Raw genomic sequence first — 54,516 nt, 5'->3', positions numbered from 1 at the left:
TCCTGTCTGAACATGGGGAGACCACTCTCCAAGCCTAAGTACTCGTGCATGACCGATAGCGAACCAGTACCGTGAGGGAAAGGTGAAAAGCACCCCGACAAGGGGAGTGAAATAGAACCTGAAACTGGATGCCTACAAACAGTCGGAGCCCGCAAGGGTGACGGCGTACCTTTTGTATAATGGGTCAACGACTTAGTGTAACAAGCAAGCTTAAGCCGGTAGGTGTAGGCGAAGCGAAAGCGAGTCTGAATAGGGCGATATAGTTTGTTGCATTAGACCCGAAACCGAGTGATCTAGCCATGAGCAGGTTGAAGGTTGGGTAACACCAACTGGAGGACCGAACCCGCATCTGTTGCAATAGATTGGGATGACTTGTGGCTAGGGGTGAAAGGCCAATCAAACTCGGAAATAGCTGGTTCTCCGCGAAATCTATTTAGGTAGAGCGTCGAGCGAATACTCCCGGGGGTAGAGCACTGGATGGGCTATGGGGACTCACCGTCTTACTGATCCTAACCAAACTCCGAATACCGGGAAGTACTACTCGGCAGACACACGGCGGGTGCTAACGTCCGTCGTGAAAAGGGCAACAACCCTAACCTCCAGCTAAGGTCCCCAAGTCATGGCTAAGTGGGAAAGGATGTGAGGATCCCAAAACAACCAGGATGTTGGCTTAGAAGCAGCCATCATTTAAAGAAAGCGTAACAGCTCACTGGTCTAGTCAAGGGTCTTTGCGCCGAAAATGTAACGGGGCTGAAGCCATGCACCGAAGCTGAGGATTCCTCTTTGAGGAGTGGTAGCGGAGCGTTCCGTAAGCTGATGAAGGGATACCCGTGAGGGGTCCTGGAGGTATCGGAAGTGCGAATGTTGACATGAGTAACGATAAAGAGGGTGAGAGACCCTCTCGCCGAAAGACCAAGGGTTCCTGCTTAAAGTTAATCTGAGCAGGGTTAGCCGGCCCCTAAGACGAGGCGGACACGCGTAGTCGATGGGAACCACGTTAATATTCGTGGGCCTGGTGGTAGTGACGGATTGCTTAACTTGTTCACACTTATTGGATTGTGTGGGCGGGGACGCGGTTCCAGGAAATAGCTCCACCGTATAGACCGTACCCGAAACCGACACAGGTGGTCAGGTAGAGTATACCAAGGCGCTTGAGAGAACTATGTTGAAGGAACTCGGCAAATTGCACGCGTAACTTCGGAAGAAGCGTGACCCTTATGTACGCAAGTATGTGAGGGTGGCACAGACCAGGGGGTAGCGACTGTTTACCAAAAACACAGGGCTCTGCGAAGTCGCAAGACGACGTATAGGGTCTGACGCCTGCCCGGTGCTGGAAGGTTAAGAGGAGGGGTGCAAGCTCTGAATCGAAGCCCCAGTAAACGGCGGCCGTAACTATAACGGTCCTAAGGTAGCGAAATTCCTTGTCGGGTAAGTTCCGACCTGCACGAATGGCGTAACGACTTCCCCGCTGTCTCCAACATAGACTCAGTGAAATTGAATTCCCCGTGAAGATGCGGGGTTCCTGCGGTCAGACGGAAAGACCCCGTGCACCTTTACTATAGCTTTACACTGGCATTCGTGTCGGCATGTGTAGGATAGGTGGTAGGCTTTGAAGCAGGGACGCCAGTTCTTGTGGAGCCATCCTTGAAATACCACCCTTATCGTCATGGATGTCTAACCGCGGTCCGTTATCCGGATCCGGGACAGTGTATGGTGGGTAGTTTGACTGGGGCGGTCGCCTCCGAAAGAGTAACGGAGGCGCGCGATGGTGGGCTCAGACCGGTCGGAAATCGGTCGTCGAGTGCAATGGCATAAGCCCGCCTGACTGCGAGACTGACAAGTCGAGCAGAGACGAAAGTCGGTCATAGTGATCCGGTGGTCCCGTGTGGAAGGGCCATCGCTCAACGGATAAAAGGTACGCCGGGGATAACAGGCTGATGACCCCCAAGAGTCCATATCGACGGGGTTGTTTGGCACCTCGATGTCGGCTCATCGCATCCTGGGGCTGGAGCAGGTCCCAAGGGTTTGGCTGTTCGCCAATTAAAGCGGTACGTGAGCTGGGTTCAGAACGTCGTGAGACAGTTCGGTCCCTATCTGCCGTGGGTGTAGGAATATTGACAGGATCTGTCCCTAGTACGAGAGGACCGGGATGGACATATCTCTGGTGGACCTGTTGTCCTGCCAAGGGCATAGCAGGGTAGCTATATATGGAATGGATAACCGCTGAAGGCATCTAAGCGGGAAACCAACCTGGAAACGAGTGTTCCCTATCAGAGCCGTGGAAGACGACCACGTTGATAGGCCGGGTGTGGAAGTGCGGCAACGCATGAAGCTTACCGGTACTAATAGCTCGATTGGCTTGATCGTTCCCATTGCCAGTGCTCATCAAACAAGTTTGATGAGGCTTTAAGTTCAGCGCTCACGCATGAGCGGGTCTTCGACCCTATGCTCCGCGAGGGCGCCGGACGTCCGGCGACGCGCTTTGCGCTTGCGGTCTTAGCGACCGTGTCCGGACAAACCAAAGACGTGTTCATAAAGACAAAACGAGGCTTCTGGCCTCACCAGCTTCTCATAGGGCATAAACCGCTGGCGCGGTTTAGCCCGAAGTTGCGCTTTGCCGACCTGGTGGTTATGGCGGGGTGGCTGCACCCGTTCCCTTTCCGAACACGGCCGTGAAACGCCCCTGCGCCCATGGTACTTCGTCTTAAGACGCGGGAGAGTAGGTCGCTGCCAGGTCTGCTAAACGCAACTCAGGCTAAATTGCTCAAGCAATTTATGCCTCACGCTAAACCGCATCGCGGTTTATGCGTCTCAAAAAATCTTCTCTGATCACACGCGATAAACCCAAAAGGTTTACGCTGAAACGGCCCGGCCGTGTTACAATAGGCCGCTCAAAGCGGCCTTTGTCGCTTCTGAGGGAAGCAAGAAAACGCTTCTGGAATTTTGTAGGAACCCATAATAAGGGTGCCTACACGCGACAAATCCTCCGGATTTGCGCTGACAACACGCGATAAACCGCTTCGCGGTTTACGCTGATGACGCAAGCCGGAAGGCTTGCTTTGGCGCGACAAACCCAAAGGGTTTGCGCTGGTGACGCGGGGTGGAGCAGCCCGGTAGCTCGTCAGGCTCATAACCTGAAGGCCGCAGGTTCAAATCCTGCCCCCGCAACCAATATCCCTTCCCTCGGCAGCACTCCTCAAAAACACAAAACTCCCCCAATACGTAAGGGCAAAGGCCTGCCAATCTTGAACTCCTGCGATCAAGCCGCGTCTTGCGAAAAGACAAAGCTCATAGTGTCGCCAAGACCTCAGCCTAGCCGCTCGCAAACCCGGTATAAGCACTAAACAAAACTGCCCGCTGGCTAGCCAGCGGGCAGGGGATGTCGTTGATTGCTTTGCAGACGAAGAGATCAGCTTCTCGGCTTCAAATTCTCCGCATCATAGAGTGGCTTGTAGCCAACGCCGACGACTTCCACCGGATAGGTCTCACCGAAATACTCGACGTTCAGCTTGCGTCCTTCCTGGGCATAGGACCAGGGGAGGTAGGCCAGTGCGATGTTCTTGCCGATGGTCGGGCCGTAGGCGATCGAGGTGGTGAAGGAGCGGCGGCCGAGGTCATCCATGAGGGTCTCGCCGGTTTCGGGGTCCATGACCGGCAGGATGCCGACGGGGTAGCGGGCAACACCGTTGGAATCGGTGTTATTGGTGACGACGAGCGTGCAAAGCATGGCGGGTTGATGCTCGCGGGCGCGATATTCCAGATGCTTGGCCTTACCGCGGAAATCGGCTTCCTTGACCTTCGGGCGCGCGAGATCGGCTTCGAGCAGATTATATTCCGTCAAGAGGTCGGCATTTTGCAGGCGAAGGCTCTTTTCCATGCGGCGGCTGTTGGCATAGGTCTCGACACCGACGGCGATGGCGCCGGTTGAGCGCAGCGCATCCCACACGGCGAGAGCATCGCCATAAGCCATGTGCAATTCCCAGCCCTGTTCGCCGACATAGGAAATGCGGAATGCCGTGACGTTCTTGCCGGCGATGCGGATCTGCTTGATCGCGGCGAACGGAAAGTTTTCGTGCGTGAGGCTTTCCGGGCTGTCGACCACCTTCTGCAGGTTGGTGCGGGCATTCGGTCCCCAGATGCCGATCGTCACATAGCGTTCGGTGACGTCGGTGATGGTGACGTCAAAGCCCTTATCTTCCGCAACACGGCGCATGTAGTGGAAATCGCGCGGTCCGGCATCGGCGCCGTCGATCAGGCGGCAACGGTCGGCCATGCGGATCACGGTGAAGTCGGCGCGCACCATGCCCTCGTCATCGAGGAAGTGGGTGTAGATACCCTTGCCGATATTGGCGTCGCCGCCGATCTTGGCGGCGCAGAGCCATTCCAGCAGCTCGACATGGTCAGGGCCTTCGATGTCGTACATGGCGAAATGCGATAGGTTGATGATGCCGCAATCTTCGCTCAGCGCTAGGTGCTCGGCATTGGAGACACGCCAGAAATGGCGGTTGTCCCACTCGTTTGCGCGTACTGGAATGCGATCGCCGTATCTCTCGAGCAGGTGCTCGTTGGCGGCATAGCCATGCGCGCGCTCCCAGCCGCCGAGCTCCATGAAGTAGCCGCCGAGCTCCTTTTCACGCTCATAGAACGGCGAGCGGCGGATATTGCGGCCGGTCGCATAGGGCTCTCGCGGATGGACGGCGGGATTGTAGATCTTCTGGGCAGCCTCGGTGCAGCGGCCTTCGATGAACTTCTCTTCCAGCATATGTGGGTAGAAGCGGGAGTAATCGATCCTGTTGTGGTCGATCGGCGTGCGGCCGTCCGTCATCCAGTCGGCGACGAGCTTGCCGAAGCCGGGACCGTCCTTCACCCAAATGGCCACGCAATACCAGAGACCGCGGACCTTCTGGCTTTCGCCAACGGATGGGCCGCCATCGGTCGTCACCTGCAGCAGGCCGTTGAAGGAATGACCTTCATTGTAGCCGAGTTCGCCGAGGATCGGCGTCAGCTCCATGGCGCGCTCGAGTGGCTCGATGATCTGCTCCATGTCGAGATCGCGCTGCGAAGGCGAAAGGCGGGCCTCATGCTTTTCGAGGAGATCGCGGGGATGGCAGAGGCGCGGGTTCTTCTCTTCGTAGTAGCCCCATTCGATCTGGCCGCCTTCGGCGGTCTTCGGGTCGCCGGTGTCGCGCATATAGGCTGAATTGCCCTGGTCGCGCATCAGTGGGAAGCCGATTTCCTTGCCCGTATTGGCAAACTCATTGTACGGGCCGAAGAAGGTCAGCGGGTGGTCGACCGGCATGACCGGCAGATCTTCGCCGACCATTTCGGCAATCAGGCGGCCCCAGAGGCCGGCACAGACGATGACATATTCGGCTTCGATCGTGCCGCGATGGGTGACGACGCCGGTGATGCGACCGTCCTTGACGATCAGCGACTGGGCCGGCGTATTGGCGAAGGACTGCAGCTTGCCGCTCTTTTCGCCCTGGTCGATCAGCTTGCCGGCAACGGTCTGCGAACGGGGGATGACGAGGCCGGCATCCGGATCCCACATGCCGCCCTGCACCATGCTTTCCTCGATCAGCGGGAATTTCTCCTTGATCTCGGAGGGTTCGACGAGACTCACGCGCGTGCCGAAAGCCTTGCCCGACGTGACCTTGCGCCTGATTTCCGCCATGCGGTCGTCATCGCCGACGCGGGCGACTTCCAGGCCGCCGACGCGGGCATAGTGACCGAGCTTCTCGTAGAAATCGATGGAGTAGAGGGTCGTCCAGCAGGAGAGGAAGTCATGGCTGGTCGTGTAGCAGAAGTCGGATGCGTGGGCAGTCGAGCCGATATCCGTCGGGATGCCTGATTTGTCGATGCCGACAATATCGTCCCAGCCGCGCTCGATCAGATGGTGGGCGATCGATGCGCCGACGATACCGCCAAGCCCGATGATGACGACCTTCGCCTTTTGAGGAAATACTGCCATTGCGTGCGACCCTGATTGATACTGAAAACGGATTTTATGATGTGTGCGACGACGACCAGAGCCTGTCTACGACATATTCAAGATGCTTGCACGACGACCGCAGGGCCTTCCCCATGGAGAAATGGGTGAAGTTCGCGCCGATGATCGCAAATCGTCATGTCGCAAAGGCGACGGTTTCGCTCTCTGGAAGCTCGCGCCAGCCTATTGCGGGATCGACTGCATCATAATCTCGCGGCGCAAGATCGGGCCTTCCTGGCCGAAATAGGTCGTCAGCAGCTTGGCGAAATCATCAGACTGGTAGGTCTCGGTCAGCGTTTGGTCGACAAGCAGGCGGAAAGCGGAATCGTCCTGCCTGAGTGCGACGCCATAGGGCTCGTGCGTGAATAGGCGATTGCCGATCGCAAGCGTGGAAGGATTATGGGCATGGGATGCGAGATCGAAGAGCAGGGCGCGATCGGCGAAATAGGCATCGATATTGCGGTTTTCGAGCGCAATCAAGCCGTCCTGATGCGTGGCGAATTCGGCGATGCGCGTTTTAGGCACGTCGGAACCCAACGCCTCGCGCAGTGTCGCGCCCGTCGTCGTATCGGCGCGAACGCCGATCGTGCTCGTCGCGGGTGCCGACTTGGCCGAGACTTGCGCCAGCCGCTTGTCGAGGAACAGCGCCATCAGATAATCGGGGGAATCCTTGCGCAACAGGGCGCTGGCACCCGTGATGAAGATCGGCTGAGAGAAATCGACGCTTTGGCGCCGGCCAAGGCTGATGGTCAGCGCGCCGCAGAGAAGGTCGATCTGGCCGCTCTTCACTGCATCGAAGCCATCGGCAAGCGTGGTTTCGACAAAATCGCGCTTGAGATTGGTGACCTTGCGCCCGACCGCATCGGCTATCTTGCCGCAGAGATCGATAGCATATCCCGTTGGGTTACCGTCCTTCTTCTTGAAGGAGAAGGGGGCTTCGTCATTGATGTAGCCGATCCGGATCGCGCCTTTCTGGGCGATGCTGTCGAGCGTCTGCGCGGCGGCGGCCATATAGGCAGACATGCCGAGGATGATGCCTGCCAGAACCAGTCGTCTCATGCAATTTGCCGGCATGATCCTGATCTCCAAAAGAAAATTGGGCAATCGCAAAGGCTTAGGCGCAGATTATGGCCTGAGAGGTTTTTGTCAACGATCGATTGTCCTTAATTGCCTGCCATCGAGCAGGGGTGGCGAAATCCCCCTTGTCCTGGGGATTGATGCTTCAACGGGACAATATGTGACGCGCGGCCCAGCTGGAGATTGCCGCTGCAATCGCTTCGGGCTGATCTTCTGGTGCGATGTGCCTTGCCGGCCCGCAGTTTTCGATCTCCAATCCGGCAATATTCTTGCGGCACCACTCCGTCATCGTCTCGCCGACCAGCAGCGTCTCCGCTGGACCATCGAAGGTCAGCAGCAGCTTCGGGATATCTTCGCTGCGGGCAAGCCAGGCATCATAGGTCTCGATGCGCGCAACGACATCGGCCGGTTCACCTTCGATCGGCATTGCGCGCGGCCAGGCAAGCAGCGGCCGGCGGCTTTCGCGCGTGGGGTAGGGGGCGCGGTAGACGGCATGGTCCTCGGCGCTCAATCCATTCAGGACCGTGGCTTTCAGTGCCTGTTCGATGAAGAAATTCTCGTCCAGAACCTTCGCTTCGCCTGTGCCCGGCGAACGCAGCACCTCGTAGCGGGCGCGTGCATTCGGCATGTCGTTCCAGGTCAACGGCCTGATGATCGTTTCCATGAAGGCAATGCCGCGCACGCGTTCCGGATGGCGGGCGGCCCAATCGAAGGCGAGTGCGCCGCCCCAATCATGGCCGATCAATACGACATCATCGAGCGCGAGTTCGTCGAACCAGGCGTCGAGATAGCGCGCGTGGTCGGCAAATGAATAGGCGATATCGGGCTTGCCGGACTGGCCCATGCCGATGAGATCGGGAGCAAGACGGCGAGCCGGTGTAGTGATGGCTGGGGTGATATGCCGCCACAAGTAGGATGAGGTCGGATTGCCGTGCAGGAAGACGAAGGGCGTTCCCGTTCCGGCATCCTCGTAGAAGAGCGTCGAGTCCAGCACATCGAGCGAAGGCATGTGGGTATCCTCTCGTGGGATAAAATGGTAAGGTACCTGTCTATCTATCACAATGGTCAGGTACCTGTCTATATCCATGGAAAATTGTACTCCCACCCGTCTGTCCCTGGGGCTGCTGTTGCGGCTCGTGCATCAACATTGGACACAGGATGTCGAAGCCGCGCTAGAAGAGGCCGGTTACGGCGATATCCGGCCGCCGCATGCCAACGTGTTCACCTTCATGCGTCAGGAGGGAATCCAGGTGAGCGAGCTCACCCGTCTTGCCCATGTCCGCAAGCAGACGATGACGCAGGCCGTGGAGGAGCTGGAGCGCCTCGGCTATGTCGAACGCCGGCCGGACCCCAATGACCGGCGGGCAAGATTGGTGTTTCTGACCGAACGCGGCAGAGGTGTGCGGCCGGTCGCTGTTTCAACCGGTCGCCTTGTGGATGAGCGGTGGTCCGGTATTGCCGGTGCGCAGGAGATCGAAGGGCTCAAGCAGGCTTTGCAGGCGGTGCTTGGCAAGCTTCGTGGCGATGGAACCGCCGAAGAGCCGACGGATGACGCGGCGACATAGGCGGCTGGATTTACCGGGCACATGGCGAAGGTGCCGCGCGCCGCGCATCGTTATCACGAAGAGTTTCGTTACCCCGTCACGGTTTCTGGCCTATCTCTTTTGCACCACGGTCAACCGAAGGGAACGTCGATGCAGGAGAGGAACTTCATCAGCAAGACAAGTGACGTGAGGCGGAAAGCGGCTTTTGCTTTCTGTGCGGGTTTTGCAGCCCTTGCTGCAGCCTTCAGCCCTGCGCTGACATCGCCGGCGGCAGCCCAGACGATCATCGACGAGTGGGATAAGGTGAAGTCGCCGGCGCCGCCCGCGCTGAAATCCGTCACGGTCGATCCAAAGACGACGGCGTTGCTGATCCTCGACTTCAACGGTGCGCAGGACCCGACCAAGGGGCCGTGCAACGCGAAGACCAAGCCGCGCTGCCTCGCCTCCATTCCCAAGGTGAAAACCCTGCTCGATCAGGCGCGTGCCAAGGAGATGCTTGTCGTGTTCAGCCTTGCCGGCGTTGGCGAGGCGCAGGATATCGCAACGGCGCTGGCGCCTCTGGCAAGCGAGCCGATCGTCAAATCCGGGCCGGACAAATTCATCGGCACCAATCTGCGCAGCATTCTCTCAGACAAGGGTATCAAGACCGTCATCGTGACAGGCACGGCCTCGGAGGGCGCGGTGCTCGATACGGCGACGGATGCGGCACTCAACGGCATGAACATCGTGCTGCCGGTCGACGGCATGTCGTCGACAGAGCTTTATGGCGAGCAATATGTGGCCTGGCACATGGTCAATGCGCCCGGCGTCTCGCAGAAGACGACGCTGACCAGCATCGATCAGATCAAGTTCTAGCCCATCGCGAACTGGAGAGGGGACATCCCGTTGTCCTGGCCCGTTGTCCCGGGCGGTAACGGGACGTTCGTGCTGGACTAGGCGAAGGCCTCTTCGAACAGGTTCAGCAGCCGCTTCCAGTGTCGCTCGGCGCCGGCGGCGTCATAAACGCCATGGTCCGGCACGGTCCATCCATGCGCCATGCCGACATAGTTTTCGATGGCGTGATCGACACCGCCGGTGCGGAGCGCTTCGGCAAGACGGGCCGATTGCTCCGGCGGAAAGCTGTTGTCGACGCCTGCGACACCGACATAGACGCGGGCCTTGATATCGGCGGCAAGACGGTGCGGGCTGTCTTCCGCCTCGCTTGCAAGATTGCCGCCGTGGAAGCTTGCGGCTGCCGCGATCCGATCCGGGTAGCTGGCAGCGGCGGTCAGCGCGCGGCCGCCACCCATACAATAGCCGACCACGCCGACCGCACCTTTGGCGCCGGCTGCAGACAGTGCGTCGAGGAAGGCGATACTGTCGACCTTGGTCATCTCCTGCGTCGTGCCGCGTATCATTGTCATGATCGTCTCGCGGGAGGCGGGATTGCCGAAGGCACCGCCGTCGAAGGGACCATAGGCGCCGAAGCGATAGAAGAGATCGGGAAGCAGCACGATATAGCCGGCATCGGCCAGTCGCTGCGCCATGCCATTGAGCGACGAACGCGGCCCCATGGCATCCATGTAGAGGATCACGCCATGCTCGGCGGATGCGCCACTATCGGGGCGGAAGATGGCGGCTTTGGCGGTGCCGTCGGCCGTGTTGATTTCGATATCCTGTTTCATTGTCATTTCCCTTGCGATCTCTTTGATCGGCTCGCGCCGCCGTACCCGCTGCCACTTTGGCAAACGGCCCAAAGGCCCTCAAGAGCATCTTCCTTCAAAACCGCCGAACTCATCGATCAACATCTCTTGAGTTTCGGCGCTCGTCGTCTGTGACATAGTATCGCCGGCAACGACGTCTATGCGATGATCCCTTTGGAGGATGCGATTTCATGTCTTTTCGCCAGATGGTTCCCGGCCTGGCGCTGGCTCTTTCGCTGATATCGGCAACGGCATCCGCCGCTCCGCCCGAGCAAGGCCATGGCGCGCCTGCCAGCGCGAGCGGCGTGCTCGCGCTCCTGCCGCCCGATGCGATCAGCGACCATGTTCTCAATGCTGACGGCAAGACCATTCCCTATACGGCGACGGCTGGGACGCTCGATCTCTTCGGTCAGGATGGTCAGCGTAGTGCTGCAATCTTCTACACTGCCTATGTCGCCAAGAACCGGGATGCGAACCGGCCCGTGACCTTCGTGTTCAATGGCGGGCCGGGTGCTGCCTCCGCCTTCCTCAACCTCGGGCTCGTCGGTCCACGCATCGTCGATTTTGGCGCAGACGGGCGCGATGGCGCCAATGCCAAGCTGGTCGACAACCCGCAAAGCTGGCTCGAATTCACCGATCTCGTGCTGATCGATCCGGTCGGCACTGGCTGGAGCCGCAGCGCCAAGGCGGACGACCAAAATGATTTCTATAGCGTCGACAGCGACGCCGAAAGCCTTGCCAAGGCGATCGCTCTTTATGTCACCCACAACAGCCGGGCGGCGTCGCCGAAATATATTCTCGGGGAGAGCTATGGCGGTTTTCGTTCGGTCAAGGTTGCCAACAGCCTGCGCGAGGACCAGGGCATTCTGATTTCCGGCATCGTCATGCTGTCGCCCCTGCTGGAGGGCCGGTTTGTCTTCGGCGGTGGTGAGGATGCGCTTGGCGCTGCCTTGCAGCTGCCGTCGCTGGCGGCCGCCGAGCTGGAACGTCAAAATGCCTTCAGCGAGAAGGCGGTCCAGGATGCCCAGGCTTTCGCCTTGAACGAATATCTACCGGCACTTGCCGGGCCGCCGCCATCGGGCGATGCCGGCCAAGCCTTCTATGGGCGCGTGGCGAAACTGACCGGCATTCCGCAAGATGTCGTCGCCAAGAACCAGGGCTTTCTCAGCGGGGCCTATCGCAAGCATTCCGATGGCGGCGGTGCGGATGTGGCGAGTGCCTATGACGCCTCGTTCCTGGCGCCGGACCCCTATCCGCAGTCGGAGGCCGAGCATGGCGGCGATCCCGTTCTGGACGGGTTCGTCCGCGCCTATGGCGGCGCCTTTTCCGGCTATGCTCGCGATGAGCTGGGCTTCCACACCGACATGACCTACGCATTGCTGTCGTCATCGGTGAACAGGGAGTGGAAATGGGGTGGGCGCAATGGCGGCTCGCGCGGGACCGCGGGCGCCAGCGACGATCTCAAGGAGCTGCTGTCGCTGACGCCATCATTTCGGGTGATGATCGGGCAGGGTTACAGCGATCTCGTCATTCCCTTCGGCGTCAACAAATATGTGCTCGACCATATGCCGCCCGCCTTTGCCGATCGGGTGGCGCTGAAACTCTATCGCGGTGGCCATATGTTCTACACGCGGCCGATGTCGCGCGAGCAGTTCACGAGCGATGCCAAGGTGTTTTATGCCGGGCAGGTCAAGGCAACGCCGGCAACGCAATCGAACTGACGGAGCCGGCCTGTCAGGCCCGGCCCGAGAGCTGACAGCGCCGCGAGATTGGCCTCACGCGCTTCTTGCGAGCATGGCCTTGATGGTTTCAAAGAGTTCGTCCTTTGCCTGCTGCGGGCTGATGTCGCCCATCGTTGCAGCATAGGATAAGGCCTCTGCGGCACCCAGCATCGCCCAGAGACCGGCCGATGCGATGGAGCCGGCATTGGCGAAGGGGGCAAGCAGCGCACGGCACTTCTCGATGAAGGCCGTCTCATATTCGCGCTTGATCTTTTCAAGCTCCGGCGAGCCTGCAAGCGCGGCGATAATGCCTGGTATTTCGCGGCCCTGAAGCAGCACGCAATCAACATAGGAGGCCGCTATCACCTCGGCTCGGCCCGCCAGTGTCGGGGTGCTCGCTTGAAGCGCTGCATCCATCACCTTCGTCTGCCTGATGTCGAATTCGCGATAAAGTGCGGCCAGCAGCCCGGAACGGGTGATAAAATGGTCGTAGACGACGGGTTTCGTCACGCCGGCACGCTCGGACAGTCGGCCAAGCGTTAAGGCTTCCGTGCCTTCTTCGCCGACGATCTGCCAGGCGATCTCGATGAGCTGCCGGTAACGCTCCTCCCGCGTCAGCCGGCTGCGGGTCTCCGGTTTCTTTGTCTGCTTGCTTGACATCGTTATATACCAAAAGTAACTTACTAAAAGTATATAAGACTGAACCGTCGTCTACAATGTGTCAGCAGGGGTTTTTCACATGCATGCGCTTATCGTCGTCGCCCATCCGAATCCCGATTCTTTCAGCCATAGTATCGCAGCCGAAGTCGCCGAAGGCGTAACGGCTTCAGGAGCTGCGTTCGAAATCGCCGATCTTGCGGCGGAAGGCTTTGATCCGAGGTTCACCGCGGCCGATATCGCCGCACATCTCAGGGAAGGGCCGTCGCCTGAAGATGTTGTTGCCGAGCAGGCGCGTATCGATCGTGCCGACGCACTGGTGCTGGTCTATCCCGTTTATTGGTGGTCGATGCCGGGGCTTCTCAAGGGATGGATCGATCGGGTGTTCAGCAATGGCTGGGCCTATGACGAGATGCCCGGCGACAGGCCGGTCAAAAGATTGCGACATCTTCGCATCCACCTGATTGCCATCGGCGGGGCGACAATGCGCACCTATGCGCGCCACGGCTATTTCGGTGCCATGAGAACGCAGATCGACCACGGAATTTTTGGATATTGCGGCGCTCCCGTCATGTCCTCCGAATTGCTCCTGACGGAAACGCAGGACATGACCTCTCACCTCGATACCGCCCGTGCCATCGGACAAAATCTCTTTGCGGCCTCACCATCGCAAAAGACGGCCGATGCGGCCTAGCGCGGTTCAGCTTTTCACGGAATCCCTGAACCGCTCTATCTCTTTGTTTTCATGAAATTCCGAACGAAAAACCGCTGCGCACTTTTCCTGGAATTGCTCTAGTCGTGCTGCTGCAGCTGAAAGAGATGCTTGATGCGCGAGCTTAGCGAGCTCACGGGAGCGCCATGAACCAGCATGTCGGCATTGGCGAAGAGATGTTGTTCGGCCTCGATGCGCTTTGCCATGATCGCGCCGAGCTCCTCGGCAAGCGTCGGTCGGTCACGTAGCAGCGGCGCCAGGCAGTCCTCGCCGATTTCATAAGTGACGACGAAGGTCAGGGCGCGAACCGTCCCGACTTCTCCCGATCCCATCAGCAGGCCGTTTTCACCGAAATAATCTCCCGGGGCGAGGCGGGTCAGCTCGATCTGCCGATGTCCTTCGCGGCGGGTGATGCTGACAACACCGGAGCGGACGATCGTCAGCGCCCGAAGGCGGGCATCCTGTTCGGCGATCACGGCATCCTTGCGATAGGTTCGGCGTTGCATATGCGACGCGAGATGTTCCTTCTCATCTTCGGTCAGTGATGAGAATAGCGGGATATTGCTGACCAATCGCCAGGGCGTTCCCGGAGCATGTTGCTTCTCGTCGGATGTCTCAGCCTTTTTCTCCATCGGAAGCATGATAGTGCCGGGAGGATCGGCAAATTTCAGGCCTGCCGCCTTGGTATGACGGAATAGCAGATCATAGATTTCGTTCTTTGCGGCCATCGTCAGCGACATGTCGCGCACACGGAAGGACAGTTGCAATTCGATCGCCTGCCCATCGATGGAATTGATGGCGACGCTGGGTTCCGGGTTTTTCTGGATCGAGTTGCAGCTGATCAATACGTTGTGCATCACGTCGATGATGACGGGCGGCACGGCGGTCGGCTGGATCCGCACGGTGACGGTGGCGCCATGGCTCTCATCGGGCGAGGAAAGATTGGTCAGCCGCGTCTTGGCAAGGATGCTGTTCGGAATGACGACCAGATCGTTGGTGCCGCTCAGCAATTGCGTGGCGCGCCAGTTGGTTTCGACGACACGGCCCTGGATGTCATTGTCGAGGACGATCCAATCGCCGACGGAATAGGGTCGGCCGAGATTGAGGGCGATGCCGGAGAAGACGTCGCTCAAGGTGCTCTGCAAGGCGAGACCGAGAATGATCGCAAAGACGCCTGATGTCGCGATCAGCGTGCCGATCGGGACGCTGAAGACATCGCCGACGATGGAGAGAATGGCGCCGAGATAGATGACGCCGACGATCAGATCCTGCAGCAGCCGGCCCTCGCGGGGCTTGCGCTCGAAAATCAGGAACAGCCGTACGCAGGCGATCAGCACCCAGGCGCCGTTGATCCACCAGATGATCTTGGCAAAGCCCGTGAAGGTGCGCAGCGTTACCGAGTCCTGCGGCGGGCTCGGCTCATAAGGGACGATGCCGTGATAAAGCAAAAGGGCCGTCAGGCTGACGAAGAAGACGATCTGGCCAATCAGACGCCCCGCGCGCTGATGGCGCAGCATGATGCGGCTGACGAATGTGCCGATGACGACCAGGATACAGAACTGGACGATCGGATCACCAAGAAGTGCAATGGACATGGGGACTTGGCCGCACTCAGTCTTTCGGATGGGCGCTAAATTGGCACGAAAGAGGCTGCAACGCCATATGCAGATAAAGTATGATTAATTGACGCCGACGCCTTGATCTCAGGACTTGTACCTTGATAATTAGATGACGATTATCATCTTATATCTGTCATCCCATCCTGCTATCTGCTCTCGCAGCGCCATCCCCTAGCGCTCCGACATCATCAAGGAATACCCATGACACAGTCTTTCGAGATTCGCGGCGATCTGCTGATCGGCTCAGATTCCACCGGCGACAACAGAACCGCGCGTGCCATCAACCCGGCAACCGGCGCAAACCTGGAACCGGCCTTTGCGATCGCCAGCGAAAGCGACGTTGCCAAGGCGTGCGAACTGGCGGCCCGGGCGTTTGACACCTACCGCGCCACCAGCCCGGAGCAGCGCGCAGCATTCCTCGAAAAGATTGCCGACAACATCATGGAGATCGGCGATGTGCTGATCGAGCGGGCGACCGAAGAGACCGGCCTGCCGGTGGCGCGCCTGCAGGGCGAGCGTGCCCGCACGATCGGCCAGCTGCGGCTGTTCGCACAGGTGGTCCGTGCCGGTGAGTGGCTCGATCTGCGTATCGATCCGGCATTGCCGGAGCGCAAGCCGCTGCCGCGCGCCGATCTGCGCCTGCGCCAGATCCCGCTTGGCCCGGTTGCCGTCTTTGGCGCCAGCAATTTCCCGCTCGCTTTCTCTGTTGCCGGCGGTGACACGGCTTCGGCGCTTGCGGCCGGTTGCCCGGTCGTCGTCAAGGGGCATCTGGCTCATCCGGGCACGGGCGAGCTAGTCGGCCGGGCCATCCGCGCCGCCGTTGCCGCATCCGGTCTTCCGGAAGGTACGTTCTCGCTGCTGACCGGTGCCAACGAAACGGGTGCCGCCCTGGTGCGCGATCCCCGCATCAAGGCCGTCGGCTTCACCGGCTCGCGCGGCGGTGGCCTGGCGCTTGGTGCCATCGCTGCGGCCCGACCCGAGCCGATCCCGGTCTATGCCGAGATGAGCAGCGTCAACCCCGTCTTCCTTTTCCCGGCAGCACTTGCCGCGCGTGCCGAAGCGATCGGAACGGGCTTCATCGATTCGCTGACGCTCGGAGCCGGTCAGTTCTGCACCAATCCGGGTCTGCTTTTTGCTATCGAAAGCCCGGATCTCGATCGTTTCGTCCATGCTGCTAGCGATGCGTTGACCGGCCGCGCGCCGGCACCGATGCTGACGCCTGGCATTCACGCCGCCTTCGACAAGGGCGTTGCCGCATTGGCCGAGCATGAGGCGGTGAAGACCGTCGCCCACGGCGCGCCGGCCGAAGGCGTCAACCGCAGCCCCGGCATCTTCTTCGAGACCGACGTCGAACAGTTCCTGGCGGATGAACGTCTAGGCCACGAGGTCTTCGGCGCGGCGAGCCTTCTCGTGCGCTGCAAGGACATCGAGCAGATGATCGCGGTTGCGGAAAAGCTCGAAGGCCAGCTGACGGCGACGCTGCAGATCGAAGCGGATGACTATGCGACGGCCGCCAAGCTGGTGCCGGTGCTCGAACGCAAGGCTGGGCGCATTCTCGCCAATGGCTGGCCGACCGGCGTCGAAGTTTCACATGCCATGGTGCATGGCGGGCCTTTCCCGGCAACCTCGGACAGCCGCACGACCTCGGTCGGCACGCTGGCCATCCGCCGCTTCCTGCGCCCGGTCTCCTATCAGGATCTGCCGGAAGGCCTGCTTCCGGCTGAGCTGCGCAACGAGGGCGTCAGGTCGCTGCCGCATCTTCTCGACGGCGTGCGCAAGGGCAATTAAGCCGACACCCCAAGTAACGTCTTCGGAGCGGGCCGCACTGGCCCGCTTTTCCTTTGCTCGATGCTAGGCGGCCGAATCTTGAAGGCGGGCTTCGAGATGTGCCTTGTAATGCTGGAGAGAAAGCTCCGCTCCGAGATGGGAGAGCTCTGTGGCGACGGCCTCAGCGGCGTGTTCGGCCGGCTCGACGACGCGTTCGAACATATCTGTTTCATAGGCTTTGACGGCGTTTTTCCAATCGTCGTTTTCGAGAAGCTGACGGCCAAGCTCCGCGGCATCCAGCATCGCCATATTCACGCCTTCGCCGCCAAAGGGCGACATCACATGCGCGGCATCGCCGAGGAGCGTGATGCCGATACGGTTCTGCCAATGGTGGCCGACCGGTAATGCATAGATCGGCCTCGAAACGATATGATCGTTGCCGGCCTTGATAAGGCCAAGAATGCGCGGCGCCCAGCCTTCGAATTCCGCGGCCAGCCGCACCCGGGCTTTTGCCGGTGAGGTAAAGTCGAATGTCTTCTCGGCCCATTCGGTCGGTACGCGGAAGATCGCGTAGCCGCGCAGATGGGAATTGCCGTTGCGCTGGACGATCAGGCCTCGTCCATCGGCCTCGACGCCGATCTTGCCGCGGCCGACCAGGGCTGCGAGATCGGGATGGCTCGCATCGACATCGTCGATGCCGAATTCGATGAAGGTAATGCCGGTATATTGCGGGCGGTAGGGGGATACCAGCGGCCTGACCTTCGACCAGCTGCCATCGGCACCGATAACGAGATCGAAAGGGCCGATCGTTTCGTTTTCGAAGACCAGATCATAGGTGCCGTCGTCGCGCGGGCGCACTTCGCGCAAATTATGGTTCCAGCAGATGATTTCTTTCGGCAGGGAGGCGAGCAGTGTCTGCCGCAGCGCGGTGCGATCCACCTCCGGCCTGTCGGAAGCATCGGCATCGTCATCGGCAAAGATGAGCGTGCCGTCCTTGTCGTAGAGCCGGCTTCCCTGGTCCTCGTAGCGGGCGATCGTCAGGAATTCTTCGTAAAGGCCGGCGTGGCGCAGTGCCAGCTGGCCGGATTCGACATGCAGGTCGAGCGTGCCGCCTTGCGGCCGGGCAAGGGCATGTTCCTCGCGTTCGAAGATGGTTGTCGCGATGCCTTTCTGATGGAGGATGCGCGCCAGCGTCAGGCCACTGGGGCCGGCGCCGATGATGGCGATGCGGGGATAGGACTTCATGGACAAGGCTCTCATATTGTTGTAGATAGGCGCCTATATAAATTAACATAGGTACCTATGCAATGGATGGCGATGAGTGATTGGGATTTGTTCGATACGCCGGTGCCGCTGATCAACATGGCGTCTCGCGCTTTTTCGCGGCTCGGCGAGCGGCGGGTGAAGGTGCTGGGCTTCAATATCGGCCAGCTGCCGGTGCTGTATCTGCTTCGGAATGGGGCGCAGATGTCGCAGAAGGATTTGGCGAAATTCGCGAAGATCGAGCAGCCGTCGATGGCGCAGATGCTGGCGCGCATGGAGCGGGACGGATTGATCCGGCGCACGCCCGATCCGACCGATGGCCGCAGCAGCCTCATATCACTGACGGATGCGGCGGTTGCCAAGCTCCCGGCTGCGCGTCAGGCTCTAGAGGAGGGGCGGGAGCAGGTTCTGTCGGGCTTCAGTGCCGATGAAGTTCAGACGCTGGTTCAACTGATGCGCCGGCTGAATCAGAATCTGGATCGGATTGTGGCCGAGGAGGATGGGGCGTAGGCGCACTGTAGTTCGCGCACCTACAATGGTCGGCATTCAGATTTCGGCGTAGACGATGCCGGTGAACGAGCCGGCATGGTGCAGCAGTTCGCGTTCGCCCGCGCCGTCGAGGCTTGCGGAATAGAGATTGCCGCCGATATCGGTGAAGAACATGCGGTTATTTGGCAGATCGAGCGACAGGCCGATGCCTTCGTCCAGGCCTTCGAGGACGACTTCCGATGTTGCTGCGATATCGTCCATCTGTGCGCGGTTGACGGTGTTTCCGCGTGGGAGATTGCCGCGGTCGGTCCAGTAGATCGTGCGGGTGGCGAGATCCAGCTCGAGGTCGATCGGTTCCGGCAGTTTATCCAGCAGAGTTTCGATGTCGCTGCGGCTCGTTGCGGTTTCGCCCGCAGGGATATTGACGCCGGCGCGGAAGATGCGGCCGAGACCGGCATCCGGCGGTCCCTTCTGGGTCCAGTAGATCTGTCCGAGCGGCAGGTCGAGGGCGATGCCGACGCACCAGCGTTCGATATCGGCGCTGTCTTCGAGGCCTTCGCCGTTCTGCACCAGGGTTTCGATGTCGCTGCCGTCGATATTGGCGCGCATGACGCGCATGCCTTCGCGGTCGCACCAATAGAGCTTGCCGTTGTCGCGGTCGATCTGGATCTGCTTCGGCGTAACCAGTGTGCTGCCCGGCGGGATCAGCGTGATGTGGTTGCTGCCATCGAGGTCCATGCGCTCGATGGAGCCGTCATGGGCATTGTAGTCGTTGCCCATTTCTGTCCAATATATCCAGCCGTTCTCGCTGTCGACGAGAATGCCGTCCGGGCTGCGGCCGGCCCGTTGGACGATGAGCTTGAGATCGGTGCCGTCGATGGCGGAAGAGAGAATTCGTCCGTCGTTGATGTCGAGAAAGAACAATCTTTGGATCTTGTCGGCGGAGGTGGCAGGCGTCCGTGCTTCTGCTTCTGACATGAGAGCATCCTTTCAAGGGGTCGGATCTGCGGATCACAGCGCAGCGATCATGGCATCGGTTGATGACAGCATCATTCGCCGCAGCGATCACGACGAACATCTGCTGCGTTGCAGCAAAGTCAAGGGCGCCGATGTCGCAGAAGCGGCGAGCGGGCGTCAAATAACTGTCATCGATCTGATATAAATCCCCGTAATTCTCAGGGCTCTATCAGTCTGGGCCGAAAATCCGAAGCCGGAGGTGCTTGATATCATGTCGACGCTCCAGCAAGTCGCCTTTCGGGCCGGTTGTTCGGTCGCGACTGCCAGCCGGGTGCTCAATCGCAATGGCCCGGTCAGCGACGAAATGGTGCGGCGCGTGCGGCGGGCGGCGGCAGAGCTCGGTTATCGAGCGGGTGGGCGCACCGGCAACGGCCGGCCGGCGATCGGGGTGCTTATTCCCAGCATTACCAATCCGGTCTTCGCGGCTTCGCTTTCCAGCATTCAGAACAGGGCGCTCCATGCCGGCCACAGCGTGCTCATCGCGCAATCGAATTATGATCCGGCGCAGGAGGCCGATGCCGTCGCCTCACTGCTCCAGCAGCAGCCGACGGGGCTGATCCTGACACTCTGCGATCCCGAACGCAGCCTGCTCCTGTCATCCGCCCTGCCGCCGACCGTATTGCTTGGCAACCTGCCGACCAGCCGCTTCACCGCGGCAGTCGCGACCGATAATTTCGGCGCGGGGAGGGATCTGACCGATCATTTCCTCTGCAAGGGGCATCGCCGCATCCTGTTCATATCGGGCCATTTTTCGGCATCGGATCGGGCGAAGCTGCGCTATCTCGGCTATATCAGGGCCATGGAAGCGGCGGGGCAACAACCCCTCGACGCTCTGGAGATCTCCTTCGTAAACAGCCTGGAGCAGCTCGATCTTTCGGATGCGGTTTCGCGGTTTGCTCCGACGGCGATCATCGGTTCCAACGATCTTCTCGCGCTTGGAGTGATGGGAGCGCTTCGACGGCAGGGGCTTTCGATTCCACGCGATATTTCGGTCGCAGGTTTCGACGGAATTTCTCTCGGTTTTCTGGGTGAGGTTCCACTGACGACGGTGGAAATTCCGGATGGGACGATGGGGGCGGCAGCGGCCTCGCTGCTGCTCGATATGGCCGAAAATGCCGCGCCGCCGCGTCATCTGACCGTGCCCTATCGGATGCGCGCGGGCGGCACGGTGCGCAATCTCACCCTTCAACCCTGACGCCCGTCTGCGAACGGAAACGCCGCCTCTCGAGGAGAGGCGGCGCGGATTGTTCAGACCGGATCGAGAGATCAGCTGCGCGGCAGCAGGCCTTCGACGTCGGAAGCGGCGTCGTCGAGCGCTTCCTTCGGCGTGGCCGAGCCGTCGACGATGCGCGAGAGGTTGTCGACGATGGTCTGCGTGACCTTGACACCGTTAGCGCCCGGGAAGGCATACCAGGGAACCATGATCGACATCTGGCTGAGGCCGGCCTGGAAGAGCGGGTTCTTCTTATAGAAGTCGCCGAGATATTCGGCAGACTTGGCGGCAAGCTCGTTGTTCGGAACATAGCCGGTGCCGGGAACGACGACCGAGGCGCCATAGGGGCCGGCGGCGAACTTGGCGAACTTCCAGGCGGCTTCTTCCTTGACCGGATCATGAGTCAGGATGACGACGGCGTTGCCGCCCGTCGGCAGGCGGCCATTGACCGGGTCGATCAGCGGCAGCTTGGCAGTGCGCAGGTCGAATTTGGTGCCTACATTCTTGATGGTGTTGACGAGGGCGCCGGTGGTCTGGAATTCGAAGCCGACCTTGCCGGCAGCGAAGGCCTGTTCGCCAGCGGCCTTGGTGAAGACCGGCATGCCGCCTTCCTTGACGAAGCGCTGGATCATCTCGACGGCCTTCTGGCCTTCGGGACCGTTGAAGGCAACCTTGCTTTCGTCGTCGCTCAGCATCTTGCCGCCAGCGCCGAAAAGGAGGGCGGAGAACATCCAGTCGTCGCCCTGCCAGCGGAAGTCCATGCCGTCGACGCCGTTGCCGAGCGCCTTGATCTTGCCGGCGAGCGTGATGACCTCATCCCAGGTCTTCGGCGGGTTGTCCGGGTTGCCGCCGGCAGCCTTCACCAGATCGGCGTTGTAGTACATGATCGGGTTCGAGGTCGCAAAGGCGAGGCCGACCTGCTTGCCCTTGACCTGGGCGAGCTTCAGGATCGTGTCCGAGAAGCCCTGCTCGGCCATGTTGCCCTCTTTCTTGACGAGGGGGCCGAGGTCGACGGCGACGTTGCGCTCGTCCATCATGCGCAGGCGATTGAGGCCGATGAAGGTGACATCGGGCATTTCGCTGGTGCCGGCCTGGCGCAGGATGGTCTGGATGCCTTCCTCATAGGTGGCCGAAGGAGCGGCGAACTGGATCTTGATGTCGGGATTTTCTTCCATGAACTTCTTCGAGATCGTATCCATCACGTTCTTGAAAAAGCCGGGCATGGGATAGTGAACCGTCAGGGTGGTTTCGGCATAGGCCGGGACCGTCACGACCATCGAAATGGCTGCGGCGGCGAGAATCTGGGTGATATGCTTCATCGCTCGTTCTCCTGTCGAGCATGATGCCGAAAGTGCATGCGGTTTTCGGACGACATCATGCTCTACTTCTTTGATTCTAGAGCGGATTCAGATTTCAGACCGATGCGATCTAAAATCATCCGCTCCAGGGAACCGGTCAGCCCTTGAGACCGGTCATGGTGATGCCCTCGACGAAACGCTTCTGTGCGAGAAGGAATGCCGCGACGAGGGGAAGGGTGATGATGAGGGTCGCCGCCATGAGCGCGCCGTAATCGTCGCCGGCTTCGGCGGCGCGGAAATACATGAGGCCCAGCGGCGGCGTGAAATAATCCTGCTTGCTGATGACGATCAGCGGCCAGTAGAGGTCGTTCCAGTGCGCGACGACCGAGAAGATCGCGAAAGCGGTCACCGCAGGCCAGGCATTCGGCACAATGACGCGGGCGACGATGCCGAGTTCCGACATGCCGTCGAGGCGGGCCGCATGGATCAGATCATCAGGCATGGCGCGGAAGAACTGCAGGAACATGAAGATCGCGAAGACCGAGATCGAGAAGGGCGCCACGAGAGCCGTGTAGCTGTTCAAGAGCGACAGGCTGTTGAAGCCGACATAGAGCGGCAGCGCGGTCGCGTGGATCGGGATCAGCAGGCCGAGCATGATCAGCACCATCATGGTGCGTGCCGCCGGAAACTTCAGCTTCGCCATGGCGTAAGCGCAGGGGATGGCGATCAGCACCTGGAAGAAGAAGATCAGGCCGCAGACGAGGACGCCGTTCATCAGCAGCGTGCCCATGTCGACCTTGTTCAGCGCCTTGGCGATGTTCTCGACGTAATAGAAATGCGTCGGGATCAGCTTTAGCGCCGAGGTGAAGATATCGTCCTGCGCCTTGCCGGCGGTCGAGATCATGAAGATGTAGGGCGCCAGGAAGATGAGCGAGCCCAGGATCAGCAGAGAGAGGCGCAGGATGCGGCCGGGAGTGAAGCCTGTCGAGGTCATGTGTAATGCACCTGCCGGTCTTGGATGCGATATTGCAGGAAGGTCAGCACCACGAGGATGGCGAGGAACACCGTGGTCATCGCCGAGGCATAGCCGACCCGGAGATAGACGAAGCCTTCCTGGTAGATGCTGAAGAGCAGGACTTCCGACGCATGGTTCGGGCCGCCGTCGGTCAGCGCTTTCACGGTGTCGAAGACCTTCACCGCATTGATGATGCTGATGGTGGTGACGAAGAGCGTCGTCGGCCCGAGCATCGGCCAGGTGACGAGCCAGAAGCGATCCCACGCCGATTTTGCGCCGTCCACTTCCGCTGCAGAATAAAGCTCGCGCGGGATGGCGGTGAGACCGGCCAGGAACAGCACCATGTTGAAGCCGACCGATTGCCAGACGCCGATGATCGACAGGCTGTAGAGCGCCGTTGCCGACGAGCCGAGCCAGTTCGGACCGGGCAGGCCGATTTCAGCGAGCAGCGCATTGATCGGGCCGATCGTCGGATGGAAGAGATATTGCCAGACGGTCGCCATCGCCACGATCAGCGAGGCGACGGGCAGGAAATAGGCCGTGCGGAAGAAGCTGCGGCCGATGCCTTCGCTCTCGATCAGCAATGCGACGCCGAGGCCGAGCACGATCGAGACGGGCGCTACGATCGCCGTATAGACCGTGGTGTTCCAGAGCGATTTCATGAAGGCGCGGTCACGCAGCAGATGCGCGTAGTTCTCGAAGGCGACGAAACGCAGGCTCTTGTCGCCGAGCTGGAAGTCCGTGAAGCCGAGCACGACGACGGCAACGATTGGCACCAGGATGAAGAGCACGATCAGGATGATGGCGGGCAGGGCGAAGAGCAGAGCCGTGCGGGCTTCGCTGCGTTCGCGGGCCGCGGCCGTCCGCATCGGCAGGGATGTGGCGGCAATACTAGCCATGCGCCTTCTCCCGTGTGGCGTCGACGGTCGTCGGGCTCGCGCGTAGGCGGTGGCCATCCTCGGCGAAGACCATCGCCTGTTCTGGCTCCAAGATCAGCGCAATGGGCATGCCGGCTGAAAGGCCGGCAACTTCGGCGGGAGCGAGCTTGACGACCATGGTTTCGCCGATGGCGTCGAGCTTGGCATAGAGAATGACTTCGGAGCCGAGGAACTCCATGCGCTCGATATGCGCTGCCAGCGCGTCCTGCCGGTTTTGCGTGAGGCTCACGAATTCCGGACGGATACCGAGCGTGACGTTGTTGCCGGCGATGCTGCCGTCTTCCAGCGTAAGCCGGATGCCGCCGAAGGCGACGATGCCGCTTTCAGCCCGCGCCGGCAAAAGGTTGATGCGCGGCTGGCCGACGAAACGGGCCACTTCGATATGCGAGGGATCGTCATAGATCACCTGCGGCGAGGCGAGCTGCAGCAATTGGCCGCCGATCATCACGGCGACGCGGTCGGCCATCGACAGCGCCTCGGCCTGGTCGTGTGTGACGTAGACCGTCGGCACGCCGGCGCGGCGGTGCAGATCGACGATCTCGCCGCGGGCATGGACGCGCAGGTTGGCGTCGAGATTGGAAAGCGGCTCGTCCATCAAGAAGACGGCGGGGCGGCGCACCATGGCGCGGGCGAGCGCCACGCGCTGACGCTGGCCGCCGGACATCTGGCCGGGCTTGCGGTCGAGCAGGTGGTCGATCTTCAGCGACGTCGCCATTTCGCGGACGTCGCGGATGATGGCGGAGCGGGTGGCGCGCTGGCCGGGGATCAGCGCACCGATGAAGGGCAGGCGCTGGATGCGCGACAGGCGGCGCATGGCGAGCGGCACGGCGATGTTTTCCGAGGCCGTCAGGTGCGGATAGAGCGCGTAGGACTGGAACACCATGGCGATGTTACGGTCGGCGGCTGCAACGCCTGAAACGTCGCTGCCGCCGAGGATGATTTCGCCGCTGTCGGCATGGTCAAGGCCGGCGAGGATGCGCAGCAGCGTGCTCTTGCCGCAGCCGGACGGGCCGACGAGGGCGATGAACTCGCCCGGCTGGACTTCGAGATCGACGCCCTTGAGGATGGCGTTGCCGCCGAAGGATTTGGCGATGCCGCGAAGCGAGAGTGCGCTCATTCGGTCGGCTCCTTCTGTGCCTTCGGTGCTGCCTGCGGATAGACTTCCATGACGACGTCATCGAGGAAGTAGGCGGTCATGCCGGGTACGGCGACGAGCTCGGTCGACACCGTCTCGCCAAGCTCATGGATCGCGGCGCCGATCAGCCGTTCACCCGGCATTTCGCGTTCCATCTTGTCGAGGATGAAGGCGCCGGGCGGTGCCCAGACGAGGTTGGTACGGTTGAAGCGGCCTTCCCAGGTCCAGTGCAGGTGGCCGCTGCCGAAAAGGGCGACGTCATGGGCCGCGATCAGATCGTAAAGACGGCGGCGCTGGGTCGGGCGCACGCTCCAGTAACCGGTGTCGCCCTCATCCGGCGCATCGACGAAGAGCGGCTTGTGGGCAAAGAGGGCAACACGGCGCTCGCCACGGCTTTCGAGCATCTGCTGCAGCCAGTCGAACTGCTTCTGCTCTTCGGCATCCTCGAAGCCCATCAGCAGGCTGTTGAGGCCGATCAGCCGCCAGTTGTCGACGTCCTTCGCCCAATAATCGGGACCGACGAGGCGACGCCAGCGCTCCAGCCGCTCCGGATTGACTGGCTGATAAGAGCCGGGCAGGTGGCCGACGTCGTGGTTTCCGGGCACGATCAGCATCGGCACGGAGACTTGCCGCATCAGATCCATGGAGAAGATAAGATCTTCGTCCTTGTCTGCGCCGTCGACGCTGAGATCGCCAGTGTGAACGACGAGATCGGCGCCGCTTGCCTCGATCCATTTCGCCAGCGGCTCCCAATTGCCGTTGAAATGCGGCTTGTTGGGGCTCAAATGGGTGTCGGTGATCTGGATGATCTTCAAGGCGCTTCTCCGCAGTCTCTAGAAAGGGTGCGCCTGCGGAAGGAATGGCCTTCAAACCGGCGCGTCTCTGCGCTCTCTTTAGAAGGCCCCCATGTCAGTTAGGTAACGGGTCTTTTCATCTGTTTTTCAGTTTTGTCACATCGTCGTCAAACGAGGGTGCTGCCCGCATCATGTCGAACGGAAGCACTGTACGCGATTGCCAGGCTGCTATAGATCGTTGCGAAAGGGATCAGATATGTCAGACGAACAAAGCCGCATCACCAAACTCGAAGAGACGGTCGCCCATCAGGTGAAGATGATCGAGGAGCTTTCCGACCAGATTGCCGAGCAATGGAAGGTGGTCGAGCAGACCAGGCAGAAGCTCGACCGGCTGACCGAGCGGTTTCTGACGCTGGAGGAGCAATCGCTCGACGCGCCGGCGATTACCAAGCCGCCCCATTACTGAACATCATTTCTGAACAAGGCCGCCGTCTCGTTCACGTTTCGGTGTTACACGCGACCGTATGTAACATTGAGCCTCGCCTTTCCGTATCTCCTTGTGACCGAAGCGTTTAGAATGGCGGTCGAGAGGAGAGTGTCATGAAGACTTTATCGACAGATATGATCCGTATTGGCTCGGCGCGGGTTACGCGCCTTGCCGGACTCACGGCGGCCGCAGTGCTGGTCGGCGCCATCGCACTGCAATTTGTCGGTCGCGCATCGGCCGAGGATGCGCGGGTCATTCCCGCGCCGAGCATGGATGAAAAAGCGATTAGCGCCAGCACGGAAACAGCGGTGCTTGCCGGCGGCTGCTTTTGGGGTGTGCAGGGCGTCTTCCAACACGTCAACGGTGTCATCAGTGCCACATCGGGCTATACGGGCGGCAGCAAGGATGCAGCTCATTATGAAATGGTGAGCTCGGGCGATACCGGCCATGCCGAATCCGTGCGCATCGTCTTCGATCCGCGCAAGATCAGCTATGGCCATCTGCTGCAGATCTATTTCTCCGTTGCCCATGATCCGACGGAGCTGAACTATCAGGGGCCGGATACGGGTACGCAATATCGCTCGGCGATCTTCCCGACGAGCCAGTCGCAGGCCGATATCGCCAAGGCTTATATCGATCAGCTCAACCACGCCAAGGCCTTCGATGCCGCGATCGTCACCAAGATCGAGCCGGCGCGGCAATTCTATGCCGCCGAGGATTACCATCAGGATTTCCTGACGACGCATCCGAGCTATCCCTATATCGTCATCAACGACCTGCCGAAGGTGAAGAACCTGCAGCATCTCTTCCCTGGGGATTATCGCGCCGACCCGGTTCTGGTGACGGCAAGCGCCAGCGCGAAATGATGGTCCGCCTGACCGGCGAGCGATGCCCGCTGGTCAGGGCCGCCTTGCAAGAAATGCTCGTTACTCCCGGCTTGTCTGGTGTATTGCTCCCTCACCAGACATTCATCGAGAGTGCGCTTCGTCATGATCGTCCGCGACCGGCCGAATCTCTTCCAGCTTTTTTTCATCGTTCGAGGGTCGATCATCCGGCGCATCCTGCCGCAGATCATCGCCATCTTCCTCCTGTCCACGCTGATCGTCTGGGGGCATGAGGAGAAGCCGCACCTCATCGTCTCCTTCAACGGCTCGGCGCTGTCGCTGCTCGGTATCGCGCTTTCGATCTTCCTCGGTTTCCGTAACAATGCCTGTTACGACCGGTGGTGGGAGGGGCGGCGCGACTGGGGGCAACTCGTCCATCTCGCGCGCAGCTTCGCTCGCCAGACGCTGGTGCTGGAGGGTGCGGGCGAGGCTGGTATAGAGGCGCGCAAAAACCTGCTGCGCCTGACCATGGCCTTTACACAGGCGCTGGTCTGTCTTCTGCGTGAAGGCAGCGACGAGGGCAAGGTGCTGCGCCTGCTGACCCCAAGCGAGGCGGAATTCTACCATGCGGCTCAGAACCGGCCCGACCTTATCCTGCGCTTGATGTCCGCCGATCTCGCGCGGCTGAAGGCATCGGGTGCGATTTCGGATATTCAATATCAGATGCTGGATATCACGATTGGCCAGATGGGTGCGGCCCAGGCGGCTTGCGAGCGGCTGCGCAATACGCCGCTGCCTTTCGGCTATACGCTGCTTTTGCATCGCACCGCCTATCTCTTCTGCTTCCTGCTACCCTTCGGCTATGTCGATACGCTCGGCTGGGGTTCGCCCTTCGTCACGGCCCTGATCGCCTATACCTTCTTCGGTCTCGATGCGCTGGGCGACGAATTGGAGGATCCTTTCGGCCATCGTCCCAATGCGCTCGCCATCGGCGCCCTTGCCGATACGATCGAGATCAATCTGCGCGAAGCGCTCGGCGAAACCGACCTGCCGCCGTTGCCGCAGCCCAAGGATTTCCTGCTGATGTAAAAATCTGCAAAAATATTCGCCGGGCGATGGAATAGAATCCGGAGTGCTTCCGTATATAGGAGTATGGAACGCAAAGGACGCACATTCGATGTTTTGGGGCAGCTCGGTTCGCTGAGACGTTACGCCCGCTCGCTCGTGCGCAATGCGGACGAGGCCGAAGATCTGGTGCATGACGCGCTGGTCAAGGCATATGAGCGCAAAGCATCTTTCCGCCACGGCGGCAATCTGCGCACCTGGTTGCTGTCGATCCTGCACAATGTGCATATTGACCGCCTGCGTCAGAAGAAGTCGCTGAACCGTCGTCACGAGGAAGCCGCGGCTGACCTCGAAACGGCATTGCCGGCATCGCAGGACCATACGGTGCGTTTGAGCCAGGTCCGCGAGGCATTCTTCAATCTGCCCGAGGAGCAGCGCGAGGCGCTGCATCTCGTGGCGATCGAGGATCTCTCCTATCAGGAGGCGGCATCTGCACTTGGCATTCCTGTCGGCACGCTGATGTCCCGCATTGCGCGGGCACGGGCGACGCTGCGTAGTTTCGAGGAGGCTACCTCCAAGGTTTCACATCTCAGGCTTATCGAGGGAGGCGGCAATGAAAATCGTTGATCCGATCATCGATACCGATCTCGACGCCTATGTCGATGGCGAGCTCACTCTCGCGCGCCGTGTCGAGGTGGAATCCTATCTCTCGGAGCATCCGGAGATCGCCGCCAAGGTGATGGCCGATATGAGCATCCGCGGCGAGCTGCGCATGGCGCTGGCCGGAGAAGGCCATGTGGTCCGGGCAGAAACGCGTGAGGCCGCGCGGCGGCTGGAGCGCGGGCTGGTCTATGGCCGCATGCTGGGGTCCTTCCAGCGGGTTGCTGCCATCGCCGTGCTGGTGACGACCGGCTGGGTCGCACATACGTCCTTCGGTGCCTTTACGGCGAGCGAGGTCAGTGCGTCCACGCGGCCGCCGGCCTTTGTCGACGATGCGGTGCGCGCCTATAAGACGACTGCCGTGCGCGAGGAGATCAAGCCGCAAGCGGCGGCTGCGAGTTACAATCCGGAAGAAATCCGTGCTTCGACGGCAATCGTATTGCCGGAACTGCCGGGGGACTGGCGCGTCACCGATGCGCAGATCTATCCGTCCGAGTTCGGCCCAAGCATCGAAATGATGGTCGATGCCGGAGAAGATGGACATTTGTCACTTTTCGCCGTCCGCCCGGGCAATTTCGCCGTCCAGGACGTCAGTCACATCAAGCGTGACGATGTCCAGGCTGCCTATTGGCAGATCGGCGAAGTTGCCTATGCGCTGATCGGCAATGGCAAGGCGGGCCAGCTGGACGGCGATGCCGAAAAGCTTGCCCGCAGCCTCTACTAGTTTGGATTAAAGGAGAACGACCATGAACCCGACCAATCCGCGATACGGCTACGGAGCCGCCGCCGGCTCTCAGGCGCTCTTCGACGAGGGGCTGCGCAAGCATATGCTGCGCGTCTACAATTACATGGGTATCGGCCTTGTCGTGACGGGCATCGTCGCGCTGATCGTCGGCACGACGCCGGCGCTCTACGTACCCATCTTCCAGAGCCCGCTGAAGTGGGTCGTCATGCTGGCGCCGCTCGCCTTCGTGTTCTTCTTCTCGTTCCGTATCCAGTCGATGTCGGCCAGCACGGCGCAGATGATGTTCTGGGCCTTCTGCGCGGTCATGGGCCTGTCGCTGGCCTCGGTCTTCCTGGTCTTCACCGGCACGAGCATCGCCCGCACCTTCTTCATCGCCGCGACGATGTTCGGCGCGACCAGCCTTTACGGCTACACGACCAAGCGTGACCTTTCCAACATCGGTTCGTTCCTGATGATGGGTCTGTTCGGCGTCATCATCGCCAGCATCGTCAATATCTTCCTGGGTTCGAGCGCTCTGCAGTTCGCCATCTCGGTCATCGGTATCGTCGTCTTTGTCGGCCTGACCGCCTGGGATACGCAGAACATCAAGGAACAGTATGCCGAAAATTACGATCAGGAATCGCAGCAGAAGCTCGCCGTCTTCGGTGCCCTGTCGCTCTACCTGAACTTCGTCAACATCTTCCAGCTGCTGCTGAATTTCACCGGCGAGCGGGAGTAGTTTGAAATTGCCTGCTTGAGCATGGTCTGAGCTAAAGGGCACTCCACGCCTTTGGTGATCATGCTCCGGTAATGCGTCTCCCTGGGGGCTTGTTGAGACGCATGACGCGCCTGCAGTATCTGCGCCGATACTGCAGGCGCAACTTTTTTGTGGCTATGTCCAAGACCGAATCCGGATCATTCAGCCCGCCGGAATTCTGTCCTTCGTAGCATCGACGCCACCAATTTCTCCCGCTATGGTTTGATTTTCTCGGCCACCTTTGCCAAGTTGCACTATCGGCTTCGAAAACGGGTTTGAGCGGTGGCAAGATGGTGGCAACGACTATTTCTCGCACTCGGGATCGTCCAGTCTGTGGCGATGCAGTCCATGGCCAATGAAGCTCCGAAGGAAGTGGCCCGGCTGACTGAAGCCGTCAAAGCCATACCGGGCATCACGGAAGCCGAACTCGGCAAGGTCTATCTCCCCGATGTCGCTCTCTCGGATCTTTCTCTGCCCGGTGCCTATGCGGATCTGCCCGCTGCCGCGTTGCGCAGAACCAAGGGCGGTTTGCCGGACGAATTGCTGCTTTCGATCGGCTTCACGATCGAACCGGACGAGAAGGGCCTGAAGGCGCTGGAGTTTCTGGCGTGGTGGACGCGGGATCAGGCGCGTGGCGGCGAGAACATGCAACTGCGCGCCCTGGCGCTGCCGCCGATGGCTGGAAATACCAAGCAGCTCGGCCAGACCCTGCGTTTTACCATCGACTGGTTCTACAGCAATCCATCACAGGATATCGGTGTGGTACTGAAGGCCCTCGATGAGACTGCCGCATCATTGGAACTGGCAACACGCCTATATCGCCCCGCCTTCCAGTAGGATTGCCCTTCGACGACTGCGTGTCCGGTGGTTCTCGTTTCGCGAGCGCTTCAAAAGAGCGGCCGGCAGCCGCGATGATGCGATTGCCGGCCGCTTTGGCTGAAATTTACCGTTCTTCGCTCCTAGGTCGCGAAGGTTCTCTTCTTACCATTCGGCGACGCTGCCGTCCTCGTGGCGCCAGACCGGGTTGCGCCAGCGATGGCCTTCCTTGGCACGCTCGATGACATAGGCTTCGTCGACTTCGATGCCGAGGCCGGGGCCTTGCGGAATGCTCACGAAACCATCGGCATAGTGGAACACCTCCTTGTTGGAGATGTAGTCGAGGATGTCATTGCCCTTGTTGTAGTGGATGCCGAGGCTCTGTTCCTGGATGAAGGCGTTGTAGCTGACGGCATCGACCTGCAGGCAGGCGGCAAGCGCGATCGGGCCAAGCGGGCAATGCGGCGCCAGCGCCACGTCATAGGCTTCGGCCATGGCCGCGATCTTGCGGCATTCGGTGATGCCGCCGGCATGGGATAGATCGGGCTGGAGAATGTCGACATAGCCGTCCGACAGGACCGACTTGAAGTCCCAGCGCGAGTACAGGCGTTCGCCGAGCGCGATCGGCGTCGAGCAATGATTGGCGATTTCCTTCAAGGCTTCGCGGTTTTCCGAAAGCACCGGCTCTTCGATGAAGAGCAGCTTGTAGGGCTCCAATTCCTTGGCGAGCACCTTGGCCATCGGACGATGGACGCGGCCGTGGAAGTCGACGCCGATGCCGATATAGGGGCCGATCGCCTCGCGGATGGTGGCGATGGTCTCGACGGCCTTCTCCACCTTGTCATAGGTGTCGACGATCTGCATTTCCTCGCAGCCATTGAGCTTGATCGCCTTGAAGCCGCGGGCAACGACCTCCTTGGCGTTGTTGGCGACGTCGGAGGGGCGGTCGCCGCCGATCCAGGAGTAGACCTTGATCTTGTCGCGCACCTGGCCGCCGAGCAGCGAATGGATCGGCTGGCCGAGCGCCTTGCCCTTGATGTCCCAGAGCGCCTGGTCGATGCCGGCAAGGGCCGACATATGAACGGCGCCGCCGCGATAGAAGCCGGCGCGATACATGACATTCCAGTGATCCTCGATGAGGAAGGGGTCCTTGCCGATCAGGTAATCTTCCAGCTCGTGCACGGCTGCCTGTACGGTGAGCGCGCGACCCTCGACCACGGGCTCACCCCAGCCGACGATGCCTTCATCGGTCTCGATCTTCAGGAACAGCCAGCGCGGGGGAACGATATAGGTCGTCAGCTTGGTGATTTTCATAGGAATGATTCCGTTTGGCTTTGGGTTGCGTCAGCGGCGCGAGGCCGCGGATCTCGGGGTTTCGGGATTTGTTTTCCGGCCTTTGTCCAGCCGTCGTTCGACGGCGAGATCGCGGGCGGCAAGATCGAGCATGCGGTGGGCGCAGGTGCGCGCCGCATCGCGGTCGCGAAGGCGCAGCGCTTCCACGAGTTCGCCGTGAACGGCGATCGCCTCGTCGCGGCTATGGGCGGCGACATTGGAGGCGTGAAGCGCATATTTGAGGCCGGCATGCATGGCGCTGGAGAGGCGACGGAACACCTGGTTGTGGCTGGCGCTGAGCAGCAGCTTGTGGAAGGTCACGTCGGCCTCGGTAAAGCCCTCCGGGTCATTGCCGCTGTCGCGCATCTGCTGCCATGCGCTCTCCAGGTCGGCAATTTCGCGAGCAGTAGCGCGCTCGGCCGCATATTCTGCGGCTGCGGGTTCTATGGTACGGCGCGCTTCGAGGATGGAGCCGAGAATATCGAAATCGGCAATATAAGGCCCCATCCATTCCAGCACATCCTGGTCGAGAATGTTCCAGTCGTCCTTGTCGCAGACCGTGGTGCCGATGCGCGGCTTGCCGCGCACGAGACCCTTGGACTCCAGCACCTTGAGGGATTCGCGGATAACCGTGCGGCTGACGCCGTACATTTCGCAGAGATCGTTTTCGCGCGGCAGGGTCGAGCCGGAAGGATAGCGTTCGGCGCATATGTCTTCGGCGATCGCCGCCGTCACATTCTTGCGCACGCGCGGACGACGCGCCGGCTGAGCCATGGAGTCGTGCCCCTGTCTTTCGAGCGATTCCACCCTATCTCCTCCGCACCATTTCGCATGTTCTGCCCGAATTTCTTTCTCGACCGGAGAGGGGCAGGATTTTCATGCAGATGATGGCCGGTCACGGTTGGTGACCAAACATTGAAATCATCATACGATAATCATCATACATTGGCAATATTCTTGTATGATGATTTGAAAAAACTGGCGCAATCGCGTTTTCAGGAACAATGCGCCTGGCGCAGCCGTTTTCCGGATCGACGCCGCGTCTGTTACCGCGGCGTCGTCTTCGACGGATAGAAGGACTATGGTGACGATGCGGGCGGCCGTGCCGCTTGCCGTCGATCATCACGGGAAAGGCGGTTCCGCCCCCGAGGCTCATTCAACGACAAGGAGGACGACATGCAGATCAATCGCACAGGTTCGGCTCAATGGTCCGGCGGTCTGAAGGACGGCAAGGGTCAGATTTCGACGCAGAGCGGCGCGCTCAGTCACTATCCTTACGGCTTTGCCAGCCGCTTCGAAGGCGTTGCCGGCACCAATCCGGAAGAGCTGATCGGTGCGGCGCATGCGGGTTGCTTCACCATGGCCTTGTCGCTGATCCTCAATGAAGCCGGTTTCACCGCCGAAAGCATGGAGACAACGGCCAAGGTGACGCTTGAAAGCGTCGAAGGAGGCTTTGCCATCACGGCGATCCACCTGACGCTCAAGGGCAAGGTTCCCGGCGCCGATGAAGCCACGTTCACCGAACTTGCCAACAAGGCAAAGGCCGGTTGCCCGGTTTCCAAGGCACTTGCTTCCGTTCCGATCTCTTTGGAAGTTCACGCCGCCTAAGCTCAGGATCTCATGATTCTACGGGCACTTCGCGGCGCGAAGTGCCCGTAGAATGCTGCGCGCGATGCTCAAAGCAGTGCGTTTCGTTGGCCAATGGGCCTTACGCGCCGGCTACTGCCGCAAGGCGTCGCTTCACGATCAAAGCCAGCGGCACCGTGTAGAAAAAGTGCGACATGAAGCCACCGATAACGACCATCGGATCGAAATAGTTCGGATGATCCGTGGTGGCCACCATGATGGCAGCATGCATCACGATCCAGATCACTACGGCGTAGAACAATGCCACGAACGTCGCCTCGAAGCCGCGCCGCCGGAAGTACGGCCAGATATAGGCAAAGGCGATGCCCCAGGCAAAAACGAAGGAGAAGTGGATTGCCGTGCCGAGGAAATACGCCGTCAGTCCCAAAGTTTCCTGCACCGTCTTGCCGAATACGAGGCCTGTGGCATTACGGGGAATGCCCGCCAGCGGCATGAGCTGCTGGACACCAACCCAGACGATCGCCTCATATATCCAGATCAGGACGCCGCCCGCGAGGCCCCCGATCACACCGGCTTTTATGGTCGTCCACAGGGCTGGTGTATCCGTGAGGCCTGCTCCCACGTTCATATCTCGACGGATCTCGTCATAATTGCTGCTCATGTTCGATTTTCCTCCCTGATTGCTCCACTCTCAAATTCATGCCTGACCACCCAAATTGTGGATGGGCATAAGGTCCTCTTTCGGAGGTTTTCCAACGGGGCGGGAAAATTTATCGCGAGCCTGGCAGGGCCGATCATGACGGCCGGCTACTCACCATCGCATAACTGACGGCGCTCTCGACATTTCGTCTCGCAGTCCGACTATTCATTGGACAAATAAAGAGGATGCCGTCGCAACACCAATTCAAATGGTCGGCGGTTTGATAAGTATTGGCTATATTGCGGCGTCGTAAAATTGTGACTTGGCGCCATCAATCAATCTTGCCATGCGAAGGTGTGTTTTCGCGCATGCGTCTGCAATCCCTCGCGGCTGCCTCGATCCAGGCCTGCTACAAAATATCCTGCGCGTGGAGCGCGTTTGGTATATAGTTCGTACTCGGGCATTGGGCTGTCATTTTCACTGAAATGCAGTGCTCAAGGGGAGGGGCGAATGTCTGGGATTCTTTTGATTCATGTCGTCATCAGTTTGATTGCCATCATCAGCGGCATCGTTGTGGCCCAGGGATTTCTCACGGCCAACCGTCACGACCGATCGACGCTCGTCTATATGCTTACGACTGCGCTCACCAGCCTGACGGGTTTCTTGTTCCCGTTTCACGGAATCACGCCGGCGATCATTGTCGGCATTCTCTGTCTTCTCGTCTTCATTCCGACGGCACTGGCGCGCTACAGGTTTCATCTCGCCGGCATCTGGCGGTCGGTTTTCGTGGTCGGCGCACTGGTGCTGCTTTTCTTCAACTGTCTGGTGCTGATCATTCAATCCTTCCAGAAGATACAGGCGCTCAATGCGCTGGCACCTACCGGTAACGAGCCGCCGATCCTCGCCGCGCAGGTAGCGCTTTTGGTGGCCTGCCTGCTCGTCGGGTATTTCAGTATTCGCCGCTTCCATCCGACGCTCTTGAGCGCCTGATCGCGCGCCGATCGGGCCTGCGACAAAATGTCGGACACTTTCAGCACGCTCCGCAAGGCGCGTTGTTGATCGTTTAACTGTTGTTTCAAGTTGTTCGGCGCATCCTCGGTTTATTCAATAGCATCTAAAAGCCGCCCAAGTTGTGGGTGGTTTCATTGACATCGGCGCTCTGATGGTTTACGAGTGACGAAAATTGAAAATCGTCACTCGTAAACCATCAGGCCTGCTCATGCTCGATCTTTCCGACGTTAGCGCCGATCCTGCCCGCCAGGAAAACATCACGCGCATTCTCGATGCCGCCGAAAAGCTGTTTCGCCACTATGGCTACAGCAAGACGAATGTGGCCGACATTGCACGCGATCTCGGCATGTCGACGGCGAATATCTACCGCTTCTTCGGTTCCAAGGTTGAAATCCACCAGGCTCTTTGTGGGCGCATGCTCGGCCAGAGCTACCAGATGGCGCTCGCCATCCGCAATCAGCCGATCAGTGCGACCGATCGGCTGCGGGCCTATACCATGGCCCAGTACAAGATGACGATGGAGGCCATGCTCGACGAGCAGAAGGTTCACGAAATGGTCGTTGTCGCCATCGAGCGTGATTGGCACGTCATCGAAAAGCATATCGATCGTATCCACGATCTGATCGCCGAGATCATTGCGGAGGGAATTGCCGCCGGTGAGTTCTTCGAGCAGGACCCTTACGTTGCGTCCAAATGCTTCGGCGCGGCGACCATCAATCTCTGTCATCCGCAGATGGTGGCCCAGTGCCTTGCCAAGACAAACCGGGCCGAGCCCGAGGATCTAGTCGAGTTCGCCATCAGGGCCTTGAAGAAATAGCAATGCGCGCTCCGGATAGCCGGCGTGTTTCCACTCTTTGTTCGACTTTAGGAGAGAGCGACATGGTTTCGCTGACGACCAACACTCTACGGGCCGCTGCCGGTGCGGTTCTCCTTGCTGCCTTGGGGCTTGGGCTCTCGGGCTGCAATGAGAAGAAGGAAGAGGCGGCGGAGGTGATCCGACCGGTCAAGGTCGTCGAAATCGCCCAGGCTGATACGACGCGCAAGCTCGACTATTCCGGCGCTGTGCGTGCGCGGACGGAAATGAATCTTGGCTTTCGCGTCAACGGCAAGATCGTCGAGCGCAAGGTGGATATCGGCCAAAGGGTAAAGCCCGGCGATGTGGTAGCCCGCATGGATGCAACCGATTATGTTCTCGCCGTGCGCCGTTCGCAGGCCGATCTGGATGCCGCCGAAAAGCAGGTGCAGACGACCGAGCTTGCCCGCAATCGCGCGCAGACGCTCTTTGACAAGAACGTCACCTCGAAGTCGCAGCTCGAGCAGGCCGAGCTTTCCTATGAGCAGGCCGTTTCGACGCGCGATTCCGCAGCGTCGGCATTGACCGAAGCCAAGAACCAGGTCGCCTATGCCGACCTGACCTCCGACATGAATGGTATCGTGACTGCAATCAACGCCGATGTCGGCCAGGTGGTCAGTTCCGGTACAGCCGTCATCACCGTTGCCGTCGATGGCGAGAAGGAAGTGCAGGTCGCTGTCCCGGAAATGGACATCGCCCAGTTCAAGGTTGGCAAGGACGTCAAGGCGCGCTTCTGGTCCGACGCGGCCCTCGTGCTGGATGGAAAGGTGCGGGAAGTGTCGGGTAGCGCCGATCAGTCGCGCACCTTCGCCGTGCGTGTGAGCGTGCCGAACGATCCGCGCGTTCTGCTTGGCATGACCGCGACGATCGAGGCGCTTGCCGACAATACCCAGCCCTATGTTTCCATTCCCCTGAGCGCCCTTGCCCAGAAAGACGGGCAGCAGATCGTCTGGCTCGTCGACCGCAGTGCCGGTACCGTGCATTCCCGCACGATTAAGGTCGCAGATTTCTCCGATGACGGCGTGCGCGTGGCCGATGGCCTCAAGACCGGCGATGTCGTCGTTGCAGCCGGCACTCAGTTCATGAGCGAAAACATGAAGGTCAAGCTTTCTGGTGCCGCAGCCCAGCAGGCTTCCGCAGAAACCAAAGCCGCCTCGGCGGATATCGTACGCTGATCCGGATCGAGGGGACGACGTCATGTCCATCAATAATACCTCCGACGAGAGGAAGCGTTTCAACCTGTCGCGTTGGGCAATCGCCCATCCCAGCATTGCGCGCTTTCTGTTCGGGCTCATCATCATCGCCGGTGCACTCGGCCTGACCCATATGGGCCAGAAGGAAGACCCGGATTTCACCTTCCGCGTCATGGTCGTGCAGACCGTCTGGCCCGGCGCCTCCCTGCAGGACATGGAAGACCAGGTGGTCAACAAGATCGAGCGCAAGCTGCAGGAAACGCCGCATCTCGATTGGGTCAAATCCTATACCCGCGCCGGCTTTGCCATCACCACCATCCAGATCAAGGGCGATACCAACACCGCCGAGGTGAAGGACGCCTTCTACCAGATCCGCAAGAAGGTCGGCGATATCGGCAACGAGCTGCCGTCCGGCCTGCTCGGTCCCTATTTCAACGATGAATTCGGCGATACATTCATCACGCTGCATTCGATCAGCGGCGATGGCTACACCTATCCGGAGCTGAAGAAATTCGCCATCCAAGCCCGCGACATGCTGCTTTCGACGCCCGGCGTCGAGAAGGCGACCATCATCGGCGATCAGGCGGAGCAGATCTATATCGATGTCTCCTCCAAGGTTCTGGCCGAGCGCGGACTGACGCTCACCGACCTGAAGAACGCCATCGTTGGGCAGAACAACGTCGACCCGGCTGGCAACGTCGATACCAGCACCCGCTCGGTGCGCATCTCGGTCGAGGGCGATGTCAACAAGATCGAGGATATCAAGAACCTGCGGCTGACCGCCGGCGGCCAGGTGACGCGCCTTGGCGATATCGCGACCGTCTCCGCCGGGCTGCAGGACCCCTATACCGCCAAGTTCCTTTATAACGGCCATCCGAGCGTGCAGCTCGGCGTCGTCATGGCTCCAGGCTTCAAGGTGACTGATGTCGGCAAGTCGGTTGAGGAAACCTACAAGCGCTTCGAAGCCTCGCTGCCGGTCGGCGTTCAGGTCGATCAGATCGCCAACCAGCCCGACGTCGTCACGGATGCGATCAGCGAATTCATGCATGCGCTCGGCGAGGCCCTCGTCATCGTGCTGATCGTCTCGTTCCTGTCGATCGGCTGGCGCTCCGGCCTCGTGATCGCGATCGCCATTCCGCTGGTGCTGGCTGCCACATTTGCCATCATGTACGAGCTCGGCATCGACCTGCAGCGTATCTCGCTCGGCGCGCTCATCATCGCGCTCGGTCTGCTGGTCGATGACGCCATGATCGTGGTCGAACTCATGGAGCGCAAACTGGAAGAGGGGCTGGTGAAGCTCGATGCCGCCAGCTTCGCCTATTCCTCCACGGCTTTCCCGATGCTGACCGGCACGTTGATCACGACCGCCGGCTTCATCCCTGTGGGATTTGCGGCATCGACGGCCGGCGAATATGTCCGCTCGCTCTTCTACGTCGTCGGCATCGCGCTCGTGGTCTCCTGGTTCGTGGCCGTCTACTTCACGCCATGGCTCGGCTACATGATCCTCAAGCAGCGCCATCATGCCGGCGAGCATCACGACGTGTTCGATACGCGCTTCTACCGCCGTCTGCACTCCTCGGTCGCCTGGGCCGTGCGCCACCGCGTCATCGTTCTGCTTCTGACGCTCGCCGCCTTCGTCGGCAGCCTCTGGTCCTTCCAGTTCATTCCGCAGAACTTCTTCCCGCAGTCGTCGCGCCCGGAAATCCTGGTCGATCTCTGGCTGCCCGAAGGCACCAGCATCAAGGAAGTCGAACGCCAGGCGCAGGCACTGGAAGCCCGTATGGCCGATGATCCGGACAAGCGTTTCATCGCCACCTATATCGGGCAGGGTGCTCCACGCTTCTTCCTGCCGCTCGATCAGCAGCTCACCAATCCGAACTATGCCCAGATGCTGGTCATGGCCAAGGACGAGCCGGCCCGCGAGCGCCTGATCACCAAGATGCGCGGCATACTGGCCAACGATTTCCCATCCGTTCGCGGCAAGGTCGATCGCCTGTTCCTCGGTCCGCCGACGGGCTGGCCCGTACAGCTACGCGTCATGGGTCCGGACCGTCAGGAGGTTCGCCATATTGCCGACGAGGTGAAGCAACGCTTTGTCCAGAATCCGTTGCTCGGTGCCATCCATGACGACTGGCTTGAGCCGGTGCCGGCTATGAAGCTGGTGATCGATCAGGATCGCGCCCGCGCTCTCGGCGTCACCTCGCAGCGCATCCGCCAGATGCTGCAGGCTTCGATGTCCGGCGTCACTCTCGACAACTATCGCGAGGGTGAGGAAACCGTTGGAATCGTTGCCCGCGAGCCGGAAGAAAGCCGTCATCTGCTGACGTCGGTAAACTCGGTCTATATCCCGACAGATAGCGGTGGCTTCGTGCCGTTGTCGCAGGTCGCCAAGATCGTGCCTGTCATGGAGCAGAGCATAGAATGGCGCCGTGACCGCCTGCCGACCATCAGCGTGCGGGCGACCCTGCCCGACAATGTGCAGTCGAACGACGTGACCGCCAAGCTCTACAATGACATGGCTGATCTGAGGAACAGCCTGCCGGCCGGCTACAAGATCGAGATCCAGGGCGGCGCCGAAGACAGCGCCGAAAGTCAGGCCTCGATCGCCGCCAAGGCGCCGATCATGCTCGTCATCATCGTCGTGCTCTTGATGGCGCAGCTGCAGCACTTCGGCAAGGCGATGCTGGTGCTGGCGACGGGTCCGCTCGGCATTATCGGTGCGGCTGCGGCTCTGCTCATCAGCGGTGCACCCTTCGGCTTCGTCGCGATCCTCGGCGTTATCGCTTTGCTCGGCATCATCATCCGCAACTCGATCATCCTCGTCGACCAGATCGACCAGGATATTGCGGCGGGCATGGACCGGAAGGAAGCGATCATCGGCTCGGCCGTGCGTCGTTTCCGGCCGATCACGCTGACCGCGCTGACGGCCGTGCTGGCGCTGATCCCGATCTCGCGCGGCGTCTTCTGGGGTCCGCTCGCCTATGCGATGATGGGCGGTATCCTGGTTGCGACCGTGTTGACGATCTTCGTCCTGCCCGCCGGCTACGCCTTGTTCTTCGGCCGCGAGCCCAAGAACAAATCGGCGGAGCCGGTTGCCAAGGAGCAGGTCGACGAGGAAGAGCGGAATACGGTTCTGCTGCCGCCGGCCGTGGCGGCAGAGTGAGACGTCCGAAAGAAACAAACCCCGGCCTCTGGCCGGGGTTTTCTTTTGAGCCGTTAGAACATTTCCGCTTTTGTTCGAATCGCGAAAACGCCCTATCGTCTTATTTCCCAAGGCCTTCCGGACGGAAAATCTTTACGCACTTTTCCTGGAAATGCCCTAGATCGACGGCAGGATCGTCTGTTTACCTTCGGCGATCTTCAGGATCGTCAGCGTTCCGCCCATGGAAACGGCCGTATCGATACCGATGCGGCTTAGACCAAAAACGGGATGCGAGCCCGGCGTGTGGCCATGGACTACCAGCAGCGGCAATTGCGGTCCGCCCGACAGGAACGGCTCGCGAATCCACATCAGATCTTCATCCGTCTGCTCACTTAAAGGGAGACCGGGCGTGATGCCGGCATGGACGAAGAGTGTCGAGCCGAAAGTGACGGCCGCGGCCAGCGAGCGCAGCAGGTCGATATGCGCTGCCGGCATCGCCTTGAGCGTCATGTCGCGCAACTCCTCGACGCTATAGCCGAGGTCGAAAAGCATGTGCCGGGCATCGATGCCGTAGGATGCGAGCGTCGGCAAGGCACCGAACTCCAGCCAATGGATGTTGGCATCGGGATCGTCCAGAAAGCGCAGGAAGACATCGTCGTGATTGCCGCAAAGCGCATAGCGGTCGAAGCCTTCGGGCGGCGGTGCGCTAAGATGCGCCAGGACATCGCTGGAACGGGGGCCACGATCGACATAATCGCCGAGATACATCAGCAGCTTTCGGCCGGGAAGGCTGCGAGCATCCGCGATGATACGCCTTTCGGCCTCCGCCATCTCATCGTAACAGCCATGGATGTCGCTTAGGGCATAGATCGCTGTGTAATCACGTCCGGTGAGATCGATACGGTCTCGCTGATGCTGCATGAAATCGACCGTTTTCTGCCGGGTCGTGCCTGAACGGCCGCGGCAGTCCAATTGCTTGACATGGTGTCGAGAAACCCGCCTTTGGCGAGCCTATACGGGACGGTATTCCAAGCATCGATCCGCCGCAAGTCTTACGGGCGTAGGCATTGGTCTGAACCGTTGAAATTTCAGAAAGATTCAGCGTAGTCTTCGGGAGGTCGCGCATTATGCAACCTCCCGAATGGCTATGATGCTCAGCCGCGATAGGCTGCTTCGAGCCCGGCAATGTCGAGTTTGACCATCTGCATCAGGGCTCGCATGACACGGGCGGCCTTCGCCGGGTCCGGATCGGCGATATATTTGCCGAGCACGGTCGGCACGACCTGCCAGGAGACGCCGTAGCGGTCCGTCACCCAACCGCATTCCACCGGCGCGCCGCCATCTGTAAGGCCATCCCAGAGGCGGTCGACCTCGGCTTGATCGATGCAATCTATCTCCAGCGAGATCGCATGGTTGAATTCGATGCGGCTGCCGCCGTTCAGCGCCATGAAGCGCTGGCCGGCAAGCGTGAAATTGACGACCAGAACCTCATCCGGTTTACCGGCGGGCGTGTCGATAATATTCTTCTGCACATGATCGATCCGGGAATCCGGGAAAAGCGAGACATAGAAATTCGCTGCTTCCTCGGCTTCTCGCGCAAACCACAGGCATGGGGCAATCTTGGACATTTGGTGTTCCTCTCTCGTTGGAAGCCCGAAGGACGAAAGAGGAGCGGTAGGGCCGACAGGGCTGCGAAAATTTTTTCGAATTCCTGCCGGCCGACGAGCAGCTAGACCAAGCGACCGCCGCCATCGATATGCAAGACCTCCCCCGTCACGAAGCGGTTCGCCATCAGGAAAAGGATCGCCTCAGCGATATCCTCCGGCCGGCCGATGTTGCGGCTGGGGAGCGTCGAGGCGGTCTGTTCCAGCACCTGCCGCTTGGCCTCGCCCATCAGGCCATCGAGAAGCGGGGTATCTACCCATCCTGGCGAAACCGCGTTGACGCGCATCGGCGACAATTCAATGGCAAGGGCGCGAACCGTGCTCTCGACTGCGGCGACGGCGGCTGCGACGACGGCACCGATGGCGGCCGGGCGGGAGGCGAATTGCCCGGAGGTCATGGTAATCGAGCTTGCGGGATGCAGAAGCGGAAGAGCGGCCTTGATGGCGAGCAACGGCCCGATCAGGCGTTCGCTCAAGACCTTCGAGAGATCTGCCGCCGACTGATCCTTGAGCGACTGCAGATGCACAGTCCCCGCCGTGATCAGCAGATGGTCGATCCTGTCGATCCCGGCGAATATCGACGGCTGCGGGGCGGCGATATCCGAGACGATCTGGGTCGCGCCGCCGATCGCTTCGGCGGCGTCGCGAAGACGCTCGGCGTTGCGGGATAGCAAAAAGAGATTTGCGCCGGCTTCCTTGGCCTGTTTGGCGGTCGCCAAGCCGATCCCCGAAGAGCCGCCGATGATAACGACGTTCTGACCGTGAAATGATTGGGGCTCTGTATTGCCCTTTTGAATGGTGCTGGTCTGCAAGACTGGTTCTCCGATTGGATTGTTGACCGGTCTCAACGTCTTCGATCGGCATATGCTTTGGAAGGAAGCGAATGGCGATGTCATTTATCGTAAAAGACGATAGAATGTGGCCATGGACATGCTTTCTGCCATGCGCATTTTCACCCGCGTCGTCGAACGTGGCAGCCTTTCTGCCGCGGCGCGCGATCTCGGCCTCGGCCAGCCCACCGTCAGCGAACGCGTCGAGAAACTGGAAAAGCATTTGAACGCGCGTCTCCTTTACCGGACGACCCGATCGGTGCAGGCGACCGACGCCGGGGCGCGCTTCTATGACTATGCCAAGCGTGCCATCGAAGCCGCCGAGGAAGCGGAGGCTTCCGTCGCCTCGGCCGAGACATCGCTGACCGGAACCTTTCGGATCGCCGCGCCGCACGGGCTTGGAGAGATGACCTTGCCGCGGCTGCTCATCGAATTTCAGAGACTGCATCCGGCTCTGGCCATCGATGTGACCCTGAATGACCGCTTCGTCGATCCGATGACCGAGGGTGTGGATCTCTCCATCCGCATCGGTGAGATCGGCAGCGGCAATTTCATTGCCCGCCGGCTGGGGACGATGCGGCGGCTCCTGCTCGCCGCTCCCGGCTATATCGAGCGGCAGGGGTTGCTGCGTGAACCGGCGGAGTTGGCGGCACACCCCTTCATCCGGGTTGCCGGTTTCGCGGCGGATGAGCGGCTGCATCTGATCGGTCCCGACGGTGCGCCGGTGGACGTGCCCATCCGCACCGCATGGCGGGTCAATCACTGGAGGCCGCTCATGGAGGCGGTGCTGGCGGAAAGGGGAATAGGCTCCTTGTTCGCTGCCGTCTGCGGTCGGGAGATCGCCGAAGGCAGGCTCGTTCCCGTACTGCCTTCCCATGAGTTCAGGCGCGTGGACGTCCATGCCATCTATCCGCCGGGACCGCGCCCTGCGGCCAGGACGAAGGCTTTCCTTGCGCTTCTCGCCGGGCGCACCGATCTGCTTTTTGGCGAGACACTCGCGGTTCCTTAGCGGCCGGCTGCGAGCTTTTCGGCAAATTCGATCGCCTCGATCAGGCTGCGCTCATTGGCAATGCCCTTGCCGGCGATGTCGAAGGCGGTGCCGTGATCGACGGAGGTGCGCACGATCGGCAGGCCGAGGGTGATGTTGACACCGGACAGATCCATCCATTTGCCCGTCGCCGGATCGATCTCGAAGCCGAGCAGCTTGACCGGGATATGGCCCTGATCGTGATACATGGCGATGACGGCGTCATACCGGCCGGCGCGCAGCTTGACGAAGACGGTGTCGCCGGGAACGGGGCCGACGACATCGAACCCATCGGAGACTGCTTTGGCGATGGTCGGCGCGGAGATATCGATATCCTGCCGGCCGAAGAGGCCGCCTTCGCCGGCATGCGGGTTGAGCGCCGCCACCGCAATCTTCGGGCTGGCGATGCCGAGATTCTTCAGCGCCTTGTCGGTGAGGTCGATGACGAGCCGTAGCCGCTCCGGCGTCAGGCGCTTCGGCACATCTTCCAGTGCGACATGGGTGGTGACGTGGCTGACGCGCATGTTGCCATGGGCGAGCATCATGACAGAGCCGCGGGCGCCGGTCAGCGCCGCCAGCAGCTCGGTATGGCCGGCATAATGAAAGCCGGCCTTGTTCAGCGCTTCCTTGTTGAGCGGGGCGGTGACGATGCCGCCGACCTTTCCCGATTGCGCGAGCTCGACACCCTTCTCGATCGCCTTGAAGGCCATGCGGCCGCCATCGGCGGAAAGCCGGCCCGGCAGGATCGGCTCGCCCTCGGCGTCGGCCTGAATGAAGCAGAGGTTCGGCCAGTCGCCCTCCATCTGCGCGTCGGGGATTTCGATATCGAAGCCGAGCTGCTTTTCGGCGAGCCGCAGGGCGGGGCCGCTGCCGATAATAGTTAGTTTCAACTTACCTTCATCGAGCCTATCCCTCAAGCGGGCTGCAGCCTTGACGATGATTTCCGGGCCGATGCCGGCGGGGTCGCCCATGGTGATTGCGAGATGCCGCGTCATGGTTCTTCTCCTCCGGCAATCAGCCCGTTTTCACTCAAGAGATCGCGCCATAGCGTCGGGCCGCCGAACGCGCCTGACTTGGAGATGACGGTGGTACCTTCCCAGGGGCCGCCGACGATCGTCGAGCGCGGCAGGCCGGGTGCTGCCTGGCCGGTAATGCTGAGAGCTGCCACATCGAGCGCCGAGCAGAGATTGCGCAGCGTCTCGCCGCCGGCGACGATCAGCGTGCCCGGGGCCGGGAGTGCCTTGGCCATGCCGCCGAAGGTCGCCGCGATCCGCCTTGCTGCATCGTCGCGATCAAGCCCTGTCGGCAGGTCGAGGCTGACCATGGCGACGCCGCTTTGCCGGATTTGATGGTCGACGGCATCGGCGCTGGCACCTTCCGCAAGCTTAAGCCAATTGGGGCCACAGGCCTGGAGTTGCGCCAAAGTGATTGGCTGGTCCGAGCCGAACAGACCAAGCACCGGCCTTTGTAGTTTGCGCGAGATCGGGACTGATGGCGTCGGCCTCCGTTCGCCCTTGTCCCTTTTGGCGCGGGGCAGATGGTGCGTTGCCCGGTCGATATTGCGCGCCAGAGCGCGGGCGAGGCCGCCAGTGCCGCTCCACAACACCGGTCCTTCGAGCTGCGAAGATACCCATGCGATGATCGCATCCAGATCGTCATCCGTATGCGCATCGAAAACATGGATACCATCCGGAATGGCCAGCTTTTCAGCGCCGTCGACGGAGCTATGGTCGAGCGCCGTGTTGAAGGCCGGCAATCCCTCGGCGCGCAGATGCATGACCAGATCGCCGCTGACATCGCGCCAGGCGTCCTTGCCGGCAAAGAGCACCTGCCGTCCGCCTCGCGTGTGCCGCCCGTGATGCGGAAAGGCCGGCGCGAGGATGCAATGCCGCCAGTGACCCAGCCGGAAGCAGGCCGCGAGCTCCACCGCCCAGGGGCCGCGAAACAGGCTGTCCACCTTCTTGAAGGCGAGATCGGCGCCCTCCAGCAACGGCGCGATCCCGGCGACGATTGCCTCTGCCTCAGCCGCCGTCTTCTCGCGGGTGCCGCTATCGATCGCCAGGCAATCCGGCAGGCTCTTGGAAAGCGCGTCGCTGCGCTCCACATCGATCGGCCCGTAGACACCGACGAATTCGACTGCGGTATCGAGCGCGCCGGTCAGGTCATCGGCAATGAGGCGGAGGGTGGGCATGGACTTCGGGAGCCTTCGCGGCCTTGCGGGTATGGAATGTGAATGAAAGCCAAGGCCTTGCGGCGGCTTGAGCGAAGCGCAATCTTCAGCCTTCCATTAGGGATGTCAACGGGTTGCTTTGTCACCGAGGCATTGATCGCGGCTGCGACGTCTGTCCGCGTTTACCCACTGGCGCATATGCGGATATGCTTGTAAGTGAACGGCGCGGCGGATCGCTTCGGTCGCTTCAAGGAGGGCAGGGTGAGCTACGATTTCCATGTGGGCCAGAAGGTCGTCTGCATCGACGACAAGTTCAAGCATGTCAGCATCGATCAGCTGATCCGCAAGGGAACGATCTACACCATCCGCTGGGTCGGCGAATACACGCATTATGTCGACGGCACCTTCATCGGCGTCAAGCTGGAGGAGATCCATCGCGGCAATGATGACGGCCCGGAAGGCTATGGCGCCGCCGACATGCCCTATCGCGCCAGCCGCTTCCGTCCTCTGGTCAAGGACAAGATCGCTTCGCTGAGAAAGCTGCTCGCGCCGACGCCGGATGCGCCTGTCGAGCCGAAGGTGAAGACGAAGAAAAAGGAAGAGGTCTGAGGGCAGGCGGTATCGAAGCCTGCTACCCTTTTGGGATCAGCCCTCTCGCGCCCGCGCCAGCCCGTGTTCGATCAGCCGGCTAATGAGTTCCGGATAGGAAATGCCCGAGGCGTCCATGGCCTTGGGGTACATGCTGATATTGGTGAAGCCGGGCATGGTGTTGATCTCGTTGATGACGACACTCTGATCCGGCCGCAGAAAGAGATCGACGCGGGCCAGCCCCTCGCATCCGAGCGCCCGAAAACCCTCCGCCGCCATGCGCTTCAGCACATCCGCCGTCTCAGCCGGAATATCCGCCGGCACGGTGACGACGGCGCCGTTCTGGTCGAGATATTTCGCCTCGTAGGAATAGAAGCCGTGGGTCGCAGCCGTGGTGATCTCGCCCGGCACGGAGACGAAGAGCGTACCGTCCGGCTCCTCCAGCACGGCATATTCGATCTCGCGGGCGCGCACGAATTCTTCCACCAGCACCTTGCGGTCATGCCGGAAGGCTTCGGCAAGGGCTGTCTCGAAGGCCGCCGCATCCTGCACCTTGCTGACCCCGACCGACGAGCCCTGCCGGGTGGGTTTGACGAAGACAGGCGAGCCGAGCGTGCTCACGATCTCATCGAAATCAGGCTTGTCACCGCGCACAAGCGTGACGGAGCGCGCCACCGGCAGGCCGGCCTCGCGCAGCAGGCGCTTTGCCATATCCTTGTCGATCGCATTGGCCGAGCCCAGAATGCCGCAGCCGACGAGGGGCAGGCCGACGATCTGGGCAAGGCCCTGAATGGAGCCATCCTCGCCGTTCAGCCCATGCAGCACCGGAAATAGCACATCGACCGCAGGCAGCGCGCGGGCGCTCGAGCCTTCCAGCGCGAGAAGCCGCCCCTTGCCGCCCGGCACGAGGCAGACCTCCGTGCCCTCATAGGCAATCGGCTCCGGCAGCACGCCAACCTTTTCCTCCACCAGCAGCCAGCGCCCTGCGCGATCGATCAGGATTGGCACGATCTCATATCTTGCGCCATCGATCGCCCTGACGACATTGCGGGCCGACATGACGGAAACCTCATGCTCGCTGGACTGACCGCCAAACAGAACGGCGACGCGTAGTTTCGACATTGAGGTTTTGCTCCCGGGCTAGGATGGATGCGATGGGAGAAGGGTTTAAACGGGGGATTGCAGCGGAATTGGGGAGGGTGGCTTCGCTGGTGTGATTGGCCGATTGTTACATCTAAGTGTTGGTACCATTGGGCATCAAGGAAAAGCCTATGAAACTGCGCTTTCGATGGATATCAATTGTTCACGCCACCAGTAGACTGTTTGTCTGAACATTTCGAAGGCGTCATAGCCGTCCTCGAACTCGAGAGCTGCTAGCCGCCCATCAGTTGAAATTATTCGTAGATCCGCTTTAAGTTGTCGCAACCTTGCATCATTCCGCCACCACATGCCTGTTTGTAAAGCCGTGTGGCAATGGTAAAATCCTGCGGCATGCCTTGCCCAAGTTCGTATATTGCACCAAGATTGTTACAGCCCGCCATGCTTCCTCCGTCACATGCCTGTTTGTAGAGCTGTGCGGCGACGGCATAATTTTGTAGTATACCTCTTCCGGTGTAATACATCTGCCCAAGATTGTTGCAACCTCGCATCGCTTTACCATCGCAAGCCTGTTTGTAAAACCGCGCAGCAGTGGCGTAGTCCTGTGGTATGCCTCTGCCGTTCTCGGAGAATACTCCAAGGTTGAAGCAACTTTGCATCTCTCCGCCATTACACGCCTTTGTGTATAGCGATACCGCCGTACCGTAATCTTGCAGCACGCCCTTACCATCCGCGTACATGATCCCAAGTCCTCCGCAACCTGTCATCTCTCCGCCATCACAGGCTCTTTGAAAAAGCCGTGCGGCGATGGCGTAGTTCTGTGGTACCCCGTTGCCCCTCGCGTACATAAGCCCAAGCTCTACACATTCTGTTTTAATTCCGTTGTCACAGAGCCTCTTCTCTAGCTCGGCTTCGATGTTTGCCGAATTCTGTCCGGCAAAAGCTACGTCAGGAATCCAGAACAACAATAGCAACGGCAGGAGCGCGCAGCGAAGAGTGCGGTGCAAAATGGGTGAGGCAACCTGAAACATTGCAAAGCTCCCGGACTTAGAAGGAATTTATTCTGCCGCGCGGACTATAGCCTGTTCACACATCAGATTATCATTTTCTCCTTCGTTCGCGGAAGGGAAGATGACAATCTCCTAGGCTGCGTCAAAATAAAGGGCTGGTTCTAAGACGCCGTTTGCCAATTAACCTGACGAAATATCAAATCGTTCCGAGTGTCGTGTTTTACAGCCCCATTGATCTCAAACAGCTTTTTGAATGGGGATGGACGAATTTTACAGCTAAGCCTTTGTGCTAAAGACAATAAGTCGAGCTTCCCAAGCTGATGCTCTCTCAATAGGATGAACGGTTTAATTGGATATAGGAAGCAGCTCACCAATGGCGCGCCCGATTCGTGGATTGTCCATGACGGCAGCAAATATAGCGACCGCGCTCTTCTGACACGAGGCGCTGTATTTACGATATACCTCAGTTCGATCTTGCGGGCCGTATTCGCTTTTTGCCGCCAAGTATTTTGAATACGCGGCGTCAAAGCCAGAATCCAACTTCATGTCGGTAATTTCCAAGAGGTATATCATGGCCTGCCGCGCCTGATCTTCCCTGAGCCAGAACGCAGCATATCTCCAATTCTGCTTGGCCTTTGAAAATAGACGATCAAAATCGGCAGGGATCGAGGCGCCCTGTTTGGAAGCCGCTTGGTCTGCTAACGCGCTAAATTGGTCGCAGATAGCAAAAGTGCTCTCCATGGCCTGTTCAACTAAGTGATTTTTGTCTGAGGACGTTAGGGCTTCGGTCATTACGGCGGTTTGCCTCGCCGACATATAAAGTGCGGCGCATGAGACGATAAGGGCCGCAAAAGCCACTCGATCAACATCCTTTGCAGCGGATCGGAACCTTTTCCATATATTACGCATTTGCTTGCCGCCTTCTAAAACGATAAGGCGAATTTATTTGAGCGGTTTGCAACTGTCCACAAACCCTCTAGCTCGCACTCCAGAACTTTCCGCGAACATTGTGCACGGATTCTGCACGGATATTCTGTGCAATTCACGCTATGTTCTGTGCATTTGGGTAAGGTTAGGAACGGCTATGTCTGAGAATGTAAAAGATAACTGTTTGAAAAATCTTGGAGAAACTGGTGCTGCTAGAGAGATTTGAACTCTCGGCCTCTCCCTTACCAAGGGAGTGCTCTACCCCTGAGCTATAGCAGCATTCCGTGGCGCGGTGTGGTGCGCCGTATTGGGCGAGGCGGCTATTGCCATAGGTGGAGGCCGAGTGCAAGCCGCAAATTGCAAGTTCTGTGAAAGATCGTTGGAAAAAATGTGTCGGTCTTTTGACAGGCGGTGTTTTCCGCTATGAGGGGGACATGGGTGCGGACAAGACGAAAATCGATGATGGGCAGGCTTTGCAGGGTGCGGCGAGCGCCGGTGAAGCGGGTGAGCCCGCAGGCGGCAGGCAGGTCACGGAAGCGGATCGGCGGCGGGAGCGGGCGGCGCAGAAGCTGCGCGAGAATCTGTCGCGCCGCAAGCAGCAGGTGCGGGCGCGCCGCGCCGGCCAGGCTGACGAGACCGATGGTTTACCGGCCGCAAAGGCTGGGGATAGTGCGGATGCCGCCGCAAAAAGGGACGAATCGCAATGATTGATGTCGCCCATCATCAAACGAATTGATGCGTTAATCTATTTCGTCTAAAGAGCGCGTTTTACCAGGTGCACGAAACTTGGCGCCCGCGACTTCAAGGCGCCCGGAACTATCAGGAAAGGCGGGCCTCGCCCGTATTGCATATATGGATCGTATCAGGATTGTCGGCGGCAATGAGCTCAACGGTATCATTCCGATCTCCGGCGCCAAGAATGCCGCCCTGCCGCTGATGATCGCCTCGCTTCTGACCAGCGATACCCTGACGCTCGAAAACGTGCCGCATCTGGCCGATGTCGAGCTCCTGATGCGCATCCTCGGCAATCACGGCGTCGATGTCGCCGTCAACGGCCGGCGCGAGCGCCAGGAAGACGGCTATTCCCGCACGATCCATTTCACCTGCCGCACCATCGTCGATACCACAGCTCCTTACGAGCTGGTCGCCAAGATGCGCGCGAGCTTCTGGGTCATCGGGCCGCTGCTTGCCCGCGAGGGCCAGGCGCGCGTGTCGCTGCCGGGCGGCTGCGCCATCGGCACGCGTCCGGTCGATCTCTTCATCGAGGGCCTGCAGGCGCTCGGCGCCACCATGGAAATCGACGCCGGCTATATCAATGCCACCGCGCCGAAGGGCGGGCTCATCGGCGCGCGCTATGACTTCCCGAAGGTTTCCGTCGGCGCGACGCATGTGATGATGATGGCCGCCACGCTTGCGCGCGGCACCACCGTCATCGGCAATGCCGCCCGCGAGCCCGAGATCGTCGATCTCGCCAATTGCCTGATCGCCATGGGCGCCAGGATTTCCGGCGCCGGCACCAGCACGATCACCATCGAGGGCGTCACCTCGCTCTCCGGCGCCCGCCATCGCGTGCTGCCCGACCGTATCGAGACCGGCACCTATGCCATGGCCGTCGCCATGGCCGGCGGCGACGTCACGCTCGAAAATACCGATGTCGCGCTGCTCGACACCGCGCTCGAAAGCCTGCGCCGCGCCGGCGCCACGGTTTCGCCGACCAACAACGGCATCCGCGTCATGCGCAATGGCGGCGGCATCCAGCCGGTCGACGTCGTCACCGATCCGTTCCCCGGCTTCCCGACCGACCTGCAGGCGCAGTTCATGGCGCTGATGACCCGCTCCTCGGGCGTCTCGCATATCACCGAGACCATCTTCGAAAACCGCTTCATGCATGTGCAGGAGCTCGCCCGCCTCGGCGCGAAGATCTCTCTGTCAGGCCAGACGGCCCGCATCGAGGGCGTGCAGAAGCTGAAGGGGGCGCCCGTGATGGCGACCGACCTTCGCGCCTCCGTCTCGCTCGTCATCGCCGGCCTTGCTGCCGAAGGCGAGACGCTGGTGTCGCGCATCTATCATCTCGATCGCGGCTTCGAGCGGCTGGAAGACAAGCTGACGCGCTGCGGCGCCGTGGTCGAGCGCATCAGCGATTGAGGCTATTGGCGTCAATCAGTCATTTTGCCTGATGCGTCCTAAATCCAGTTGTTGTCGTTGAGAGAGCGGGCAAGCCCGCTTTCTTCGGTTGCGTCTTTTGCGCTCGCATCCTATGTCCAGAATGGAGAAACGTCGGCAATAAGGTTTGCCGGGCGTTTGACTGGCGCGATCGGGGATAAAGGACGAATGAGCGATCTCAAGCTAATGGCACTCGACACCGATGACCTGGATGTCATTTCTGCTTACATGCAGGATAGCGTCTTCAAGGTCGGCGACATGTCTTTCGCGCCGAAGCAAGAGCAGTTCTCGCTCGCGGCCAATCGCTTCGTCTGGGAGCAGTCGGATCAGCGCAGCAAGCCTTATGAACGCCATCGTTCCGCGCTGGTGTTCAAGCGCGTGCAGGCGGTTCGCTCCAACGGCTTCGACCGGCGCAACCGCGATGAAGTGCTGTCGCTGCTTGCCATCCGCTTCGACCAGAAGGGCGAGGGGCCGGACGGCACGATCGAGCTTGCCCTTGCCGCCAACGCCACGATCGCGCTCGACGTCGAATGCATCGAGGCCCAGCTTGCGGATATCGGCGGTGCATGGGAAACGGCCCATAAGCCTCGACATCCCGACGCTGGCGAATAGGCTTGTAATGGTTGGATACGGTCGCTGAAGGCGGCCTCGATGGAAGGGATTATCAGTTTTGGCTATCTGGCTGGATCAGGCGTCGGAAGGGTTCGAGCAGCAGTTCGCCGCATTCCTGACGACCAAGCGGGAAGTGTCCGAGGACGTGAATGCCGTGGTGCGCGGCATCATCGATGATGTGCGGGCGCGCGGTGACGCAGCCCTTGCGGACTATTCCAGGAAGTTCGATGGCGTCGATTTTGCCGCAACGCCGATGCGGGTCAGCGAAGCCGAGATCGATGCGGCGATCGAGGCCGTTCCGGCCGAAGTGCTTGGCGCGCTCAAGGTCGCCGCCACCCGCATCGAATCGCATCACCGCCGGCAGCTGCCGAAGGACGATATGTATGAGGACGAGCTCGGTGTCGGCCTAGGGTCGCGCTGGACGGCGATCGAAGCCGTCGGCCTCTATGTGCCCGGCGGCACGGCGAGCTATCCAAGCTCGGTGCTGATGAATGCCGTGCCGGCCAAGGTCGCCGGCGTCGAGCGCATCGTCATCGCTGTTCCCACCATGAAGGGTGCGGTCAACCCGGCCGTGCTTGCGGCTGCCCGCATGGCCGGCGTCGAGGAGATCTACCGTATCGGCGGTGCGCAGGCGATTGCAGCGCTTGCCTATGGCACCGAGACGATCGCGCCCGTCTACAAGATCACCGGCCCCGGCAATGCCTATGTCGCCGCCGCCAAGCGTCATGTCTTCGGCACCGTCGGCATAGACATGATCGCCGGCCCGTCGGAAGTGCTCGTCATCGCCGACAAGAACAACGATCCGGACTGGATCGCCGCCGATCTTCTAGCGCAGGCCGAGCATGACGAAAGCGCGCAATCGATCCTCATCACCGACGATGCCGAATTCGGCAAGGTGGTGGACGCGGCCGTCGAGCGGCAGCTGAAGCAGCTCAGCCGCTCGCAGACGGCGGCAGCGAGCTGGCGGGATTTCGGGGCGGTCATTCTGGTTTCCGATCTGAGACAAGCCATTCCGCTCGCCAACCGCATAGCGGCCGAGCATCTGGAACTTGCGGTCGACGATCCCGAGCCGCTGCTGTCAGGCGTGCGCAATGCCGGGGCGATCTTCGTCGGCCGTCATACGCCGGAAGTGATCGGCGATTATGTCGGTGGCTCGAACCACGTGCTGCCGACGGCGCGCTCCGCGCGCTTCTCTTCCGGCCTTTCCGTGCTGGATTTCGTCAAGCGCACGTCTATTCTCCGGCTGGGGTCGGAGCAGCTTCGCGCCCTCGGGCCGGCGGCGATCGCGCTTGCCAATTCCGAAGGGCTGGATGCACATGCGCGGTCGGTCGCGATCCGCCTCAATCTCGAGGGGTAAGGCATGGTGAAGGGCGTCTTCCGGCTGAGCGATGTGGTCCTCGACGACA

51 protein-coding genes, 2 tRNA genes and 2 rRNA genes (2 of these 55 running past the window's edge) are annotated in these 54,516 nt (G+C 60.3%); 30 read left to right on the top strand and 25 right to left on the bottom strand.

What is annotated here, in order from left to right; all coding sequences use genetic code 11:
- The 3 genes from ABOK31_RS13805 to ABOK31_RS13795 all read left to right on the top strand — a co-directional run.
- Window positions 1-2,367 (top strand): 23S ribosomal RNA (locus tag ABOK31_RS13805); it begins 541 nt to the left of the window's first position.
- 254 nt (window positions 2,368-2,621) lie between these two features.
- A 5S ribosomal RNA gene (rrf, locus tag ABOK31_RS13800) occupies window positions 2,622-2,736 on the top strand.
- 358 nt (window positions 2,737-3,094) lie between these two features.
- Window positions 3,095-3,171 (top strand) — tRNA-Met (locus tag ABOK31_RS13795).
- A gap of 238 nt (window positions 3,172-3,409) precedes the next feature.
- Here ABOK31_RS13795 and ABOK31_RS13790 read toward each other — a convergent pair.
- The 3 genes from ABOK31_RS13790 to ABOK31_RS13780 form a co-directional block, all read right to left on the bottom strand.
- The gene (locus tag ABOK31_RS13790; protein WP_349956389.1) at window positions 3,410-5,971 is read right to left on the bottom strand and encodes an FAD-dependent oxidoreductase; all 2,562 of its coding nucleotides are present in this window, start codon (window positions 5,969-5,971) and stop codon (window positions 3,410-3,412) included.
- A gap of 201 nt (window positions 5,972-6,172) precedes the next feature.
- Window positions 6,173-7,063, bottom strand: coding sequence for an amino acid ABC transporter substrate-binding protein (locus ABOK31_RS13785; RefSeq protein ID WP_349956388.1), 891 nt, complete (start codon window positions 7,061-7,063; stop codon window positions 6,173-6,175).
- Between the two features lie 148 nt (window positions 7,064-7,211).
- Window positions 7,212-8,075 (bottom strand): haloalkane dehalogenase, encoded by an 864-nt coding sequence (locus ABOK31_RS13780; RefSeq protein WP_349956387.1) that lies wholly within the window; start codon window positions 8,073-8,075, stop codon window positions 7,212-7,214.
- Between the two features lie 76 nt (window positions 8,076-8,151).
- Here ABOK31_RS13780 and ABOK31_RS13775 point away from each other — a divergent pair, with 76 nt between their 5' ends.
- Complete coding sequence (locus ABOK31_RS13775; protein ID WP_349956386.1) at window positions 8,152-8,631, top strand: MarR family transcriptional regulator; 480 nt, start codon at window positions 8,152-8,154, stop codon at window positions 8,629-8,631.
- Window positions 8,632-8,760: 129 nt separating this feature from the next.
- Window positions 8,761-9,465, top strand: a complete 705-nt coding sequence (locus ABOK31_RS13770) for an isochorismatase family protein (protein WP_350019259.1) — start codon at window positions 8,761-8,763, stop codon at window positions 9,463-9,465.
- Between the two features lie 77 nt (window positions 9,466-9,542).
- Here ABOK31_RS13770 and ABOK31_RS13765 read toward each other — a convergent pair whose 3' ends face one another.
- Complete coding sequence (locus tag ABOK31_RS13765) at window positions 9,543-10,274, bottom strand: dienelactone hydrolase family protein (protein ID WP_349956384.1); 732 nt, start codon at window positions 10,272-10,274, stop codon at window positions 9,543-9,545.
- A 209-nt stretch (window positions 10,275-10,483) separates the two neighbouring features.
- Between ABOK31_RS13765 and ABOK31_RS13760 the strand changes: the two genes are divergently transcribed.
- Window positions 10,484-12,013 (top strand): carboxypeptidase, encoded by a 1,530-nt coding sequence (locus ABOK31_RS13760; RefSeq protein WP_349956383.1) that lies wholly within the window; start codon window positions 10,484-10,486, stop codon window positions 12,011-12,013.
- 54 nt (window positions 12,014-12,067) lie between these two features.
- Here ABOK31_RS13760 and ABOK31_RS13755 read toward each other — a convergent pair whose 3' ends face one another.
- Window positions 12,068-12,673, bottom strand: a complete 606-nt coding sequence (locus ABOK31_RS13755) for a TetR/AcrR family transcriptional regulator (RefSeq protein ID WP_349956382.1) — start codon at window positions 12,671-12,673, stop codon at window positions 12,068-12,070.
- Window positions 12,674-12,752: 79 nt separating this feature from the next.
- On the opposite strand from ABOK31_RS13755, the gene ABOK31_RS13750 reads away from it, so the two are divergent.
- Complete coding sequence (locus tag ABOK31_RS13750) at window positions 12,753-13,364, top strand: NAD(P)H-dependent oxidoreductase (RefSeq protein ID WP_349956381.1); 612 nt, start codon at window positions 12,753-12,755, stop codon at window positions 13,362-13,364.
- 98 nt (window positions 13,365-13,462) lie between these two features.
- On the opposite strand, the gene ABOK31_RS13745 is transcribed toward ABOK31_RS13750, so the two are convergent.
- Window positions 13,463-14,977, bottom strand: coding sequence for a mechanosensitive ion channel family protein (locus tag ABOK31_RS13745; RefSeq protein WP_349956380.1), 1,515 nt, complete (start codon window positions 14,975-14,977; stop codon window positions 13,463-13,465).
- A 225-nt stretch (window positions 14,978-15,202) separates the two neighbouring features.
- Between ABOK31_RS13745 and ABOK31_RS13740 the strand changes: the two genes are divergently transcribed.
- Window positions 15,203-16,789, top strand: coding sequence for an aldehyde dehydrogenase (NADP(+)) (locus ABOK31_RS13740; RefSeq protein WP_349956379.1), 1,587 nt, complete (start codon window positions 15,203-15,205; stop codon window positions 16,787-16,789).
- Between the two features lie 63 nt (window positions 16,790-16,852).
- Here ABOK31_RS13740 and ABOK31_RS13735 read toward each other — a convergent pair whose 3' ends face one another.
- A complete protein-coding gene (locus ABOK31_RS13735) occupies window positions 16,853-18,013 on the bottom strand; it encodes an NAD(P)/FAD-dependent oxidoreductase (RefSeq protein ID WP_349956378.1) in 1,161 nt (386 codons plus the stop codon).
- 72 nt (window positions 18,014-18,085) lie between these two features.
- Between ABOK31_RS13735 and ABOK31_RS13730 the strand changes: the two genes are divergently transcribed.
- On the top strand, window positions 18,086-18,541 hold the full coding sequence (locus tag ABOK31_RS13730; RefSeq protein ID WP_349958954.1) for a MarR family transcriptional regulator: 456 nt from the start codon (window positions 18,086-18,088) through the stop codon (window positions 18,539-18,541).
- 36 nt (window positions 18,542-18,577) lie between these two features.
- Here the strand turns inward: ABOK31_RS13730 and ABOK31_RS13725 are convergent, their stop codons facing one another.
- Window positions 18,578-19,498, bottom strand: a complete 921-nt coding sequence (locus ABOK31_RS13725) for a 3-hydroxyacyl-CoA dehydrogenase (RefSeq protein WP_174177148.1) — start codon at window positions 19,496-19,498, stop codon at window positions 18,578-18,580.
- Between the two features lie 49 nt (window positions 19,499-19,547).
- On the opposite strand from ABOK31_RS13725, the gene ABOK31_RS13720 reads away from it, so the two are divergent.
- Both ABOK31_RS13720 and ABOK31_RS13715 read left to right on the top strand, forming a co-directional pair.
- Window positions 19,548-19,682, top strand: a complete 135-nt coding sequence (locus ABOK31_RS13720) for a hypothetical protein (protein ID WP_349956377.1) — start codon at window positions 19,548-19,550, stop codon at window positions 19,680-19,682.
- A 66-nt stretch (window positions 19,683-19,748) separates the two neighbouring features.
- Window positions 19,749-20,732 carry a substrate-binding domain-containing protein gene (locus tag ABOK31_RS13715; protein ID WP_174177146.1) on the top strand — a complete coding sequence of 328 codons (984 nt, stop codon included), beginning with the start codon at window positions 19,749-19,751 and terminating at the stop codon, window positions 20,730-20,732.
- Window positions 20,733-20,803: 71 nt separating this feature from the next.
- Here ABOK31_RS13715 and ABOK31_RS13710 read toward each other — a convergent pair whose 3' ends face one another.
- From ABOK31_RS13710 to ABOK31_RS13690, 5 genes are all read right to left on the bottom strand, one after another.
- The gene (locus ABOK31_RS13710) at window positions 20,804-22,069 is read right to left on the bottom strand and encodes an ABC transporter substrate-binding protein (RefSeq protein ID WP_174177144.1); all 1,266 of its coding nucleotides are present in this window, start codon (window positions 22,067-22,069) and stop codon (window positions 20,804-20,806) included.
- A 136-nt stretch (window positions 22,070-22,205) separates the two neighbouring features.
- Window positions 22,206-23,042: a carbohydrate ABC transporter permease gene (locus tag ABOK31_RS13705; protein WP_349956376.1), complete on the bottom strand. Its 837-nt coding sequence runs from the start codon at window positions 23,040-23,042 to the stop codon at window positions 22,206-22,208.
- Window positions 23,039-23,962 (bottom strand): sugar ABC transporter permease, encoded by a 924-nt coding sequence (locus ABOK31_RS13700; RefSeq protein WP_349956375.1) that lies wholly within the window; start codon window positions 23,960-23,962, stop codon window positions 23,039-23,041. Before ABOK31_RS13700 ends, ABOK31_RS13705 begins: the two co-directional genes overlap by 4 nt.
- On the bottom strand, window positions 23,955-25,118 hold the full coding sequence (locus tag ABOK31_RS13695) for an ABC transporter ATP-binding protein (RefSeq protein ID WP_349956374.1): 1,164 nt from the start codon (window positions 25,116-25,118) through the stop codon (window positions 23,955-23,957). The genes ABOK31_RS13700 and ABOK31_RS13695 overlap by 8 nt, the downstream gene beginning before the upstream one ends.
- The gene (locus ABOK31_RS13690) at window positions 25,115-25,951 is read right to left on the bottom strand and encodes a metallophosphoesterase (RefSeq protein WP_174177136.1); all 837 of its coding nucleotides are present in this window, start codon (window positions 25,949-25,951) and stop codon (window positions 25,115-25,117) included. The genes ABOK31_RS13695 and ABOK31_RS13690 overlap by 4 nt, the downstream gene beginning before the upstream one ends.
- A gap of 235 nt (window positions 25,952-26,186) precedes the next feature.
- Here ABOK31_RS13690 and ABOK31_RS13685 point away from each other — a divergent pair, with 235 nt between their 5' ends.
- From ABOK31_RS13685 to ABOK31_RS13655, 7 genes are all read left to right on the top strand, one after another.
- Entirely contained in the window at window positions 26,187-26,396 is a 210-nt protein-coding gene (locus ABOK31_RS13685; RefSeq protein WP_349956373.1) for a SlyX family protein, read from the top strand.
- Window positions 26,397-26,530: 134 nt separating this feature from the next.
- On the top strand, window positions 26,531-27,283 hold the full coding sequence (msrA, locus tag ABOK31_RS13680) for a peptide-methionine (S)-S-oxide reductase MsrA (protein WP_349956372.1): 753 nt from the start codon (window positions 26,531-26,533) through the stop codon (window positions 27,281-27,283).
- 123 nt (window positions 27,284-27,406) lie between these two features.
- Window positions 27,407-28,330 (top strand): bestrophin family protein, encoded by a 924-nt coding sequence (locus tag ABOK31_RS13675; protein ID WP_349956371.1) that lies wholly within the window; start codon window positions 27,407-27,409, stop codon window positions 28,328-28,330.
- A 63-nt stretch (window positions 28,331-28,393) separates the two neighbouring features.
- Window positions 28,394-28,933, top strand: a complete 540-nt coding sequence (locus tag ABOK31_RS13670; protein WP_174177130.1) for a sigma-70 family RNA polymerase sigma factor — start codon at window positions 28,394-28,396, stop codon at window positions 28,931-28,933.
- Window positions 28,920-29,690, top strand: a complete 771-nt coding sequence (locus ABOK31_RS13665; protein ID WP_174177128.1) for an anti-sigma factor — start codon at window positions 28,920-28,922, stop codon at window positions 29,688-29,690. Before ABOK31_RS13670 ends, ABOK31_RS13665 begins: the two co-directional genes overlap by 14 nt.
- 22 nt (window positions 29,691-29,712) lie before the next feature.
- Window positions 29,713-30,429 (top strand): Bax inhibitor-1/YccA family protein, encoded by a 717-nt coding sequence (locus tag ABOK31_RS13660; RefSeq protein ID WP_174177126.1) that lies wholly within the window; start codon window positions 29,713-29,715, stop codon window positions 30,427-30,429.
- 366 nt (window positions 30,430-30,795) lie between these two features.
- Window positions 30,796-31,284: a hypothetical protein gene (locus ABOK31_RS13655; RefSeq protein ID WP_349956369.1), complete on the top strand. Its 489-nt coding sequence runs from the start codon at window positions 30,796-30,798 to the stop codon at window positions 31,282-31,284.
- Between the two features lie 144 nt (window positions 31,285-31,428).
- Here the strand turns inward: ABOK31_RS13655 and dgoD are convergent, their stop codons facing one another.
- Window positions 31,429-32,577 (bottom strand): galactonate dehydratase, encoded by a 1,149-nt coding sequence (dgoD, locus tag ABOK31_RS13650; RefSeq protein WP_112502608.1) that lies wholly within the window; start codon window positions 32,575-32,577, stop codon window positions 31,429-31,431.
- A gap of 30 nt (window positions 32,578-32,607) precedes the next feature.
- The gene (locus ABOK31_RS13645; protein WP_349958953.1) at window positions 32,608-33,369 is read right to left on the bottom strand and encodes a FadR/GntR family transcriptional regulator; all 762 of its coding nucleotides are present in this window, start codon (window positions 33,367-33,369) and stop codon (window positions 32,608-32,610) included.
- Between the two features lie 402 nt (window positions 33,370-33,771).
- Here ABOK31_RS13645 and ABOK31_RS13640 point away from each other — a divergent pair, with 402 nt between their 5' ends.
- Window positions 33,772-34,203, top strand: a complete 432-nt coding sequence (locus ABOK31_RS13640) for an OsmC family protein (RefSeq protein ID WP_349956368.1) — start codon at window positions 33,772-33,774, stop codon at window positions 34,201-34,203.
- Window positions 34,204-34,303: 100 nt separating this feature from the next.
- Here ABOK31_RS13640 and ABOK31_RS13635 read toward each other — a convergent pair whose 3' ends face one another.
- The gene (locus ABOK31_RS13635) at window positions 34,304-34,843 is read right to left on the bottom strand and encodes a hypothetical protein (RefSeq protein ID WP_349956367.1); all 540 of its coding nucleotides are present in this window, start codon (window positions 34,841-34,843) and stop codon (window positions 34,304-34,306) included.
- 489 nt (window positions 34,844-35,332) lie between these two features.
- Here ABOK31_RS13635 and ABOK31_RS13630 point away from each other — a divergent pair, with 489 nt between their 5' ends.
- The 4 genes from ABOK31_RS13630 (at window position 35,333) to ABOK31_RS13615 (ending at window position 41,042) form a co-directional block, all read left to right on the top strand.
- Window positions 35,333-35,812: a hypothetical protein gene (locus ABOK31_RS13630; RefSeq protein WP_349956366.1), complete on the top strand. Its 480-nt coding sequence runs from the start codon at window positions 35,333-35,335 to the stop codon at window positions 35,810-35,812.
- A 229-nt stretch (window positions 35,813-36,041) separates the two neighbouring features.
- Window positions 36,042-36,650 (top strand): TetR family transcriptional regulator, encoded by a 609-nt coding sequence (locus ABOK31_RS13625; RefSeq protein WP_174177194.1) that lies wholly within the window; start codon window positions 36,042-36,044, stop codon window positions 36,648-36,650.
- A gap of 62 nt (window positions 36,651-36,712) precedes the next feature.
- On the top strand, window positions 36,713-37,861 hold the full coding sequence (locus ABOK31_RS13620) for an efflux RND transporter periplasmic adaptor subunit (protein WP_174177117.1): 1,149 nt from the start codon (window positions 36,713-36,715) through the stop codon (window positions 37,859-37,861).
- Window positions 37,862-37,883: 22 nt separating this feature from the next.
- The gene (locus ABOK31_RS13615; RefSeq protein WP_349956365.1) at window positions 37,884-41,042 is read left to right on the top strand and encodes an efflux RND transporter permease subunit; all 3,159 of its coding nucleotides are present in this window, start codon (window positions 37,884-37,886) and stop codon (window positions 41,040-41,042) included.
- A 156-nt stretch (window positions 41,043-41,198) separates the two neighbouring features.
- Here the strand turns inward: ABOK31_RS13615 and ABOK31_RS13610 are convergent, their stop codons facing one another.
- From ABOK31_RS13610 to ABOK31_RS13600, 3 genes are all read right to left on the bottom strand, one after another.
- Window positions 41,199-41,942 carry a metallophosphoesterase family protein gene (locus ABOK31_RS13610; protein ID WP_174177113.1) on the bottom strand — a complete coding sequence of 248 codons (744 nt, stop codon included), beginning with the start codon at window positions 41,940-41,942 and terminating at the stop codon, window positions 41,199-41,201.
- Between the two features lie 233 nt (window positions 41,943-42,175).
- Entirely contained in the window at window positions 42,176-42,649 is a 474-nt protein-coding gene (locus ABOK31_RS13605; RefSeq protein WP_349956364.1) for a VOC family protein, read from the bottom strand.
- Between the two features lie 101 nt (window positions 42,650-42,750).
- Window positions 42,751-43,497 (bottom strand): SDR family oxidoreductase, encoded by a 747-nt coding sequence (locus tag ABOK31_RS13600; protein ID WP_349956363.1) that lies wholly within the window; start codon window positions 43,495-43,497, stop codon window positions 42,751-42,753.
- Between the two features lie 112 nt (window positions 43,498-43,609).
- Here ABOK31_RS13600 and ABOK31_RS13595 point away from each other — a divergent pair, with 112 nt between their 5' ends.
- On the top strand, window positions 43,610-44,524 hold the full coding sequence (locus ABOK31_RS13595) for a LysR family transcriptional regulator (RefSeq protein WP_349956362.1): 915 nt from the start codon (window positions 43,610-43,612) through the stop codon (window positions 44,522-44,524).
- Here ABOK31_RS13595 and pdxA read toward each other — a convergent pair.
- Entirely contained in the window at window positions 44,521-45,537 is a 1,017-nt protein-coding gene (pdxA, locus tag ABOK31_RS13590) for a 4-hydroxythreonine-4-phosphate dehydrogenase PdxA (protein WP_349956361.1), read from the bottom strand. The genes ABOK31_RS13595 and pdxA overlap by 4 nt on opposite strands.
- The gene (locus tag ABOK31_RS13585) at window positions 45,534-46,733 is read right to left on the bottom strand and encodes a four-carbon acid sugar kinase family protein (RefSeq protein ID WP_349956360.1); all 1,200 of its coding nucleotides are present in this window, start codon (window positions 46,731-46,733) and stop codon (window positions 45,534-45,536) included. The genes pdxA and ABOK31_RS13585 overlap by 4 nt, the downstream gene beginning before the upstream one ends.
- A 240-nt stretch (window positions 46,734-46,973) precedes the next feature.
- Here ABOK31_RS13585 and ABOK31_RS13580 point away from each other — a divergent pair, with 240 nt between their 5' ends.
- Entirely contained in the window at window positions 46,974-47,321 is a 348-nt protein-coding gene (locus ABOK31_RS13580; protein WP_113348965.1) for a CAP-Gly domain protein, read from the top strand.
- Window positions 47,322-47,357: 36 nt separating this feature from the next.
- On the opposite strand, the gene ABOK31_RS13575 is transcribed toward ABOK31_RS13580, so the two are convergent.
- The 4 genes from ABOK31_RS13575 to ABOK31_RS13560 form a co-directional block, all read right to left on the bottom strand.
- Window positions 47,358-48,422, bottom strand: a complete 1,065-nt coding sequence (locus tag ABOK31_RS13575; RefSeq protein WP_349956359.1) for a D-alanine--D-alanine ligase family protein — start codon at window positions 48,420-48,422, stop codon at window positions 47,358-47,360.
- Window positions 48,423-48,694: 272 nt separating this feature from the next.
- A complete protein-coding gene (locus ABOK31_RS13570) occupies window positions 48,695-49,429 on the bottom strand; it encodes a tetratricopeptide repeat protein (protein WP_349956358.1) in 735 nt (244 codons plus the stop codon).
- Between the two features lie 324 nt (window positions 49,430-49,753).
- Window positions 49,754-50,266, bottom strand: coding sequence for a hypothetical protein (locus ABOK31_RS13565; protein ID WP_112335244.1), 513 nt, complete (start codon window positions 50,264-50,266; stop codon window positions 49,754-49,756).
- A 273-nt stretch (window positions 50,267-50,539) separates the two neighbouring features.
- A tRNA-Thr gene (locus ABOK31_RS13560) sits at window positions 50,540-50,614 on the bottom strand.
- Between the two features lie 194 nt (window positions 50,615-50,808).
- Here ABOK31_RS13560 and ABOK31_RS13555 point away from each other — a divergent pair.
- The 5 genes from ABOK31_RS13555 to ABOK31_RS13535 all read left to right on the top strand — a co-directional run.
- A complete protein-coding gene (locus tag ABOK31_RS13555) occupies window positions 50,809-51,042 on the top strand; it encodes a hypothetical protein (RefSeq protein ID WP_349958951.1) in 234 nt (77 codons plus the stop codon).
- A 145-nt stretch (window positions 51,043-51,187) separates the two neighbouring features.
- The gene (gene murA, locus ABOK31_RS13550; protein WP_349956357.1) at window positions 51,188-52,480 is read left to right on the top strand and encodes a UDP-N-acetylglucosamine 1-carboxyvinyltransferase; all 1,293 of its coding nucleotides are present in this window, start codon (window positions 51,188-51,190) and stop codon (window positions 52,478-52,480) included.
- A gap of 186 nt (window positions 52,481-52,666) precedes the next feature.
- On the top strand, window positions 52,667-53,110 hold the full coding sequence (locus tag ABOK31_RS13545; RefSeq protein WP_349956356.1) for a DUF2948 family protein: 444 nt from the start codon (window positions 52,667-52,669) through the stop codon (window positions 53,108-53,110).
- Between the two features lie 58 nt (window positions 53,111-53,168).
- Window positions 53,169-54,467, top strand: a complete 1,299-nt coding sequence (hisD, locus tag ABOK31_RS13540; protein ID WP_349956355.1) for a histidinol dehydrogenase — start codon at window positions 53,169-53,171, stop codon at window positions 54,465-54,467.
- 3 nt (window positions 54,468-54,470) lie between these two features.
- Window positions 54,471-54,516 carry the 5' end (the start) of a UPF0262 family protein gene (locus tag ABOK31_RS13535; protein WP_174177096.1) on the top strand. It continues 428 nt past the right edge of the window, so only the first 46 of its 474 coding nucleotides appear in the window; its start codon is at window positions 54,471-54,473; its stop codon lies off the right edge, out of view.

It is taken from the genome of Rhizobium sp. ZPR4 (assembly GCF_040215725.1).
Lineage (GTDB): Bacteria > Pseudomonadota > Alphaproteobacteria > Rhizobiales > Rhizobiaceae > Rhizobium > Rhizobium rhizogenes_D.
The sequence above is the reverse complement of the archived record's forward strand: the minus strand, read 5'-3'. Positions and strand labels throughout refer to the sequence as shown.

Coding starts and splice junctions, on each gene's coding strand:
- ABOK31_RS13790 (WP_349956389.1), bottom strand. CDS start 5,971: ATGGCAGTATTTCCTCAAAAGGCGAAGGTCGTCATCATCGGGCTTGGC.
- ABOK31_RS13785 (WP_349956388.1), bottom strand. CDS start 7,063: ATGCCGGCAAATTGCATGAGACGACTGGTTCTGGCAGGCATCATCCTC.
- ABOK31_RS13780 (WP_349956387.1), bottom strand. CDS start 8,075: ATGCCTTCGCTCGATGTGCTGGACTCGACGCTCTTCTACGAGGATGCC.
- ABOK31_RS13775 (WP_349956386.1), top strand. CDS start 8,152: ATGGAAAATTGTACTCCCACCCGTCTGTCCCTGGGGCTGCTGTTGCGG.
- ABOK31_RS13770 (WP_350019259.1), top strand. CDS start 8,761: ATGCAGGAGAGGAACTTCATCAGCAAGACAAGTGACGTGAGGCGGAAA.
- ABOK31_RS13765 (WP_349956384.1), bottom strand. CDS start 10,274: ATGAAACAGGATATCGAAATCAACACGGCCGACGGCACCGCCAAAGCC.
- ABOK31_RS13760 (WP_349956383.1), top strand. CDS start 10,484: ATGTCTTTTCGCCAGATGGTTCCCGGCCTGGCGCTGGCTCTTTCGCTG.
- ABOK31_RS13755 (WP_349956382.1), bottom strand. CDS start 12,673: ATGTCAAGCAAGCAGACAAAGAAACCGGAGACCCGCAGCCGGCTGACG.
- ABOK31_RS13750 (WP_349956381.1), top strand. CDS start 12,753: ATGCATGCGCTTATCGTCGTCGCCCATCCGAATCCCGATTCTTTCAGC.
- ABOK31_RS13745 (WP_349956380.1), bottom strand. CDS start 14,977: ATGTCCATTGCACTTCTTGGTGATCCGATCGTCCAGTTCTGTATCCTG.
- ABOK31_RS13740 (WP_349956379.1), top strand. CDS start 15,203: ATGACACAGTCTTTCGAGATTCGCGGCGATCTGCTGATCGGCTCAGAT.
- ABOK31_RS13735 (WP_349956378.1), bottom strand. CDS start 18,013: ATGAAGTCCTATCCCCGCATCGCCATCATCGGCGCCGGCCCCAGTGGC.
- ABOK31_RS13730 (WP_349958954.1), top strand. CDS start 18,086: ATGAGTGATTGGGATTTGTTCGATACGCCGGTGCCGCTGATCAACATG.
- ABOK31_RS13725 (WP_174177148.1), bottom strand. CDS start 19,498: ATGTCAGAAGCAGAAGCACGGACGCCTGCCACCTCCGCCGACAAGATC.
- ABOK31_RS13720 (WP_349956377.1), top strand. CDS start 19,548: ATGGCATCGGTTGATGACAGCATCATTCGCCGCAGCGATCACGACGAA.
- ABOK31_RS13715 (WP_174177146.1), top strand. CDS start 19,749: ATGTCGACGCTCCAGCAAGTCGCCTTTCGGGCCGGTTGTTCGGTCGCG.
- ABOK31_RS13710 (WP_174177144.1), bottom strand. CDS start 22,069: ATGAAGCATATCACCCAGATTCTCGCCGCCGCAGCCATTTCGATGGTC.
- ABOK31_RS13705 (WP_349956376.1), bottom strand. CDS start 23,042: ATGACCTCGACAGGCTTCACTCCCGGCCGCATCCTGCGCCTCTCTCTG.
- ABOK31_RS13700 (WP_349956375.1), bottom strand. CDS start 23,962: ATGGCTAGTATTGCCGCCACATCCCTGCCGATGCGGACGGCCGCGGCC.
- ABOK31_RS13695 (WP_349956374.1), bottom strand. CDS start 25,118: ATGAGCGCACTCTCGCTTCGCGGCATCGCCAAATCCTTCGGCGGCAAC.
- ABOK31_RS13685 (WP_349956373.1), top strand. CDS start 26,187: ATGTCAGACGAACAAAGCCGCATCACCAAACTCGAAGAGACGGTCGCC.
- msrA (WP_349956372.1), top strand. CDS start 26,531: ATGAAGACTTTATCGACAGATATGATCCGTATTGGCTCGGCGCGGGTT.
- ABOK31_RS13675 (WP_349956371.1), top strand. CDS start 27,407: ATGATCGTCCGCGACCGGCCGAATCTCTTCCAGCTTTTTTTCATCGTT.
- ABOK31_RS13670 (WP_174177130.1), top strand. CDS start 28,394: ATGGAACGCAAAGGACGCACATTCGATGTTTTGGGGCAGCTCGGTTCG.
- ABOK31_RS13665 (WP_174177128.1), top strand. CDS start 28,920: ATGAAAATCGTTGATCCGATCATCGATACCGATCTCGACGCCTATGTC.
- ABOK31_RS13660 (WP_174177126.1), top strand. CDS start 29,713: ATGAACCCGACCAATCCGCGATACGGCTACGGAGCCGCCGCCGGCTCT.
- ABOK31_RS13655 (WP_349956369.1), top strand. CDS start 30,796: ATGGCCAATGAAGCTCCGAAGGAAGTGGCCCGGCTGACTGAAGCCGTC.
- dgoD (WP_112502608.1), bottom strand. CDS start 32,577: ATGAAAATCACCAAGCTGACGACCTATATCGTTCCCCCGCGCTGGCTG.
- ABOK31_RS13645 (WP_349958953.1), bottom strand. CDS start 33,369: ATGGCTCAGCCGGCGCGTCGTCCGCGCGTGCGCAAGAATGTGACGGCG.
- ABOK31_RS13640 (WP_349956368.1), top strand. CDS start 33,772: ATGCAGATCAATCGCACAGGTTCGGCTCAATGGTCCGGCGGTCTGAAG.
- ABOK31_RS13635 (WP_349956367.1), bottom strand. CDS start 34,843: ATGAGCAGCAATTATGACGAGATCCGTCGAGATATGAACGTGGGAGCA.
- ABOK31_RS13630 (WP_349956366.1), top strand. CDS start 35,333: ATGTCTGGGATTCTTTTGATTCATGTCGTCATCAGTTTGATTGCCATC.
- ABOK31_RS13625 (WP_174177194.1), top strand. CDS start 36,042: ATGCTCGATCTTTCCGACGTTAGCGCCGATCCTGCCCGCCAGGAAAAC.
- ABOK31_RS13620 (WP_174177117.1), top strand. CDS start 36,713: ATGGTTTCGCTGACGACCAACACTCTACGGGCCGCTGCCGGTGCGGTT.
- ABOK31_RS13615 (WP_349956365.1), top strand. CDS start 37,884: ATGTCCATCAATAATACCTCCGACGAGAGGAAGCGTTTCAACCTGTCG.
- ABOK31_RS13610 (WP_174177113.1), bottom strand. CDS start 41,942: ATGCAGCATCAGCGAGACCGTATCGATCTCACCGGACGTGATTACACA.
- ABOK31_RS13605 (WP_349956364.1), bottom strand. CDS start 42,649: ATGTCCAAGATTGCCCCATGCCTGTGGTTTGCGCGAGAAGCCGAGGAA.
- ABOK31_RS13595 (WP_349956362.1), top strand. CDS start 43,610: ATGGACATGCTTTCTGCCATGCGCATTTTCACCCGCGTCGTCGAACGT.
- pdxA (WP_349956361.1), bottom strand. CDS start 45,537: ATGACGCGGCATCTCGCAATCACCATGGGCGACCCCGCCGGCATCGGC.
- ABOK31_RS13585 (WP_349956360.1), bottom strand. CDS start 46,733: ATGCCCACCCTCCGCCTCATTGCCGATGACCTGACCGGCGCGCTCGAT.
- ABOK31_RS13575 (WP_349956359.1), bottom strand. CDS start 48,422: ATGTCGAAACTACGCGTCGCCGTTCTGTTTGGCGGTCAGTCCAGCGAG.
- ABOK31_RS13570 (WP_349956358.1), bottom strand. CDS start 49,429: ATGTTTCAGGTTGCCTCACCCATTTTGCACCGCACTCTTCGCTGCGCG.
- murA (WP_349956357.1), top strand. CDS start 51,188: ATGGATCGTATCAGGATTGTCGGCGGCAATGAGCTCAACGGTATCATT.
- ABOK31_RS13545 (WP_349956356.1), top strand. CDS start 52,667: ATGAGCGATCTCAAGCTAATGGCACTCGACACCGATGACCTGGATGTC.